Source organism: Aminivibrio pyruvatiphilus (assembly GCF_004366815.1).
In the GTDB taxonomy this organism is placed as follows: domain Bacteria; phylum Synergistota; class Synergistia; order Synergistales; family Aminobacteriaceae; genus Aminivibrio; species Aminivibrio pyruvatiphilus.
In genome coordinates this window covers 1-56,968 of record NZ_SORI01000018.1, presented here as the reverse complement: position 1 = coordinate 56,968, position 56,968 = coordinate 1, and the positions used below count along the sequence as shown (strand labels likewise).

At 60.8% G+C, this 56,968-nt stretch carries 50 protein-coding genes and 1 pseudogene (1 of these 51 cut by a window edge); 23 read left to right on the top strand and 28 right to left on the bottom strand.

The window, feature by feature from the left end; all coding sequences use genetic code 11:
• Both cbiQ and C8D99_RS11985 read left to right on the top strand, forming a co-directional pair.
• On the top strand, window positions 1–750 hold the 3' portion of the coding sequence (gene cbiQ / locus C8D99_RS11990) for a cobalt ECF transporter T component CbiQ (protein WP_133958616.1). The gene continues 63 nt to the left of window position 1, outside the view; only the last 750 of its 813 coding nucleotides appear in the window; its start codon lies beyond the left edge, outside the window; its stop codon occupies window positions 748–750.
• Entirely contained in the window at window positions 747–1,478 is a 732-nt protein-coding gene (locus tag C8D99_RS11985) for an energy-coupling factor ABC transporter ATP-binding protein (protein ID WP_133958614.1), read from the top strand. Before cbiQ ends, C8D99_RS11985 begins: the two co-directional genes overlap by 4 nt.
• 63 nt (window positions 1,479–1,541) lie before the next feature.
• Here C8D99_RS11985 and C8D99_RS11980 read toward each other — a convergent pair whose 3' ends face one another.
• From C8D99_RS11980 to mgtE, 5 genes are all read right to left on the bottom strand, one after another.
• Window positions 1,542–1,760, bottom strand: coding sequence for a sulfurtransferase TusA family protein (locus C8D99_RS11980; protein WP_133958612.1), 219 nt, complete (start codon window positions 1,758–1,760; stop codon window positions 1,542–1,544).
• A 12-nt stretch (window positions 1,761–1,772) separates the two neighbouring features.
• The gene (gene yedE, locus C8D99_RS11975; protein WP_133958610.1) at window positions 1,773–2,864 is read right to left on the bottom strand and encodes a YedE family putative selenium transporter; all 1,092 of its coding nucleotides are present in this window, start codon (window positions 2,862–2,864) and stop codon (window positions 1,773–1,775) included.
• Between the two features lie 140 nt (window positions 2,865–3,004).
• Window positions 3,005–4,051 carry a selenide, water dikinase SelD gene (gene selD, locus C8D99_RS11970; protein WP_133958608.1) on the bottom strand — a complete coding sequence of 349 codons (1,047 nt, stop codon included), beginning with the start codon at window positions 4,049–4,051 and terminating at the stop codon, window positions 3,005–3,007.
• A 20-nt stretch (window positions 4,052–4,071) separates the two neighbouring features.
• Entirely contained in the window at window positions 4,072–5,232 is a 1,161-nt protein-coding gene (locus C8D99_RS11965) for an aminotransferase class V-fold PLP-dependent enzyme (RefSeq protein ID WP_133958606.1), read from the bottom strand.
• 154 nt (window positions 5,233–5,386) lie between these two features.
• A complete protein-coding gene (gene mgtE, locus C8D99_RS11960; RefSeq protein ID WP_243833917.1) occupies window positions 5,387–6,769 on the bottom strand; it encodes a magnesium transporter in 1,383 nt (460 codons plus the stop codon).
• Here mgtE and C8D99_RS15790 point away from each other — a divergent pair.
• Both C8D99_RS15790 and C8D99_RS11955 read left to right on the top strand, forming a co-directional pair.
• Window positions 6,651–7,238: pseudogene (locus C8D99_RS15790) on the top strand (hypothetical protein); the annotation flags it as partial. The gene mgtE and the pseudogene C8D99_RS15790 sit on opposite strands and share 119 nt — an antisense overlap.
• Before the next feature lie 213 nt (window positions 7,239–7,451).
• Window positions 7,452–8,465 (top strand): beta/gamma crystallin domain-containing protein, encoded by a 1,014-nt coding sequence (locus tag C8D99_RS11955; protein WP_420808817.1) that lies wholly within the window; start codon window positions 7,452–7,454, stop codon window positions 8,463–8,465.
• An 80-nt stretch (window positions 8,466–8,545) separates the two neighbouring features.
• On the opposite strand, the gene C8D99_RS11950 is transcribed toward C8D99_RS11955, so the two are convergent.
• The 7 genes from C8D99_RS11950 to C8D99_RS11920 all read right to left on the bottom strand — a co-directional run bounded on the left by C8D99_RS11950 (window position 8,546) and on the right by C8D99_RS11920 (window position 18,564).
• Complete coding sequence (locus C8D99_RS11950) at window positions 8,546–9,613, bottom strand: tetratricopeptide repeat protein (RefSeq protein ID WP_133958600.1); 1,068 nt, start codon at window positions 9,611–9,613, stop codon at window positions 8,546–8,548.
• 69 nt (window positions 9,614–9,682) lie between these two features.
• Entirely contained in the window at window positions 9,683–10,720 is a 1,038-nt protein-coding gene (locus tag C8D99_RS11945; protein ID WP_133958598.1) for a dipeptidase, read from the bottom strand.
• Window positions 10,721–10,749: 29 nt separating this feature from the next.
• The gene (locus C8D99_RS11940; RefSeq protein WP_133958596.1) at window positions 10,750–11,799 is read right to left on the bottom strand and encodes a DmpA family aminopeptidase; all 1,050 of its coding nucleotides are present in this window, start codon (window positions 11,797–11,799) and stop codon (window positions 10,750–10,752) included.
• Between the two features lie 47 nt (window positions 11,800–11,846).
• Window positions 11,847–14,018 carry a DEAD/DEAH box helicase gene (locus tag C8D99_RS11935; protein WP_133958594.1) on the bottom strand — a complete coding sequence of 724 codons (2,172 nt, stop codon included), beginning with the start codon at window positions 14,016–14,018 and terminating at the stop codon, window positions 11,847–11,849.
• A 7-nt stretch (window positions 14,019–14,025) separates the two neighbouring features.
• Entirely contained in the window at window positions 14,026–15,357 is a 1,332-nt protein-coding gene (locus C8D99_RS11930) for an ATP-binding protein (RefSeq protein WP_133958592.1), read from the bottom strand.
• Window positions 15,323–17,494 carry a tellurite resistance TerB family protein gene (locus C8D99_RS11925; RefSeq protein ID WP_133958590.1) on the bottom strand — a complete coding sequence of 724 codons (2,172 nt, stop codon included), beginning with the start codon at window positions 17,492–17,494 and terminating at the stop codon, window positions 15,323–15,325. The genes C8D99_RS11930 and C8D99_RS11925 overlap by 35 nt, the downstream gene beginning before the upstream one ends.
• 35 nt (window positions 17,495–17,529) lie before the next feature.
• Entirely contained in the window at window positions 17,530–18,564 is a 1,035-nt protein-coding gene (locus C8D99_RS11920) for a DUF2157 domain-containing protein (RefSeq protein WP_133958588.1), read from the bottom strand.
• Window positions 18,565–18,793: 229 nt separating this feature from the next.
• Between C8D99_RS11920 and C8D99_RS11915 the strand changes: the two genes are divergently transcribed.
• Together C8D99_RS11915 and C8D99_RS11910 are read left to right on the top strand one after the other, a co-directional pair.
• Entirely contained in the window at window positions 18,794–19,222 is a 429-nt protein-coding gene (locus C8D99_RS11915; protein WP_133958586.1) for an FKBP-type peptidyl-prolyl cis-trans isomerase, read from the top strand.
• Window positions 19,223–19,299: 77 nt separating this feature from the next.
• A complete protein-coding gene (locus C8D99_RS11910; RefSeq protein WP_133958584.1) occupies window positions 19,300–20,685 on the top strand; it encodes a deoxyribodipyrimidine photo-lyase in 1,386 nt (461 codons plus the stop codon).
• Window positions 20,686–21,335: 650 nt separating this feature from the next.
• Here the strand turns inward: C8D99_RS11910 and C8D99_RS11905 are convergent.
• The 7 genes from C8D99_RS11905 to rsmG all read right to left on the bottom strand — a co-directional run bounded on the left by C8D99_RS11905 (window position 21,336) and on the right by rsmG (window position 26,350).
• The gene (locus C8D99_RS11905; RefSeq protein WP_133958580.1) at window positions 21,336–21,881 is read right to left on the bottom strand and encodes a biotin transporter BioY; all 546 of its coding nucleotides are present in this window, start codon (window positions 21,879–21,881) and stop codon (window positions 21,336–21,338) included.
• A 741-nt stretch (window positions 21,882–22,622) separates the two neighbouring features.
• On the bottom strand, window positions 22,623–23,243 hold the full coding sequence (locus C8D99_RS11900; RefSeq protein ID WP_133958578.1) for an IMPACT family protein: 621 nt from the start codon (window positions 23,241–23,243) through the stop codon (window positions 22,623–22,625).
• Window positions 23,240–23,722, bottom strand: coding sequence for an HIT family protein (locus C8D99_RS11895; RefSeq protein ID WP_133958575.1), 483 nt, complete (start codon window positions 23,720–23,722; stop codon window positions 23,240–23,242). Before C8D99_RS11895 ends, C8D99_RS11900 begins: the two co-directional genes overlap by 4 nt.
• 50 nt (window positions 23,723–23,772) lie before the next feature.
• Window positions 23,773–23,961 carry a hypothetical protein gene (locus tag C8D99_RS11890; protein WP_133958573.1) on the bottom strand — a complete coding sequence of 63 codons (189 nt, stop codon included), beginning with the start codon at window positions 23,959–23,961 and terminating at the stop codon, window positions 23,773–23,775.
• Window positions 23,962–23,995: 34 nt separating this feature from the next.
• Complete coding sequence (locus tag C8D99_RS11885; protein ID WP_166670165.1) at window positions 23,996–24,889, bottom strand: ParB/RepB/Spo0J family partition protein; 894 nt, start codon at window positions 24,887–24,889, stop codon at window positions 23,996–23,998.
• A complete protein-coding gene (locus tag C8D99_RS11880) occupies window positions 24,868–25,638 on the bottom strand; it encodes a ParA family protein (protein WP_133958570.1) in 771 nt (256 codons plus the stop codon). Before C8D99_RS11880 ends, C8D99_RS11885 begins: the two co-directional genes overlap by 22 nt.
• Before the next feature lie 7 nt (window positions 25,639–25,645).
• Window positions 25,646–26,350, bottom strand: coding sequence for a 16S rRNA (guanine(527)-N(7))-methyltransferase RsmG (gene rsmG / locus C8D99_RS11875; protein ID WP_133958568.1), 705 nt, complete (start codon window positions 26,348–26,350; stop codon window positions 25,646–25,648).
• Window positions 26,351–26,416: 66 nt separating this feature from the next.
• Here rsmG and C8D99_RS11870 point away from each other — a divergent pair, with 66 nt between their 5' ends.
• The 4 genes from C8D99_RS11870 to C8D99_RS11855 all read left to right on the top strand — a co-directional run bounded on the left by C8D99_RS11870 (window position 26,417) and on the right by C8D99_RS11855 (window position 32,804).
• Window positions 26,417–27,193, top strand: coding sequence for a Rossmann-like domain-containing protein (locus C8D99_RS11870; protein ID WP_133958566.1), 777 nt, complete (start codon window positions 26,417–26,419; stop codon window positions 27,191–27,193).
• The gene (locus C8D99_RS11865) at window positions 27,190–27,978 is read left to right on the top strand and encodes a thermonuclease family protein (protein ID WP_133958564.1); all 789 of its coding nucleotides are present in this window, start codon (window positions 27,190–27,192) and stop codon (window positions 27,976–27,978) included. The genes C8D99_RS11870 and C8D99_RS11865 overlap by 4 nt, the downstream gene beginning before the upstream one ends.
• Before the next feature lie 349 nt (window positions 27,979–28,327).
• Window positions 28,328–31,933 carry a hypothetical protein gene (locus tag C8D99_RS11860; protein ID WP_133958562.1) on the top strand — a complete coding sequence of 1,202 codons (3,606 nt, stop codon included), beginning with the start codon at window positions 28,328–28,330 and terminating at the stop codon, window positions 31,931–31,933.
• 73 nt (window positions 31,934–32,006) lie between these two features.
• Entirely contained in the window at window positions 32,007–32,804 is a 798-nt protein-coding gene (locus C8D99_RS11855; protein WP_133958559.1) for a UDP-2,3-diacylglucosamine diphosphatase, read from the top strand.
• 6 nt (window positions 32,805–32,810) lie between these two features.
• Here C8D99_RS11855 and C8D99_RS11850 read toward each other — a convergent pair whose 3' ends face one another.
• Genes C8D99_RS11850 through C8D99_RS11840 form a run of 3 tightly spaced genes read right to left on the bottom strand, consistent with a single transcriptional unit; the run spans window position 32,811 to window position 37,193 of the window.
• Complete coding sequence (locus C8D99_RS11850; RefSeq protein WP_133958557.1) at window positions 32,811–34,046, bottom strand: efflux RND transporter periplasmic adaptor subunit; 1,236 nt, start codon at window positions 34,044–34,046, stop codon at window positions 32,811–32,813.
• A gap of 19 nt (window positions 34,047–34,065) precedes the next feature.
• Window positions 34,066–36,429, bottom strand: coding sequence for an ABC transporter permease (locus C8D99_RS11845; RefSeq protein ID WP_133958632.1), 2,364 nt, complete (start codon window positions 36,427–36,429; stop codon window positions 34,066–34,068).
• 5 nt (window positions 36,430–36,434) lie between these two features.
• Window positions 36,435–37,193 (bottom strand): ABC transporter ATP-binding protein, encoded by a 759-nt coding sequence (locus tag C8D99_RS11840; protein WP_133958555.1) that lies wholly within the window; start codon window positions 37,191–37,193, stop codon window positions 36,435–36,437.
• A 212-nt stretch (window positions 37,194–37,405) separates the two neighbouring features.
• On the opposite strand from C8D99_RS11840, the gene C8D99_RS11835 reads away from it, so the two are divergent.
• The 10 genes from C8D99_RS11835 to C8D99_RS11790 all read left to right on the top strand — a co-directional run bounded on the left by C8D99_RS11835 (window position 37,406) and on the right by C8D99_RS11790 (window position 47,056).
• Entirely contained in the window at window positions 37,406–38,086 is a 681-nt protein-coding gene (locus C8D99_RS11835; RefSeq protein WP_133958553.1) for a phosphatidylserine decarboxylase, read from the top strand.
• 2 nt (window positions 38,087–38,088) lie between these two features.
• Window positions 38,089–38,868, top strand: coding sequence for a CDP-alcohol phosphatidyltransferase family protein (locus C8D99_RS11830; protein ID WP_133958551.1), 780 nt, complete (start codon window positions 38,089–38,091; stop codon window positions 38,866–38,868).
• Between the two features lie 7 nt (window positions 38,869–38,875).
• Entirely contained in the window at window positions 38,876–39,742 is an 867-nt protein-coding gene (locus C8D99_RS11825) for an ROK family protein (RefSeq protein WP_133958549.1), read from the top strand.
• A 43-nt stretch (window positions 39,743–39,785) separates the two neighbouring features.
• A complete protein-coding gene (locus C8D99_RS11820) occupies window positions 39,786–40,760 on the top strand; it encodes a PLP-dependent aminotransferase family protein (RefSeq protein ID WP_133958547.1) in 975 nt (324 codons plus the stop codon).
• Window positions 40,761–40,815: 55 nt separating this feature from the next.
• Window positions 40,816–41,226: a VOC family protein gene (locus C8D99_RS11815; RefSeq protein WP_133958545.1), complete on the top strand. Its 411-nt coding sequence runs from the start codon at window positions 40,816–40,818 to the stop codon at window positions 41,224–41,226.
• A gap of 269 nt (window positions 41,227–41,495) precedes the next feature.
• Entirely contained in the window at window positions 41,496–42,473 is a 978-nt protein-coding gene (locus tag C8D99_RS11810; RefSeq protein WP_133958543.1) for a tripartite tricarboxylate transporter substrate binding protein, read from the top strand.
• 180 nt (window positions 42,474–42,653) lie between these two features.
• The gene (locus C8D99_RS11805) at window positions 42,654–43,115 is read left to right on the top strand and encodes a tripartite tricarboxylate transporter TctB family protein (RefSeq protein WP_208321175.1); all 462 of its coding nucleotides are present in this window, start codon (window positions 42,654–42,656) and stop codon (window positions 43,113–43,115) included.
• 18 nt (window positions 43,116–43,133) lie between these two features.
• Complete coding sequence (locus C8D99_RS11800; protein WP_133958539.1) at window positions 43,134–44,642, top strand: tripartite tricarboxylate transporter permease; 1,509 nt, start codon at window positions 43,134–43,136, stop codon at window positions 44,640–44,642.
• Between the two features lie 27 nt (window positions 44,643–44,669).
• Window positions 44,670–45,767 (top strand): zinc-dependent alcohol dehydrogenase, encoded by a 1,098-nt coding sequence (locus C8D99_RS11795; protein ID WP_133958536.1) that lies wholly within the window; start codon window positions 44,670–44,672, stop codon window positions 45,765–45,767.
• A 20-nt stretch (window positions 45,768–45,787) separates the two neighbouring features.
• On the top strand, window positions 45,788–47,056 hold the full coding sequence (locus C8D99_RS11790; protein WP_133958534.1) for a nickel pincer cofactor-dependent isomerase, group 22: 1,269 nt from the start codon (window positions 45,788–45,790) through the stop codon (window positions 47,054–47,056).
• 80 nt (window positions 47,057–47,136) lie between these two features.
• Here the strand turns inward: C8D99_RS11790 and ilvD are convergent, their stop codons facing one another.
• From ilvD to C8D99_RS11775, 3 genes are read right to left on the bottom strand one after another with little or no spacing between them, the layout of a single operon-like run.
• A complete protein-coding gene (gene ilvD, locus C8D99_RS11785) occupies window positions 47,137–48,807 on the bottom strand; it encodes a dihydroxy-acid dehydratase (RefSeq protein ID WP_243833916.1) in 1,671 nt (556 codons plus the stop codon).
• A gap of 28 nt (window positions 48,808–48,835) precedes the next feature.
• Window positions 48,836–49,996: a UxaA family hydrolase gene (locus C8D99_RS11780; RefSeq protein ID WP_243833915.1), complete on the bottom strand. Its 1,161-nt coding sequence runs from the start codon at window positions 49,994–49,996 to the stop codon at window positions 48,836–48,838.
• Window positions 49,997–50,000: 4 nt separating this feature from the next.
• Complete coding sequence (locus C8D99_RS11775) at window positions 50,001–50,267, bottom strand: UxaA family hydrolase (protein WP_166670164.1); 267 nt, start codon at window positions 50,265–50,267, stop codon at window positions 50,001–50,003.
• 228 nt (window positions 50,268–50,495) lie between these two features.
• Here C8D99_RS11775 and C8D99_RS11770 point away from each other — a divergent pair, with 228 nt between their 5' ends.
• The gene (locus tag C8D99_RS11770; RefSeq protein ID WP_133958530.1) at window positions 50,496–51,260 is read left to right on the top strand and encodes a FadR/GntR family transcriptional regulator; all 765 of its coding nucleotides are present in this window, start codon (window positions 50,496–50,498) and stop codon (window positions 51,258–51,260) included.
• Here the strand turns inward: C8D99_RS11770 and C8D99_RS11765 are convergent.
• Window positions 51,232–52,041, bottom strand: a complete 810-nt coding sequence (locus tag C8D99_RS11765) for a metal ABC transporter permease (RefSeq protein WP_133958528.1) — start codon at window positions 52,039–52,041, stop codon at window positions 51,232–51,234. The two genes, C8D99_RS11770 and C8D99_RS11765, sit on opposite strands and share 29 nt — an antisense overlap.
• A complete protein-coding gene (locus tag C8D99_RS11760; RefSeq protein WP_133958526.1) occupies window positions 52,034–52,831 on the bottom strand; it encodes a metal ABC transporter ATP-binding protein in 798 nt (265 codons plus the stop codon). The genes C8D99_RS11765 and C8D99_RS11760 overlap by 8 nt, the downstream gene beginning before the upstream one ends.
• Window positions 52,832–52,999: 168 nt before the next feature.
• Here C8D99_RS11760 and C8D99_RS11755 point away from each other — a divergent pair, with 168 nt between their 5' ends.
• Window positions 53,000–54,184: a M20 metallopeptidase family protein gene (locus tag C8D99_RS11755; protein WP_133958524.1), complete on the top strand. Its 1,185-nt coding sequence runs from the start codon at window positions 53,000–53,002 to the stop codon at window positions 54,182–54,184.
• 107 nt (window positions 54,185–54,291) lie between these two features.
• Window positions 54,292–55,386 (top strand): glycerol dehydrogenase, encoded by a 1,095-nt coding sequence (locus C8D99_RS11750; protein WP_133958522.1) that lies wholly within the window; start codon window positions 54,292–54,294, stop codon window positions 55,384–55,386.
• 586 nt (window positions 55,387–55,972) lie between these two features.
• Here the strand turns inward: C8D99_RS11750 and C8D99_RS11745 are convergent.
• Window positions 55,973–56,629: a hypothetical protein gene (locus C8D99_RS11745; protein WP_133958520.1), complete on the bottom strand. Its 657-nt coding sequence runs from the start codon at window positions 56,627–56,629 to the stop codon at window positions 55,973–55,975.
• Between the last annotated feature and the right edge of the window lie 339 nt (window positions 56,630–56,968).

Here is a 56,968-nt window from a genome sequence, read left to right as displayed (position 1 = left end):
GGAATGGTCAAAAGCCTCGATCCGAGGGCGAAGATTCTCGTCACCCTCATGTTCGTCGTCGCGGTGACGTCCTTCGGGAAATACGAGGTGTCCCGCCTCATGCCCTTCGCCCTGTATCCGGCCGCCATGGCGGGACTTTCCGGCGTCAGTCCCGGCCTTGTCCTGAAGCGGACGCTCATCGCGGCCCCCTTCATTCTGCTCGTGGGGCTCTTCAATCCCCTGTTCGACCGGGCGCCTCTGCTCCGGATCGGTCCGCTCGTCCTGACGGGGGGCTGGATGTCATTTTTTTCCATCATTGCCCGTTCATTTCTCGCCGTCTCGGCGGCGGTTCTTCTTGTGTTCACCACCCGGTTCGACAGCCTGTGCCTGGGGCTGGAGCGCCTGGGGACTCCCCGGGTTTTTGTGGTGCAGCTGCTGTTTCTCTGGCGGTATATCGTCCTTTTCATGGAAGAAGCCCGGCGCATGGTCCGGGCCCACACCCTGAGGTCATGGGGGAACAGGCCGAAGATTTCTCCGAAGGTCTTCGTCTCCATGATGGGAACCCTGCTGCTGCGGACCCTCGACCGGGCCGGGAGAGTGTACCGGGCGATGAGGGCACGGGGGTTCGAGGGGGAGATCCGGATGCTGCGCCCCCTGTCGTTTTCCCCTTCGAGGGACGGGCTTTTTCTTCTTGTATGGGGAGGGTATTTTCTGGTGTGCCGTTTAGTCAACCTTCCGGAATTCCTGTTCAGGGCGGCGGCTGGACCATGAGCCATCATTACCTTGAAGTCCGGGACCTTCGCTATGCCTACCCCGACGGCACCGAGGCCCTGAAGGGCATCTCCTTCCGGCTGGAGCACGGTGAGGCCTGCGCCCTCGTCGGGGCCAACGGCGCGGGGAAATCCACCATGATGCTCGCCCTTACGGGGCTCATACTGCCGTCGGGCGGATCGGTGGACGTGGGGGGAACCGTGCTGTCCAAAAAGACCGCCGGGGACGTGCGCCGGCGGATCGGGTTCGTTTTCCAGGACTCTGAGGACCAGCTGTTCATGCCCACGGTGTTCGACGACGTGGCCTTCGGCCCTCTGAACCAGGGCCTTTCTGAGCCCGAAGTCAGGAAGCGGGTGTCGGAAGCCCTGGCCGAGGTGGGGGCAGGGCACCTGGAGGAGCGGCCGACGTACCGGCTGTCGGGGGGCGAAAAGCGGGCGGCGGCCATAGCCACCGTGCTGGCCATGCTGCCGGACATCCTCATTCTGGACGAACCCGGCTCGGGGCTGGACCCCTATGGACGGCGCCTCCTGGTGCACATGCTGCGGAACTTCCGCCACACCCGCCTGATCGCCACCCATGACCTGGACCTGGTGCTGGACGTCTGCCCCAGGACTATCGTCCTCCATGAGGGGGAGGTGGCCGCCGACGGCCCCACGGACGAAATCTTCCGCCGTCCGGACCTGTTGGAGCGATGCCGCCTGGAGGTTCCCTTCCGGATGCAGAATTGAAATTCGCGGCAACAGAAGAAGACCGCCGGAAGGATCTTCCGGCGGTCTTCTTCGTATTGATTGTCAGCGTGTAAAGGTTACCCTGAAACCGTCTTCCGCATCTTCCTTTGTTACCTTCCACCCGTGGCTTTCACCGAAACGGGCGACATTTTCCCTGGATGTGACCGTATCCACGAGCACTTCCACAGGCCCTCCCGAATGCTTCTCGAGGGCTTTCCGCGTTTCGATCACGGGCTGAGGGCATGAAAGGCCCCGGGCGTCCACTACGAAAGCTTCAGACATTGTCCTTCCCCCCTAATCCATTTTCATTCTGAACAGCCCGCCCACGGCGAGGCAGAACACGAGGCCGATCACCGTGGCCGTCATTCCGTTCGCCGTCACGCCCGCACCGGAGCTCGCGAGGGAGAAGTTATGGGCGAAAGCGGCCCCGATGAGCATTCCCAGCACGAACACGGCGGCGTCGCCGTCCCCCTCCCCGGACATGATGACCTGGCGTCCCGGGCACCCTCCCGCAAGGGTGAAGGCAAGGCCGGAAAGAGCCATTCCGATGAAGCTCCAGAGGTGGTTCATATGGGCCACGGGCTGGCCTTCAAATCCGGGCTTGAACTGTCCGAGCAGCAGGTTGACCACGAAGGCCGATACGAGGAAGGCCGCCACGCCGCTGAAGAGGTGGCCGTCCCTGAGCATGATGAGGTCTCTCAGGGCCCCCACCGTGCAGAACCGGCTTTTCTGGGCCATCCATCCGACGAGAAGGCCAACGCCGAGAGCTATGGCCACAGGAGCCGCGGCGGCACCCGGTCCGGTTGCGGAGAAGAAGACGGGGCCCGTCCCCTCGGGGCCGAAAAGGGGCCGGAGGAAAAGAAGGGCAAGGAGGGCCACAGCCGCGAGGGGCATAACGGCGCCTGCCCATGCCGGGGACTTGGAGGCCCTGCCGAGGCTGAACCCGTTCCACAAAAAGACTATTCCGATGCCTATGCCGACAGCGAGTCCGCCGATGCCGGCGATGGCGTTCCAGTCGCCGCCCGCCAGCCGGGCGTAGGCCCTCCACGGGCATCCGAGGAAGATAAGGGCCCCGATCATGGCGAAGAAACCGAGAAAGAACCTCACAATGGGCGAGGATCCGGCCCTGGGCCGGTATTCCCTGCTGAGGAAGGCTGCAAGAAAAGCCCCGAGGATGAACCCGGGGATCTCAGGCCGGAGATACTGGACCACACCCGCCCGGTGAAGCCCCAGCGCCCCGGCGATGTCCCGGGTGAAGCACGCGACACATATCCCCATGTTTCCGGGATTGCCGAAGAAAACGAGAAGCGAGGCAGCCGCTCCGACGAAAGCTCCGGTGACGGCCGGGCCCCATCGGGAGATGAGAATGCCGTTGATGCTCTTCATAAACAAACCACCCTTCTCTGAAATGATGATGCGGTTCACACCACAATATGGTCAACAACCAACCTGCCCATGCGCTCCGGAAAATTGCGCACAGGAGAAAAACAACGTTCTGCACTCACGGAACAATTTCAGTCTGCTGTCTACAGGGCGTCTGCTATTTCTATCGTTCCGTCCCCTTCGGAGAACCTGCCGATGACCGCCGTCCTGTCGAAGCCGAAGCTCCGGATCTTCGGGAGCAGCCTTTCGGCGTCCTCCCTTCCCAGGGCGAGCAGAAGCCCCCCAGAGGTCTGGGCGTCGAAGACCATGTCCATCAGGATGTCGTCGTGCTTCGACGGATCCTTCACCCTGTCCTCGTAGGCGATCCTGTTGCTGTAGGTTCCGGCCGGGATGAGGCCGCTGGAGGCAAGGCCCAGGACGCCTGGCAGAAGGGGTATGTCCCGTATCCCCAGGGTGAGCTTCAGGCCCCCCTCCGAAAGCATGTCCAGGACGTGTCCCGCGAGCCCGAAGCCGGTGACGTCCGTGCAGGCATGCACCATGCGGCATTCGTCGGGGGAGAGCCGCCTCGGGAGGTCGTTCAGGGTGGTCATCCACCGGGCGGCTTCCGTCCTGGAAGCCTCGTCCTCCACCATGTCCGCCTTTACAGCGGTGGCGACTATCCCTGTGCCGACCGGCTTCGTGAGAAGAAGAAGGTCTCCCGGCCGTGCCCCGGTCACCTTCCAGAGGGAGTCCCGCCGGACTTCTCCGTAGACGACGAGTCCGTACTTGGGTTCCCTGTCCTCCACGCTGTGGCCTCCCAGGAGGAAGGCTCCCGCCTCCGCCACTTTTTCCTGCCCTCCCCGCAGGACGTCCTTCAGCACGTCCAGTTCGAGGGTTTTCGTGGGAAAACCCACTATGTTCAAAGCCACGAAGGGTTTCCCGCCCATGGCGAAGACGTCGCTCAGGGAGTTCGTCGCCGCGATCTGTCCCCAGGTGCGGGGGTCGTCCGACACGGGGGTGATGAAGTCCACCGTGAGAATTCCGGCCCGCTCCTGATCTATCGTCCAGAGGGCGGCGTCCTCGCCGGAACCCCAGGACGTGATGATCCGTTCGTGGGATGGCAGCGGGAGATCCCTCAGCACCTTCTCCAGGTCCGCCGGACCTATTTTCGCCGCTCACCCGCTGGTGGTCGAAAGCTCTGTAAGCCTCATTTCCGCACCTCCTCCGCAGTTCATGATGCAAGCACCGCCTTCAGGGCGTCCACCGTTTTCCGGACCTCGTCCACGGTGGTGAACCATCCCGGGCTGAGGCGCAGGGCCCCTCCCGGAAACGTTCCCAGGGTTTTGTGGGCCAGAGGGGCGCAGTGCAGCCCCGGCCTCGTTTCTATGCCCCACTCGTCGGAGAGCCGGGCGGCGAGTATGCCGTTGTCCCGCCCCTCAAAGTTGACGGCGAACACGGGCAGGCGTCCGTCCATGGACTTCCGCCCGGAGAGCTGCACTCCCGGAAGGGAGAGCAGTCCTTCAAGGAGAAGGGCCCCCAGGGACTCTTCTCTCCGCCGGATATTTTCAATCCCTGTTTCCTCTATCCAGTCCAGGGCCGCCAGAAGACCGGCTATTCCCGGAAGGTTTGGCGTGCCCGCCTCAAACTTGTCGGGCATGGTGTCGGGCTGCAGCTCAAGGTGGGAGTAGCTTCCCGTGCCGCCTTCCACAAACCATGCCGTTTTTTCGGCGAAATCGGGCTTCCAGAGAATGCCCCCGATGCCCTGGGGCCCGAAGAGCCCCTTGTGGCCGGTGAAGCAGAGAGCCGCCAGCCCCAGCTTTTCGGCGTCCAGGGGCAGGATCCCCGCAGTCTGGGCGCAGTCAGCGACGAGAGGTACGGCCGCCTCCCGGCAGACTGCAGCCAGGGCCTCAAGGTCCTGCACGGTGCCGCAGACGTTGCTGCAGTGAGAAAGGGCCACCAGCGAAACATCGGACTCCTTGAGCGCTTTGGCGAGGGTCGAGGGATGAAGAAACCCTTCCCCGTCGCACGGGAGGACTTCCACGGAAACCCCTCCGGCCTCGAGACGGCGGAGAGGGCGGATCACCGCATTATGCTCCATGGACGAGGTAAGCACCTTCATCCCGGGTTTGAGGTACCCCTTGAACACCACGTTGAGGGATTCTGTGACGTTTGCGGTGAAATTGACGTACCGCGGATCGTCTTCCCATCCTCCGAAGAAGGAGGCGAGGCGCTCCCGGCAGGTGAATACCAGGTCGAGGGTTCCCATGTCCCGCTCCGAGGCGCTTCCCCGGGCGAGGTTCGCGCCCCTGCCGGTGAGAAAGTCCGCCATGGCGCGGGCGACGCATTCCGGCTTCGGCCAGGTGGTGGCTCCGTTGTTCATGTAGATCCCCAATCAGATTCCCTCCTGGTTATACTATTTATAATCAGTATCATACACTCTTTTGGGAAATTTTCATTACCCCGGAAGGGATTCCGTGTTATGCCGCTTTTGATTGGAAGAAAGAAAAAGGGAATATGGGACCTGTTTTTCTCCGGAGCGCAGGAGGTCAGCCGAGACCCAGAAGGCGGCGGGCCACTTCGAAGTAGACAAGCAGACCGATAATGTCTACCACCGTGGTTATAAAGGGACCTGACATTATGGCGGGGTCGATGCCGAATTTCCGTGCCGCAAAGGGCATGAGGCTTCCGACGAGGTTGCCGAGGGAAACGACGGCGACCACCGAAATGCCCACCGTCAGGACAACGCCGTACCCTGTCCCCATGGTCAGGGCGCGGAGAGCCGCAAGGGCGCCCAGGGTGCCCCCGAGAAGAAGACCGAGTACAAGCTCTTTTGAGATGACCTTTTTTACATCGTCCCCGGATAATTCGCCGGTGGTCAGGCCGCGGATGACGAGGGTGGCGCTCTGGGTGCCCGTGTTTCCTCCCGTGTCGATCAGCAGGGGGATGAAGAAGGCCAGGGCCACCACGCTTTCCAGGGCGAAGGCGTAATTCTCGAGAATGAAGGATGAGAACACCTGGGTGACGATACAGACCAGCAGCCAGGTGAACCTCTTCCTGGTAAGGGTGAGAACCCCCGCGTCCATGTAGCTTTCCTCCACGGGCGAAATGCCGGCCATACGCTCGAAGTCCTCGGTGGCCTCTTCCTGCACCACGTCCAGGATGTCGTCGAAGGTGAGGATGCCCACAAGGCGGTGTTCCCGGTCCAGCACCGGCATGGCCTGGAGGTCGTACTTCGACATGGTCCCGGCGGCCTCCTCCCGGTCGGTTTCCGTGGAGGTGAAAACGGGATGTTCGTCCATCAGGCCGCTCACGGGAGCGTCAGGGGAAGCGAGGATGATGTCCTCGAGGCGGACTGTGCCTTTCAGCCGTCTTTCCTCGTCCACCACGAACGCCGTGTATATGGTTTCCTTTTTCGAGGCCGTCTCCCTGATTGTGTCCAGGGCTCCCGATGCGGTGAGGGTCTCGTCGAGATCGATGAATTCTGTGGTCATGATGTGGCCGGCCGAATCCTCGGGGTAGTTGAGGAGGGTATTGGCGATTTTCCTCTCCTCCGGTGAAAGATGGAAGAGAAGTTTTTTCACGGTCTTGGCCGGCAGCTCGTCAAAAAGGGCGGTCCGGTCATCGTCCGACATTTCCTCGATGACCGCCGCGGCTTCCGCGTCGGTGAAGCTTGAAAGGAGCTCCTCCCGTTCCGTTCCCTCGAGAAACTCGAACACGTCTATGGCAAGATCCTTCGGAAGAAGGCGGAAAAGAAAGACCCGTTCGGCGGGAGGCTTTCCGGAAAGAACGTCCGCGATATCCACAGGCTCCATGGTGCAGAGCAGGTCCTTCAGAGCCTTGAACTGCTTTCGCCCGAACAGCTTTTCCACGCTCGCGACGATTTTCGCCCGGATTTCCTTCATGGTCTTTCCCCCCCTCTCCGGAGACATGATAAACGGTTCCTCCGAGGCCGGTCAAGGAAGACGAATATCCGGGCCCCTCCGGACCCCGGCGTGTGTAGTACGGTTGACCACCATCGACTTTCGCCCTATAATTCAAAACAGTTGGAATAGTATATCAGAATGGAGAATGGCTCCCGCCAGACGCAAAGGAGGAGATGCTTCCATGAACGCACCGGTTCGTTTCAGGGTGGTCTTCGGGGCGCTGTGTATCTTCCTTTTTCTTCTTTTCTCCGCCCTTCCTGTTCAGGCCGCAGACCCGCCCGATCCAGCGGATTTCCAGGTCATTCTTTTTGAAAACCCCAATTTCGAGGGGGGAAGCATGGGGTATACCTACGACAACGAACTTCCCGACCTCAACCGGTGGAATCTTCCCACCGGTGAGAAATGGAACGACAGGGTCAGCTCCCTGGCTGTGGGGAAAAATGCCCGGGCCATTCTCTACCAGCATGCAGGCTTCGGAGGCCCCTCCATCATTTTCGAGGGGGACGGGGTCACCCCCCTGCTTGTTCCTGACCTGCACAGCATCGGTTGGGGCGATACCGTTTCATCGGTCAGGATACGGATGCGCATCGTCCCGGGACCGGGTGAGGTCGCCATTTTTGAACACGTGAACTTCGACGGAGGCGTTCTTTCTCCCGATGCGGACTGGGAATGCGCCGACCTCAGGACCATGTCGATTTCCCCGGGCAGGACATGGAACGACAGGATCAGCTCTCTGAAGATAGGCAAGGACACCGCGGTCCTGCTGTGCACGGATATCGATTTCGGAGGCCCCTGCATATTTTTCAGCGGCGACGGGCAGAGAAGCACGGACATCATCAGCCTTCACGGCACCGGGTGGGAAGACAGGATTTCCTCCATGAAGGTGCGTGCCAGGGGATGGACTCCCTGGAGCGAAAGCGGAGGTTCTTCCGGAGGGTCCCAGGAACAGGGAGGAACCGGAGGTACAGGGGGAGGGAGCCAGGGCGAGCCATCGGGCGGATCCGGAGGCACAGGCCCGGGAAATGAACAGGCCCGCAGCGAGGAAATAGATCCCCTGGAGAACGAAATTTTCTTTTTCAAGAATACAGGCTGCCAGGGGGAACACAGGATGTATGCCGACGGTGAGGACCTGCCCGATCTCCGGCAGCTTCCGTTCTGGGACTCCACCGGAAACTGGAATGACGGGATAAGTTCCCTGAAGATAGGGGCCAACGCCCAGGCCTACGTCTGCACCCATATCGACTTCGGCGAACCCTGCGTCCAGCACCGGGGGGACGGGTCCGGGGTCACCCGGATCGACAATCTCCACGCCAGCGGGTGGGGCGACAGGATCTCCTCCATCAAGGTCCGGGGGAAGAACTGGAACCCGGAGGACGATATTCCGGAACCCCAGGCTGACGAGGTCATTTTCTTCGAACATGTGGACTACGGGGGGAAGCATCTCATAGTCAAGGCGAACAGGCACGAGCTTGATCTCACGAAAGTTTTCCTGGAGAACTCGAACACCAGCTGGAACGACAAAATCAGTTCCATAAAAGTCGGAAGCTCCGTAAAGGCGGAGATTTACGAACACATCAACCCCGGCTCCAATACCCGGCCCATTCATACCTACCCTGCCGGGTCACGAGTTCCCACGCTTCATTCCTTCGGCTGGGGCGACAGGATCTCGGCGATCCGGGTGCTGGACGACCTGGGAAACTGACGGTCCGTTCTCACATGCAGCATCGGCGGCGGCGCAGCTCCCGGAGTGGGACCGTACCGCCGCCGTTCGGTTTTTCTTCGTCACCGGTGCAGCCGCCGTATGGCCGCCGCCCGTTCCTCCAGGGGCTTCGCCTCTTCATTCCGCCCCGACTCCCGGTAGAGGGCGGCGAGGTTTTCCAGGGTACCGGCCACGGAGGGATGGTCGGGACCGAGATACCGTTCCTTGATGGCGAGGGCCCTTCTGAAATAGGCTTCCGACTGTTTTGCGTCCCCTTTTGCCCGGTTCAGTTCCCCCAGGTTGTGGATCACCGATGCCACCGATGGGTGTCCCTCCCCGAAATTCTTTTCATAGATGCCCAGGGCGCGTATGAACAGGGGCTCCGCCGCTGCGGTCTTTTGCTGCCCGAAGAGCAGGAGGGCCAGGTTGTTCAGCGAAGCCGCCACGTAGGGATGCTCGGGGCCGAGGGTCTCGAAGACGGCGAGGGCGCGGCGGAACATGGATTCCGCCTGGTCGGGGCTGCCTCCGTCCTGGTACAGAAGGGCCAGGTTGTTCAGGCACATGGCCACGTTGGGGTGGTCCGGGCCGAAGTGTTCCTCGTAGAGCGCCATGGCCCGGAAGAACAGGGGCTCGGCGGCGGCGGCGTTTCCCTGGGAGCGGTAGAGCTCGGCGAGGTTGTTCAGCGGCGTGGCAAGGGCCGGATCGTCCTTCCCGAGGGCCTTTTCGTAGGATTCGACAGCCCGCTTGTAGAGGGCTTCGGATTCCCCGTACCTGGCCTGGAAGTGGCGGAGCTGGGCGAGGTTGTTGAGGGTGGACGCGGTGTCGGGATGGTTCGGGCCGTTCCGCGCCTCGTGGATGGCCAGGGCCCGGAGATAGTACGGCCCTGCCTCGTCATACTGCCCGAGGCTGTGCCACGCGTTGGCGAGAAGCCCCAGGGTGGACGCCGCCTCGGGGGAGTCGGGGCCCGCCGTTTTCTCCGCCTCGCCGAGGGCCTTCAGGCCTTCGGTGACGGCCTCGGAGAACATGCCGGACCGGTAGAGGGAGAGGGCGTGTTCGTGGAGCGTTTTCCAGCCTCCTTCTTCCGCCCTCCCGGGCAGGCAGAGGACCTGGAGAAGGAGAAGCAGGGCAAGCACGGAAATAGTCTTTCTCATGACGGACCTCCTTTCGGGAGCCTGGCTCCCGCGAAAAAAGGCGGCCCCGTTCGGGGCCGCCCCAAGTGTCTATCCGATGGTGCGCCCGAGGAAGGCGAGCAGGTTTTCGCCTAAGATTCCCCGGACGTCCTGTTCGCTCCAGCCCCTGGAGAGCAGTTCGGCGGTAAAGGCCACGCTTCCGGGGTAGCCCTTCACGCAGTCGTATTCCCTGAAGGGGCCGGGACCGGAAAAGTCCCGGGTCTCGTCGCAGAAATCGAAACCGAAGCAGACGGTCCCCGGTCCTGTCTGCCGGGCAATGCGGTCGGCATGGTCCGCCAGGTCTTTCCCGTCCACGGTCTTTTCGTCCGGGTTTGCGACAAAGGTGCTGCAGGTGTTCATCCCCTGGACGCCTCCCCGCTCTGCGAGGCGCGCCGTCTGGCTGTCGGTGAGGTTGCGCATCACCGGGGCGAGGGAGCGGCAGTTGGAGTGGGACGCCATGACGGGGCAGTCGAAGAGTTCGAAGACGTCTTCCACCCCTTCGTCGTTGAGATGGCTGATGTCGAGGTACATCCCGAGGCGGAGGGCCTCCCGGAGGGCCCGGACGCCGAATTCCGTGAGCCCCCCCTTCCGCCCCTCCTCCGCCGGGTCGAAGAAGCACCCGTCGGCGGCGTAGTTCCTCCTGCTCCATGTGATGCCCACACCCCGGACGCCGAGCTCGAAAAAGATCCTGAGGAGGGAGAGGTCGTTCCCTATGGGGTCCAGCCCTTCAAAAGAGAGGAGAAGGGCAAGCTCTCCCCGTCCGTTGGCCTCCAGGATCTCGCCGGTGCTCCGGCAGAGGGAGAAGAGCCCCGGGCTTTCCTCGATTTCGGCGTGGAGGGCGCTGATGTAGTCCAGAGACCTGCGGAGGCCCATCTCGGGGAGGTACCGGCCGCTCAGGAATAGGGAGGACACCACCAGGTCCACTCCCGCCTCCCGAAGACCGGGAAGGTAGTCCCGCTCGATGACCCGTGTCTCCCCCCGTTCGCGCTTTTCGAGCACGAAGGGCAGGAGGTCGAAGTGGGCGTCCGCCACGAAGGAGTTCCTGTGGAGCTCCGCCGCCCGGCCCAGAAAGTCCGTTCCGCTGTTCATGGAATCATTCTCCTTTTCGATGAAGCCCGTCACTGCCGGGCAAAGAGATGGGCGTACTCCGCCAGGGAGTGCCTGATATGTCCGTCCCTTCCGGAAACGGGTTCCGCACGGACCATGGAGTTGAGCACCGCTTCCTCCGTGGCCTCGGCGGCGGCCCGGAAGGCGAGGTTGATGTGGTTTTCGTTGAGCATGGAGAGGGAGAGCAGGGGCGCCGTTTCGTGGTGGCGGAAGCGGTTCGCCGTGGTGAAGGCGAGGGCGATTTCACCGCTGCCGCTGCCGATGAAGGCCCCGGTCCTGGTGATGCCCACGGACGCCCTGCGGGCGACCCGGCCGAGCTGGCGCTCTGTGAGGGGAATGTCCGTGGCGATCACGGCGATGATGGACCCCTGCTCGTCCTGGGGCGGGTGGATTTTCCCGATGGCGGGGCCGATGTGCCGCCCGTCCACCCGGAGGTCCTCCAGCTGGCCGTAGTTGGAGAGGACGAGGACTCCCAGGGTGAAGGAGGCCCCTTCTACCTCGAGAACCCGTGAGGCGGTGCCGATGCCGCCCTTGAGCTGGTGGCACGACATGCCCCTGCCCGCCCCGACGGCCCCCTCCTCAAAGTCCTCCGAGGCCGAGGCGAGGGCCCGGAGCACGTGCTCCTCCCGGACGGCGAAGCCCCGTATGTCGTTGAGGAAGCCGTCGTTGCACTCGCAGACCACGGGATTGACCGTTCCCGTCTCCCGGCCGATGTCGGGGTTGTCCGCCAGCATGTGCCGGACGAGGGCCTCCGATGCCGCCCCCACGGCGAAGGTGTTGGTGAGGAGGACAGGTGTCTCGAGGGTGCCCATCTCCTCCACCTGGACGAGCCCGGCGGACTTTCCGAAGCCGTTGATCACGTGGCAGGCGGCGAGGAGCTTTTCCCGGAAGAGGTTGCCTCCGTGGGGCAGAACGGCGGTGACCCCCGTCTGCACGGGGCCGTCGGCCAGGGTGCAGTGGCCCACCCGGACTCCCTCCACGTCGGTGATGGCGTTCCGGGGTCCCCGGGGCAGTATTCCTGTGTTGACGCCGTAGTCGGTTATGCGCTTGCGGAAGTCCATGAATTCATCTCCTTGCGGATTTCGTCCGGGATCACGGCTTCATTCTATCATTTCCGCCCGGCCAGGCTCCCGAGCCATTCGGCGGCGCCCGGGACATCCAGGTACCGGGCGGCCCACCCCCGCCGCCGGAGCCGTTCCGGGACGAGATAGTCGAATTTTTCGATCTCCGTGTCCGGGGCATCCGCTGCCAGCTCTTCGCCGGAAGGCAGGCCCCGGCCGGGGATTCGCCCGGCGGCTTCCCGGAGTCCGGCAGCGCTGCACCCGGGAAGGGTGATTACGCCGCCGAAGGTGTCCGCCCGGAGGTTCATTCTCCGGAGCAGCATGGCGGCCGCCTCGACGACCTCGTCTCCCCTCCAGGGAAAGAGATGGAGGCTGCCCTTGTCTTCGAGGATGTCCGTCTCCCCGAGCCTCCAGTTCCGGAACCGCTCAGCCCCTTCCCGGAAGAGCTCCGCCGCCGTGGGGTTGAAATACCGGGAGGGATCCCCCGCGAGAAGGACCTGCTTCATCTCCCTCCGGACGGTGTCGTGGACCACTGTCCTTCCGCCGGCAAGGCGGGGGGGCGTTCCCCCGGCGGAGGGACGGAGAAGGACGGTCTTGCTGGAGGCAATCACGGCCACGGTCTCCCAGGCCTTCCCGGCGAAGAGGAGCGAACCGCCGGGTGACGGGGGAATCTCCAGGGGGGCCGTACCCAGGAGTTCCCCGTTGTATTCGAGCCGGTATTCCTCCGGGGAGGAGAAGGCGGTGAAAAAAGTGTACCGGTCCGTCAGAAGCTCTCCCTCCGTGCCGGGGACGAGGCGGCCGTCGCCGAGCTGGGTTATGGCCTGCTTTTCCGCGAGACCCCGGAGGAAGTCGCCGAAATCTTTCTTTCCCACTGCATGGAAGGGCCCCGTGCCGCAGAGCAGCGTCCAGAGCTGGTCCGCCCGGACACCGCCGTACTGGGCAATCACCGAGAGGGTCTGCTGGACCAGGGTCGAGAGGTGGTAGAGCCCCTCCCGGGGAGGTTCCCGCCATTTCCGCAGCAGCAGGGAGAGGACGGCGGCGGTCTGCACCAGGGACAGCCGGAGAGCGTCGGCCGGGTGGCTGTCGGGGCCCGTTTCGTCCTCCTCCGCGAAGACCCGGAGCACGGCGGGTCCGCCCCGCCGTCCCGAGCGGCCGAGGCGCTGCCGGAGGCCCGATACGGTGCCCGGCTCCCCCACCTGGCCTATGGACGCCACGGAGCCGATGTCGATGCCCAGCTCGAGGGTGGAGGTGCACACCGCCGTGGTGGGAAGGTCCTTCTTCTGAAGGCGCTCCTCGAGGCTCCGGCGAAGGTCCGGTGCAAGGCTGCCGTGGTGGGGGAAGAACTCGTTGGGGACGAAATTGCGGCCGCAGAGGGCGGAGAGGGCGGCGGCAAGCTCTTCGGTCCGGGAGCGGCTGTTGGTGAAGAGGAGGTGGGAATCGCCCCTGAGGAGGCGGTAGACGTCCTGAACCAGTTCGCCGGGGAGGCCCGGGCGCGCCCCCCTGTCCGCCCGGGGCGTCCTGTACCCCCGGACCTGGAGCAGAAGCTCGCTGCCCTTTCCCTCCGAGGCGAGAATCCTGCAGGGAAGGGTTTTCTCCGGGCGGAGGGCCGACGCGGCCTTCTCCATCTCCCCCAGGGTGGCGCTGAGGGCGATCCGGGGGACCGTCCGGCCGATGAGGAACTCTATCCGCCGGAGGAGGGACTGGAGCTGGCATCCCCGCTCCGTGCCGAGGAAGGCGTGGAACTCGTCCACGATGACGTTCACCAGGCCGGCGAAGGCTTCGCCGCACCAGGCGGGGGAGTTCATGAGCAGGGACTCCAGGGATTCGGGGGTGATGAGCAGAACCCCCCGGGGGTTCTTCCGGAGACTGTTCTTTCCCCCCTCCGGGGCATCCCCGTGCCACGGGGTGACGGGAAAGCCCACGGAACCGCAGAGGCTTTCCAGCCTCCGGGCCTGGTCGTTGATGAGGGCCTTGAGGGGGCTCACATAGAGGATGGCCGTTCCGGGAAGGGGCGATTCCGCCATGCGCGTGCAGGCGGGAAGGAAGGCGGCCTCCGTCTTGCCCCCGGCGGTGGCGGCACTGAGGATCACGTCCTCCTTTCCGTCGAGGACGGGCAGCAGGGCCATCTCCTGGATCTCCCGAAGGGAGGGCCACCCTTGCTTCCAGACCCAGCGGCGGACCCCCTCGGCCAGGCGGCTGAAACCTGCGGAGGCTTCCATGGCGGCCTCAGATTGTGAAGGAGGTCAGATCGTCGTCCCCGGCCTCCCCTTCGCCGTCCCTTTCCCCGATCTCGGGCATGTCGGAGGGACGGTCCTCCTCCACGGGAATTTCGTCGATGAGGGAGTTCCACCGGATGTCCGGGTTCTGCTCCAGCACGGCGAGGAAGTCGGCGAAGGCCTTGATGGTGGTCCGGGGGGTCCGGAAATAGGCCTCGCCGATCTTTTGCGAGCAGTGGGCGAGGAAGGCCGCCAGGGCCTCGTCGGGAACGAGATATTTCGCCGGGTCTCCGGCGGCGTAGACGTTCCGGATGTTCCCCAGGAGGACGTAGAGCTCTTCCGGGGTCAGGCTGCCGAGGTGGAGGATGGGGGCGTCGTAGTCGGTCACCCCGGCCGCCTTCGCGAAGGCGTTCTCGTTGAGACGGGACTGGATGGCCTCGTAGCTGTAGAGCCCCTTCCGGGGATCGTAGAGGAAATCGGGCGTTCCGCCCAGGAGGAACCCCACGGCCTCGGCGGTGCCCTGGAGGCAGTCGTTGAGCATCCTGAGGATCTGTTCGTAGTTGGAGAGCCGGGCCTTGGAACTGGCCAGCTTGTAGAGGTTCACCATCTCGTCGAGGTTCACCAGCAGGCCGCCGTAGCCCGCCTGCCGGACGAAGAGGCTGAGGATCTTGAAGGTGTCGTAGACGTTGGCGTCGTCGATGATGGTGCGCACGCCCAGGGCGTTCCGGGCGTCGGTGCGGGTGGCGAACTCGCCCCGGAGCCACCGGACGGCGTTCGCCCTGAGGGCGTCGTCGCTCCGCTCGTAGCCGTTCCAGTAGGCATCTATTACGGAGGCGAAATCATACCCGCCCACGAGTTCCGAGAGTTTCTCCAGCCTGCCGTGGATGGCGGTGGACATGGGCTTTCCCTCCGCTTCCGCCTCTTTCCGCGTCTCGGAGAGGAACCGCTCCACGAGACCGGGAAAGCCTCCACCGTCGGGCTTTGTCCTGGTGGAGAGATTGCGGGCCAGCTCGGCGTAGAGGTTCCGGGCCTGCCCTCCCGTGGAATAAAGCCTGCGGTCCGGCGAGAGATCACCGTGAAGGGTCACCAGCCCCTTTTCCAGGGCAATGGACCGGACGAGCTGGAGGAAGAAGCTCTTGCCCGAGCCGTAGGCCCCGATGATGAGCCGGAAGGCCGACCCGCCGTCGAGGATGCGGTCCAGGTCCTTCAGCAGGGCTTCCACTTCCCTCGCCCGGCCGACCTGGATGTGGTGGAGCCCCGTTCGGGGCGTCACGCCCGCCCGGAGGGACTGGAGAATGGCGTCCCGCTCACGGGGCCGGATTTTCATCTTCCTGCTGTCCATGGGAAAGAACCTCCTCTGCCAGGGATATGTCGATATAGACGGGGTCCCCGTCCTCGGCGAGGAGCGCCCCGGCGGAGGAAAAGGCCCATTCGTTCAGTATTTCCAGCGCCCCGTCGGGGGGAAGGGACAGGGAGGCGCAGAGGGATTCATACTCCTCCCTCCGCCAGGTCTCACGCTTCAGGAGGGAGAAAAGCAGTTCCCGGTGCTGACCGCCAAGCCCGGCAAGCGGGCCGTCTCCCGCCGGCGGCTCCTCTGGGGGAAGGGGCTCCTCTTCCGGGGAGGCGAATATCTCCCGCAGGACGCCGCTCACCTGCCGGGTTTCCTCCTGCCGGAGGCGGATGAGATCCATGTTCAGGGAAAACCCTTCCTTTGTCTCCGTTCCCGCGGACGGGGCGGCCGTGCCGGACACGGCGGCGTGGATGTCCCGGGAGGCCTGCCCGGCGTCGAGGCCGAGGTAGCCGTAGAGCTTCCCTATGGCGCGGACCTCCGCGGGGTCCACCCTGCCGTCGGCGGCGGCAATGGCGCCGAGAATTCGGCCCAGGGACCGTTTCGTCTCCTCCGGAAGGGGCCCGAGGATCCCCCGGAGGCCTGCGGCGCCCTGGGGTACGGCAAAGGCCCAGAGGGAGAGGGCGGAGAGGGACCGTTTCTCCTCCGGGGAGAGGGCCTCGTCGGAGGAGACGAGATCCTCCACTACCCTCCGCTCCCCTTCCGTGGCCTCGCCCGATGCCTGGGCCACCAGGCTGCCCAGTCTGACCAGTGCCGTCAGGGCCGCAAATTTCTCCCGGGCCGAGGGGACGGTCCGGGGGGAAAAGAGGGCAACAGGCCCGTCCGGCGACGGGGGGAAACCGTGAATGCCGGGGTCGGGGGCCATGCCGAAGCCGAAGGCCCCCAGGGCATCGGCCAGCGCCGCCGCCCGTTTCCGGTCCATTTTTGGCGGAGGCGTCTGCCCGAGAACGGCGAAGACCTTTCCCGCATCGGTCAGAGTCGGGTTTTCCGGGCAGAGACGGGCGAGCCTCTCCCGGACGGCCTCCCCGGCGGGGGCGCCGGTGAGCAGCTCCGCCGGAAGAAGGGCGGCCGCCTCGGGGGATTCAGGGCTTCCTCCCCGGGCCAAAAATCTGCTGTAGCTGTCCAGCTCGTCGGCACACCCGGCTGCGAGGGCCGCCAGCCTTTTCACCGGCGCGGTGAGGACAAAGGGATTCGGCAGCCCCGGGATGCGGATCTTGAGCCGGTCCCCGAGGGAGGGCGTGGCGGCCCTGTAGGTGAGCGTGAGAGGGGTCCTGTTGGGGTGGATGACCATCCCCTCGCCGTACTTTTCCCGGTAGCGGAGGAAGAAAAGCTTACGGAAAAGATCAGGGCAGCGCCTCGCTGACGTTTTGATCCCCTGCTCGGGGTGGAGAATCAGCCATTGAAGGGCCGCGTCCGCCGGTATGGGCCTGTCCAGGGCCGCGTACCGGGCGAGAACGGCGGCGAAAGGCTCGGCGCAGTACCTGTCTGAGAAGTCGATATAGCCGGGCCGGTCGTCGGGATTCCCCCAGAGAACCCATTCCATGGCCAGAAGGTTCCGGGCATGGCCCCTGAAGGCCCGGTGCCCTCCGTAAATCTGGAGCAGCCGGAGGATTTCCAGCACCATGTCCGCCCGTTCTTCCGGGGATACGCCCCCCCGCTGGCCGTCCACCATGAGGCGCCGCTCAAGGCCGTAAAAGAACAGGAAAACGTAGGGGACGGCGGCGGCAGGATCATTCCGCCCTCCTGCAAGCCACGACAGGTAGGCACCCCGCTGCTCCGGAGTCATTTTTCCGTAGTGGAGCCTCTGCTCCGGCAGCGGCATCGACGGTGAGAGTCCGGAAACCGCCCGGAGGGAGGGATTGAGGAGGCAGGGATCGTTGAACCCCGAATAATCCAGGAGTTTCTCTCCCACGTAGACCAGGCCTCCGGGAACGGAATACCCGTTCACCGAAGGCATTTCCATGGAGCCGAACCACCGGGCGGGCTCCGCCGCACCGGGGCGGCCTGTTTCGGAATCCTTCAGGACCTTCCCCGGCGATTCCCGGTCCTTCCTGCCCGATGCAAGGCGAAGAAAGGCCCTGGCGATCCTATAGAGTATGGTCACGGCGAGTGCGGCAAGAAAAAGCTCCAATACAGCGGCCTCTTTTCATCATGTATTCCTCTCCCCTATTGTCCGTTTTCGAGAAATTCCCTCACCTGGACGGGAAGAAAGGAGCGGAGCGCTGCGGTTATCTGTTTTTCCCTTCGCTGCCAGAGAATGCCGGTCCAGATGACGGCAAACCCCACGAGAGAAAGGGCAAAGGGGAAAAAGGGACTGTTTTCGAAAACCCTCCAGGCAAGATGGCCGATGTATATGGAGGTACCAATTCCCCCGAAGACGGCGAAGGCCCGCCGGGAAAGCACAGCCCCCACGGCGATGAGGAGAAGGTTGACGCAGAGATAGAAAAACCGTCCGAGCTCGCTTCCCGAATCCATGAGGGAGAACCCTCCCCAGAAAGCGGCCAGCCCGAAGAGATACAGCCAGAAGGCGAAATCTCCCTTCGAACGGGTTCTGAAATCCACCCGGAGGGCGAAAAGAACCATGGCGAGACCGAACAAGAGAGACACGGTCCTGCGGAGCCTCCATGTGAGATCGGCATCCCGGAAAAGGAAGGGGGCGAGATCCATGCTCATGTACCAGAGGGTCGCCGCCACGGGAAAAACGAGGAACGGAAGTTTGTAGCGCTTCAGGGCCGCCGCCCCCGCGGCGAGGGTGGCAAGTTCCATGGACATCCACCGCCAGTCGATATAGACGTGGTACTCACGGTACACCCTGCCCCCGTCCCAGTAGCCCAGGCCGGCCTGGAGACCGTACACTGCCAGGGGAACAAGGGCCGTGGCAAAAGCGGCCATAATGCCCGTCGGAACAGCGAAACCCCTTTTTCCGGAAAAGCGTTCCGCCAGCAGCAGGCCGAAAAGGGCATAGACGACGGCGATGGCGAAAATCCCCCATCCTCCGAAAGCCTCCCAGCCGAGGTTCATGAAGAGGGTCATGGCTCCGATGGCAATCAGTCCGCCGAGGTAATACAGGATGTGGGTTACTTTGAAGGACGGATCGTCCTCGTTTTTTTCCAGAAGAAACTCCCAGAGACTTTCCGCCTGCATTTCAGAGATGATCCCCTCCCGGACCGCCTCCTCCAGCTGCTTCTTCATTATCTTCACTGTCTCTCTCCCCCTTCCCCGGATCTTTCCCGGGACGCTGCCCGTCCCGAAACCCGCTCCTCCGTATTGTACATCCTAATCCTGCCCCGGGCGGCAATCAAACCGCCGGACCATGAGGAATTCCTGCCTTGCCACGGGGGAGCCGAACACATACAATACAGGAACTCTTTTCCAGGCCGAACGGCCGGAGAATTTCCTTCCGTCAGAGAGGCGGAGAAAGGAGCAGTACATGATCGCAGAAAAGGGAAAAAAGATACGGGTCCATTACACGGGAACCCTCTCCGACGGCGAAGTGTTCGACTCGTCCAGGGGGAGGCCCCCCCTGGAGTTCACTGTGGGGGCCGGGCAGATGATCCCCGGATTCGACAGCGGCGTCGTCGGGATGAAGGTGGGAGAAGAGCGGACCCTTGTCCTGCCCCCGGACCAGGCCTACGGGTCGAAGAGGGACGACATGGTCTTCACCGTATCCCGGGACGTTATGCCAAAAAATTACGAGCCTTCCGTGGGTGACAGTCTCCAGATGATGACCCGGGGAGGAAGCCCCATGAGCGTAACGGTGGCCTCGGTGGGAGAAGATTCCGTCGAGCTTGACGCAAACCACCGCCTCGCGGGAAAAGAGCTCACCTTCCAGGTCGAACTGGTGGAAATCGTAGAATAGTCAAAGGGCCTGCCTCCGGCAGGCCCTTCTTTTCATATCCTATTTCCCGGGAAATAGAAAGGAATGTATACAACAGCATGCCCCTTTCCTCACTGCCCCCCGATACTCTCAGGCGAACCCGCCTCCTGAAAGACGGACCTTCCGGAAGCGGCCCGGTGCTCTACTGGATGTCCCGGGACCAGAGGGCCGCGGATAACTGGGCTCTTCTGGCTGCCTTCCATACCGCGAAAGCTCTCTCCCGCCCTCTGCGGGTGCTTTTCTGCCTCGCTCCTTCATTTTCGGGTGCCTCTTTCCGGCACTACGGCTTTCTGGCTGAAGGGCTCCGGCTGCTTGCCCGGTCCCTTGCCGCAAAGAACATTCCCCTGGAGATTCTCGCCGGGAAACCCGGCCTTTCAGTGGGAAATCGGGCCCATTCCATGAATGCCTCTTTCATCGTGACTGATTTCGACCCCTACCCGGAAAAGCGGAGCTGGAAAGCAGATCTTCTGGAAACAGCCCCCTGCCCTGTGGCGGAGACGGATGCCCACAACATTGTACCTGCATGGATCGCCTCCCCGAAGAAAGAATACAGCGCCGCCACCTTCCGCCGGAAAATTTCTCCCCTTCTTTCCGGCTGGCTGACGGATATCCCGGAAATCCAGCCGATGCCGCCGACGAATAGGGACGGTTCAGTACCATGTAATCTCCCGGAGCATTTTCCCGCTCTGGTGTCCGCTCCTGACGCCGGTTTTCCGCTTGAATGGATTGCCCCCGGCGAATCGGCCGCCGCCGCACGACTGCGCACCTTTCTGGAGAGGGGTCTTGGAAAGTACGCCCAGGATCGAAACGATCCCGGCCTCGATGGCCTTTCGGGCCTTTCTCCCTGGCTCCATTTCGGACATCTTTCCGCACAGAGGACCGCGTACGAAATTTGCGCCGCCGAGGATACGGAATCCTCACGGGCATTTCTCGAAGAACTTATCGTCCGGCGGGAGCTGGCAGACAATTTCTGCCTCTACGAAGAAGCGGCGGGAACCTACACCGGTCTACCCGGATGGGCACGGAAAAGCCTCGACAACCACAGGAACGATCCCCGTCCCTTTCTCTACGATATTCAAGCCCTTGAAAACGCACAAACGTCCGACCCCCTGTGGAATGCTGCCCAGAAAGAAATGATCATCCGCGGGAAAATGCATGGCTGGGCCCGAATGTATTGGGCCAAAAAGATACTCGAATGGTCTTCCTCCCCGGAGGAGGCTTTTGCCGCTGCTCTTTTCCTGAACGACCGGTATGAACTCGACGGAAGAGACCCGAACGGCATCGCGGGCATTTCATGGGCCATCGGAGGGCTCCACGACAGGCCCTGGCCAGAACGGCCCGTATTTGGGACGGTACGCTACATGAACTACAGCGGAGCTGCCCGGAAGTTTAACGTGAAACATTACATCGAAAAGAATGATTTCCTGGAGCGGTCGATACAGTAGATCAGTTTTGGTCAGCTCCTTCTACATCTTTTTAGGGCTCAAAATGATCAATTCCAATCGTTTTCCAGAAACAACACCCCTATTAATTAATCTTTATTTAATCTTACCCCTGCAATGTTTCACGTGAAACATTGCAGGGTTTCTTCCTTCCTCACTCTCTTCTTCTCTCGCGGCAATTATCTCGAATGTATAGTCGGAGTAAGTTTCACCGATTTATCTTCCGTACAGACCGTAGGGATATTGTTCATTGCTATTTTTATGACTGATTTCCGGTTGGTATTTGGAGAGTGTTGCTGTTTTTATAACCCGGGGTCAAAGAAGTTTGTACGCACGGTTGTGCAGTTTAATCCATTTCTTTTTGAAACATCGGAGGCGGTGTTTACAGGTACTACGCATCTTTCGGTACGGATTCTTTTTGTGTTGTATTGGATGCGTATATGCCGTCAGGTATTTCCGGTTATGTGAACTTCCACACCTCTTGATATCCTTTTTGCTCTTTGAATTCCCATGAATTATTTCCGTAGGGGGATGCCATTTTGATTTTATTCCGCTGCACTGGTCAATAACGGACAATAGAAAAGGGAGAATTCCATTGTGGTTTCCAGGAATTCCCCCTTGAGGCTGCGTAACGCTATCTGGTTTGATTGTATTTAGAGTGGACCTTTTGAGACTCTCCGTATTTTAAGGGTTAGAAGCGCTGCTGCGGCTGCTTTCAGAAGATCAGGAAAAATGAAGGGATAGACGCCGATATGCAGTACCTGTGCCAGATCCGTTGGTTTTCCGGCAACGTAGTTGAGATTGAGGAACAGCACCGTTACACCCAGCAAATACATAATGGAAATTCCGGCCATCGCCGCCAGGAATATCTTCTTAAAGGCAACTTCGCCTCTGTTGACAATGCGGGATATGACCCATGCCGCAGGAATCTGCCCCATGAGATATCCAAAGGTGGGAGAAAGAGTGTAGGAAATGCCTCCTCCACCTGCAAAAACGGGAACTCCCGAAAGTCCCAGGAGAACATACGCTGCCTGGGAGAGGAGAGCCGCCCTGGGTGAAAGAAGCAACCCCGAAAGAAGTACCATGAGGACCTGGAGTGTAATGGGAACAAAGGGCAACGGTATTCGGATAAAAGCTCCCACTGCCGTCAATCCGGTAAAAAAAGCCGCAAGTATGAGAGTTTTGTAGCGTGTTTTCACGAAAAATCATCTCCTGTCTACTGGTTAGTATAGTGGTTGACATGGATTTTGACAAGGTTTTACCTGCCAAAGCTGGTTTTCGAGACTGAATTCGGGGATTCCGTTCTTCGAAACAGTGTTTGTTTTGCCGTGGGATTATTCTTCGGGATTTCCACCGGAATTCGGACCTGCGGCAGCGTATATAGCCTTTGCTCTTTACTGACCTTTTTCCATTTGCAGAGTAAATTCCCACCCCCTGAATGAAATTACTGAGGCTTCTCCCTGGTGCTTCTCATGGTATTCCAATATTCTTTTCTCCCGATGCCACTGCATTGCCTTGCTATCAGTGGCTTTTTTGGTCTCATGCATGATTGTCAGCCTATGTGTCCTGAAAACTCCTTCTGCAACCTCCAGCAGAATGTAAAAGAAGAGGTTCCATAGAATATATAGATCCGTTTTCAGGAAAACCGTTTGAATATATTTAGCGTTAGGGAGCAGTGCTTGTTAACTGCAACTGTGTACAGTGTCTTGGAGGAGTTGGGAAACACTCTATGGGGAGATTTTCTTCTGCTTATATTGGGAGTTCCGAAGCCGGATATTTTTTGGGGAAGGCCGGATGGTTTGTGTTGTAATTCGTTTCCGTTTTCCACATGCTGTGAAAAGGAGACTGTTCCTTATTCTTTTAATGGGAATCCGCCGGGGGAGCGTTCCAGCACTGCGATACCGTAAATAGCTGCCTGCGGACTGTCACAGCGGACAATATCACCCGACCGGATCCCACCCTCGGATTCTTCTGGTGTTTTTCCACTCTTCGAGGGTTTCTTCCACTCTGGGCGCCAGGTCGAGAGGGACAGCGCACCGCACCCTAATGTACTCGCCGTATTCGATGGTCCGAAATTCTCCCCCTGTGTCGCATGAATCGAGAAGCCGGTCCATCAGCTTTGCCATGTCGTAGGGCATCCGTATTTCATAGGATGTTCTCACTCTCCGCAGTACTTTTCCCGATGCGAGGAGACCCTCCGAGGCGGCGTTTCCGTAGGCTTCTATGAGGCCGCGCACACCGAGCTTGATACCGCCGAAATACCGGGTCACCACCACCAGCACATTCGTCAGTTCCTGCCGGAGAATCGCTCCGAGGATGGGTTTTCCCGCCGTTCCGGCGGGTTCTCCGTCGTCGGAGAAGTATTCTTCACATTTCAGTGAGCCGACCCTGTACGCCCAGCAGTTATGGTTTGCCTGCCGGTGGTCCGAGGAAATACTTCTGATTCTTTCCCGTGCTTCCGCTTCGTCGGAGCAAATACAGACATGGGCGATGAAAAGGGATTTCTGGACTTTCGTTTCCGTTACAGTTTCAGCGGCGGGTTCGTTGTACAGGTCACTCATTCATTCCAGGCTTCCTTCATCCGCCCATAGGTTGCCGCCAGCTCCTCGGCTACGACACGGACATCGGCAAACACGGGCATGAAATTCGTGTCGCCGTTCCACCTGGGGACGATGTGCAGATGAAGGTGGCCGTCGAATCCTGCCCCGGCGACCTTGCCGAGGTTGATGCCGAGGTTGAATCCCTGGGGATTCATCACTTTCTTCAGCACTGAGATGCATCTTCCGCCAAGGCGGTGCATTTCAAGCATCTCCTCGTCGGAGAGGAGTTCGTATTCTGCCGTATGGCGGTATGGTGCGACCATGAGGTGGCCGGGGTTGTAGGGGAAGGCGTTGAAAATGACAAAGCAGGTGGTTCCCCTGTGGAGAATGAGCCGTTCCTCGTCACGGTTCTCCGGCGGGAATTCGCAGAATATGCATCCGTCCTGCTTTTTCGAAACCTGAATATAGGCCATTCTCCAGGGTGCGAAGATGTTCTCCATGGTCCATCATCCTTCCTGCAGATCTGTCAGTTTCACGTGAAACATATTTGTTATTTTTTTCTCATGATCTCCCGGACCAAAAACCACCCCTGGCCGAGCCCGAAAAGGGCGAGAGCCGCAGGAAGAGCGGCATTGATCCATGAAGGATACCCCGAGGCGACGAGCCTGCGGGCAAGATAAACACCGAGAAACACATATCCGCCGATGAGGAATCCTGTTGAAATTATTTTTCCAAACATTACTACATCTTTAAACTTGTCCACCGTGCATCACCTATTTCCCGGGAAATAGTTCCTCTCCCCGTTCCTCCAGAAAACGCACAAAGGCCTCCATCTGGCTCCTGTTCAGCCCGTCGAGGGACACTTTCATGCGGTTCGGGTTTCCTGTCACCTTAAGAGAAATTCCCTGGCCCCTGAGGGAAGACTGCACCGGTTCCGGTATGACGAAGGAGGCCCGTTTGGCGGAGGAAACCTCGGGCACCTGCAGCTTCGATCTCCTGACCGCCTCTTCAAGCTGACGGACTGACATGCCCCGTTCTTCCGCAGTCCGTGCCAGGGCGATCATCATAGAGGGGGAGTCCACCGAGAGAAGGGCCCTGCAGTGGCCTTCGGAAAGAAGGCTCTCGGAGAGCATGTTCCTGACCTCTTCCGGCAGCTGGAGAAGCCGCAGCTTGTTTGTCACGGCGGCCCTGCTCCAGCCGATGCGTTCGGCCACTTCTTCCTGGGTGAGGGTATGGTGCTGGATCAGCTCCGTTATGGCGGAAGCGATTTCCAGGGGGGAAAGGTCTTCCCTCTGGATATTCTCCACCAGGGATATCTCCCGCAGATCCCGGTCGCTGCCTTCCATGACCCGCACCGGCACCCGGGTCAGGCCGGCGGAGCGGGCGGCCCGCCACCGCCTCTCGCCTGCCACGATCTCGTAGCTTCCATCCTCTTCGAGGGGGCGGACGATAAGCGGCTGGACGACGCCGTGATTCCGTATGGACTCGGCGAGAGAATCGAGGGCAGCCTCGTCCATGTCCCGCCTCGGCTGGGCGGGGTTCGGGCGGATGCTGTCCACCGGAAGAGAGGTAATCTCCGGCTGCGCTCCACCGTGAGGAAGAGGCGCCTCCGCCGGGGGTGTGAAGAGGGCTCCGAGGCCCTTTCCTAGTGCGCGCGCTTTAGCCACAGTCCTGACACCTCCCTGGCAAGATCCCCGTATGCCTGCGCCCCGGTGGAGGAGGGGTCGTAATAGCCTATGGGGGCTGCATGGCTCGGAGCCTCGGAGAGCCTGACGTTCCTCGGGATGACGGAAGAGAAGGCCACGCTGCCGAACTGGCGCCGTACCTCGTCGGCCACCTCGTTGGAAAGCCTGGTTCTCGAGTCGTACATGGTCAGGAGCACCCCGCTGATTTCAAGTTCGGAGTTGAGGCTGTCCCTCACGAGGCCGATGGTTTTCGAGAGCTGGCCCACCCCTTCCAGGGCGTAATATTCACACTGGATGGGGATGATGAGCTTGTCGGAGGCGACCAGGGCGTTGATGGTCAGCATGCCCAGGGACGGGGGGCAGTCCACGATGGCCACGTCGAAACTGTTGAGGGACCGGAGATGCCGCCTCAGCCTCGTCTCCCTGCTGATGACGCTGGCAAGCTCTATTTCCGCTCCCGCCAGGTCGATGGTGGCAGGAAGAATGGAGACTCCTTCCCACCTGGTGGGTATTACGGCGTCCTTCGCCTCGGCCTCGCCGAGGAGCACGTCGTACAGGCTGAGTTCGAAGTCTTCGGGTGATATGCCCAGGCCGCTGGTGCAGTTCGCCTGGGGGTCGATGTCCACAGCGAGGACGGAATAGCCTAGCCGGCCCAGTTCAGCCGCAAGATTGACGCACGTGGTCGTTTTTCCTACTCCGCCCTTTTGGTTTGAAACCGTGAGAATAAGCATGGGGGCGTCACCTCCACCAGAATGTTTTTTCCGCCATGCCCGTCTTCCGGGGAAACCTGGATGAACAGGGGGCGTTTTTCTTCCATAGAATAAGAAATCTCTTTTTTTCTTCGCCGCCGTAGGGAACAATGGACGGAGCGGCGAGGCCGAGCCTGTTCCATCTGCCCTGGAGCGGTTCGAGTTCTTCGGTGTACAGAGGGCCCTTCATGGCCATAACAGTTCCGCCCACGGCCACGAAGGGTGACAGGTACTCAAGGAGGATCCCCGTTCCGGCCACTGCCCGGGCGCCTGCGAGGGAGAAGGTTTCCCGTTCCCGCAGGGCGTATTCCTCGCACCTTCCCCAGAGGACCCGGACGTTGGGAAGCTCCAGTTCAGCGGCCATTTCCTCCAGGGCGCCGCACTTCTTTTTCACGCTGTCAAGGAGGGTCACTTCGAGATCTGGACGGCAGATGGCCCAGACAAGGCCGGGAAGACCTCCTCCCGAGCCCACATCGAGAATCCGTCCCTTGTCGGGTAGACGGGAAACGGTGAAAAGACAGTCAAGAATGTGGTCGTTCCAGAGTATTTCAGGATCGCTGGGCCCCGTCAGGCGAATTTTCCCGCCATAGGAGGCGAGGAGGTTCCCGTACCGTTTCAGGATTTCGCCCCGGGAGGAGAGAAGCTGTTCTTCCACGTGGTCCACCGGCGTGTCCCCTTTCGTTCCAGAGTTCATACGGGCAACATTATACCCCTTTCTTCCCGGGGTGCGCCCTTTCCCCGGACATGAGGGGAGTATAGAATGGACCGGAAGGGGGGAACGGCCATGGGACTGTACGAGGAAATTCAGGAGCGGCTCCTTTCAGCCCGCGATGGGGAACTGGAATCCCTTGTTCTCGGCTGGAAGGGAAGCGCCGTGGTGCTGAAGGACGGACGCTGGGGGATCGGCGCGGTGCCGCCCGGAGGGGGAGCGACCCTTTCCCCCCGGGAAGACCATACAAGGCGCCTTCTGCTCTCGGGGGCGAAGGATCTCGCGAAGCTTCTCGTTTCACCCTACCCCCAGGAATATGCCGCCGCTTCCGCAGCCGCAGCCGCCATCGCCCCCGCGCCGGAAGAGGGCCTTCCTCTGGAGAGCCTCCTGCCCCTTCCCGGTGGGGAACGGGTGTCCCTGGTGACCCCCGACCCCTGGGTAACCGATTTTCTCCGGGACTGGAACTGGAATATTTCCGTTTTCGACGACGGCAGGAGGGGCCTGAACGTCTTTCCGGAATGGACGGCCTCCCAGCACCTGAACTCCTCCGGATGGGTGTGGCTTACCGCCGAGGTCTTCAGAACACGTTCGTTTTTCTCTCTTCTCCCCTTTCTGTCAGGAAAAAAGGTGGTTCTCCAGGGGCCCGGAATTCCCTTTCTCCCGGACGTCTACGGACAGGCCGGCATTTCATTTCTCGTCCTCCCGGAGACTTCCGGGACGGATGGGTCGGCGGCGATGCAGTACGTGGCTTCCGGGGGCACTCCCTGGACGTGCCCTGATCTTCGCTGGCGGGTTCACCCCGTGAGCGGGCAGGGGAGACAGGGATGACCCGCCTCCTGGCAGCGGCCGCGGCCCTGGTGTCGGCGGCCATTCTTTCCCTGGCGGGCCTCAGAGGCGGCCCGGACGTGCAATCCCTGCTCTCGGCGGCGGGTATCGAGGTTCACGACGGGGACACCATTTCGGCTCCCCTGAACGGAGAGCGGACCACGATCCGCTACCTCCTGATCGACACTCCGGAACTCCACCATCCCCGCCGGGGAAAGGAAGAACTTGCCCTCGAAGCGGCCGGGGCGAACCGGACCCTCATTTCCTCGGGGCCCCTCCGCCTGGAGTTCGACGAGGAACTCCGGGACCGGTACGGAAGGCTCCTTGCCTATGTCTGGGTTTTCCTTCCGGAAGGAGAGCTGCTGGTGAACGAGGAACTGGTGCGGCGGGGACTTGCCCTGCCGCTGATCATTCCCCCCAACGGAAAACACGCCGGCAGGATCTTTTCGGCCATGGAAGAGGCCGCCCGGGACGGGGCGGGCCTCTGGAACCGTTCGGAAAACAGGGTCTTCACCCCTTCCCAGGTGTGGAGCGAGGCCACGGTTCTGGCAGGCAGCTTCGTCACTGTGCGGATGACCCTGGAGAGAGCGGAGGAGCGGGGACGAAGAATCTTTCTTTCCCAGGGAAAACTCACCGTCACCGCCTACCGGAATCCCCGCACGGAGGGTCTTCTTGCTCTCGGGAAGGGCGACAGGGTGACGGTCCGGGGCAAGGTCCTTCTTTCTCCCCGGGGATGCGAGATTCCCGTGGCCTCTGTCCTGCAGGTCAGCCGGGATTCCGACGGGTGAAACACAGGTGGGGCCTGTCGCTTCTTTTTTCCACCCCCCTCTAGTGTCCCCGGAAAAATGTCCACATACTGCCGAGTTATCCACAAATCCCCTTTTCTCAACCCTTTTTTGCCGTTTTTTTGGAGGTTATCCACCGACTTCTCCACATATCCACATTTCCACATCTTCCCACAGGCCGCCATATGTAGGTTGAACAGAACGGACTATTCACTCTTTAATATATCAGTAATCCTTCTCTGGCGTTCCCGGCGGTCCTCTCCTATGATTGAACCGTTGCAGCTCCGGTATATAATTGCTGCTGTGGGGCAGCGGAGCGGAAAACAGCCATTACGGAAAGGAAAAAAGAGACATGGGAAAACCAGCAAAAAAGGCTGTTCTTTTTGTCTTTCTCCTCGCCGGTCTGGCGGCGGCAGCCGCCCTGTTCCTGATTTCGGGGAAAGACGCGGGAACGGATTTCTTTAAAACATCTCTCAACGAGGCCCTCCGGGATCTGCCGGGCTGGAGCCTGCAGGCCGACCGTTTTTCCGGCAACCCCGTCACAGGCTTCACGGCCTGGAATGTCCGCGTATCCTTCGAGGACGGGGAGATAGCCCGGGCGGACAATCTTACCGTCTCCCTCTCGCTGCTTTCCCTGCTGAAGGGCTCTGCTGGAATCGACAAAATCTCGGTGAAAAACGCCTTCGTGGCCGCGGAGGATCTCTTCGCCGCCGCCAGGAAAACCGAACTTCCGTCAGCGCCGGGAGGAAAACCCCTCGACCTTCCCGTGGTGATCCTCACCCCTTCGGAGGTCTCAACCCCCCTGGGAAACGTGAAGCTTGACCTTCTCCGGCTGACCCCCGGGCAGGGAACGGTCACCCTCGAAGGGAAGGGGAATTTTCTCGGCATGCCCGTGGAAATGGGCGGTTCCCTTGCCGAAGACGAAAGCATTTCGCTTACCGACGGCTTCCTGAAGGCGGGCAGCGCAACGGCAACCCTCTCCGGAGAAATGTTCCCTGAGTTTTTCCTCGAGGGAGCCGTCGAAAGCCTGGATCTTGAGAAAGCGGCTTCTCTCCTCTCCGTGCCTTTTTCCATGAAGGGCACGGTGGCCTCCACCCTCACCATAAGCCGCCCGGGCGGAAAGCTTCTCCTGTCCGGCGAGGGAGAGATACTCGGGGGCGACATCTGGGACCTCCTCACGGAAGGCAGGTTCCACTGGTCCGCAGACGGAGAGAAGGCAACCCTCTCCCCGGCGGGCGGAAAGGTTTTTTCCTCGCCCGTGGAGGGCAGCCTCTCCGTGTTCTTTGCCTCCGCCCCCCTGGCGGAGATCAAGCTGAGCCTCAAAAGCGTGGATTTTCAGGAGTGGACCCGCTTTTTCTCCTGGCTTTCCTTCGGCCGGGGAACCCTGTCGTCCCTCCGTGTCGACCTCGAAGGCCCCTTCGACAGGCTTGGAGGCACAGTGGCCTTTGCCTCTCCCAGGGCGGTCCTCGAAGGATTCCCCGTGGCGGACCTGAAAGGGAGCCTGGAGCTCGCTGAAGGAAGCCGCATTGACCTCGGGACCACCGGAAAATGGCTTGAATCTTCCTTTTCCGCGTCAGGAAAAGTCCTGGTGGACGACACGGGACGCACCGAAACCGTTCTTGATATCCGGTCGGACAGGTTCGACCTGAAATCCTCCGGCGCGGCCTACGCTCCCGGCCTGGCGCTTGCGGGCACGGGAACGGGAAAGCTCTCCCTGAAATATCCCTTCGAGGGAAAAATGACCCTCTCCGGAACCCTTGCAGCCCCGAAATTTACCGTCCTGGGCGCACCGGCGGAGAGCCTTTCCGCCGTCTTCACCGGAACGGCGGACGTCCTGAACGTGTCGTCGGTCTCACTGTCGATTCCGGGAGGAGGGACGGTCTCCGGTAAGGGAATCCTGTCGGGCCTTTCCGGCGACACCCCCGCCATGGCTTTCGAAGGAGAGGGAAAGAACATCCGCTGGGCCTTCATCGAGTCTCTCGCCTCCTCCTCGAAACCCCTGGACGCTTCCGGCACGGCGGATCTCCGGTGGTCCGCCCGGTCACCCCTCTCGGCTCCCGCGGTGGAGTTCGACGTCAGGGGAAAGGACACCCCCCTGTCGAAAACCCTTCCCCTCCGGGGAGCGGTGCTGAAAGGCCGTTTTTCCGGCGGCGAGCTCACCCTTTCGGAAGGGACGGCCTCCCTCTGGGGGGGAAAGGTGCAGTTCTCCGGAAAAGCCTCCTCCCTTGCCCATTCACCTGCCCTGAATCTCCGGGGGACCTTCTCGGGGCTGGCCCTCCGGCAGGCTGCGGCGGACCTTGGAACGGCTCTCTCCTCAGCCTCGGGAACCCTTGCGGGAGAATTTTCCCTCTCCGGAAAAGCGTCAGCGCCCGCCCTCTCCCTGTCCCTGAACGGTCCGGAGCTCTCCGCCGGAGGGCTTTCCGTCCGCTCCCTGGCGGCAAAGGCTGAGGGAACCCTTCCCACTCTCAGACTGACATCCTTCGCCGCCCGGGTTCTTGACGCACCGGTCACCGCGGAGGGAACCCTGGAGCTGAAGGACAGGGGAAGGATCAACCTCTCGGCCTCATCGGGGGAACTGGACCTCAGAAAGCTCTCGGCGGCCTTCTTCCCCGACGTGAGCCTCGGCGGCACGGCCGCCGGAAAAGTCACCCTCTCCGGAACCATGGGGGGAGCCCTTGCAGCCGTATTCTCGGGAACCTCCCCCCTCGTGACATTCCACGGGCTCCTGCTGGAAAAAGCCGCTTTCTCCCTGAAGCCTGACGGAAAGGGGGCCTATGCCCTGTCCGCCCAGGGAGCCCTCGGCAAGAGCATCCTCGCCGTGGAAGGTAAAATGGCCTTTACGCCCAAGGGAACGGAAATCACCCTCAAGAACAGCAAAAAGATCGACCTGGGGGCCACGGCCGCGGGGCTGTCCGCCCAGGCTGCGGGCATGGTCTCCGGGGAAGCCGATTTCACTGCCAGGGGCATTCTCGACGAAAAGGAAAATACCTGGGAGGGAAGGATCCGCTCTGCTTCCCTCGGCTTTTACCGCACGGAGGTCAAGGCGGTGGATATCCCCTTTACATGGAAGGACGGCAGAATCAACGTCATTGACGGCAAGGCGGAGTACCACGGCGGCCCGGCCTCCATCTCCGGCATGGTCGACCCTGTCACCATGCGGTGGGAGGGAAACCTTACGGTGAAAGGCATGGACCTGGGGAACGCCACGGAGAGAATCCTCGAGGGCAGGGGATCGGTGACGGGAAAGGCGGACCTCACGGCGAGAGGAAGCGGCACCGGGGGCATGGTGGGAATGGTCTTCGGCAGCGGCCAGCTTACGGCAAAGGACGGTTCGGTCTCGGGATTCGAAGCCCTGAAGTCCGTCTCCGACACCGGGGTGGTGAAGTTCAGCTCCGTGCTGGCCAGCTTCAATCTCGACGGAAGAAACATCTTCCTCCTTCCGGGAAGCAGGGTCTCCGCTCCCGTGGGGGACAACGTCTACAGGTATTTCTCCGCCAGCGGGTCCCTGGGGTGGAACGATTCTCCCCTGGACCTCAAATGCGTGGGGGACATCAACGTCCGGGCCCTGAACGCCTTCCTCGGCGCCCTCCAGGGCATTATTGCCGTGGACGGGAACCCCCTCACCGACCCGGCATTCCTTCAGAGGTTCCTCTCGGGGCTGCTGGGCGGCATGTCCGTCCGGGACTTCCGGGAGACCTCCTTCAACCTCCGGGGGACCTGGGACGCCCCGCTGCTCACCGACCTCAAGGTGACCTCAGCCGCCGCGCCGGCCTCCATACCGAGGCCCAACGGCTCGGGGAAAAACGAGACACAGATCAAGATCACCGTGGAAATCCCCACCGGGGAAGGAAAGGACACATCCACCAGCACGGAGGACCAGGTGAAAAAGCAGCTCCTGGAGAACATCATGAAGCAGATCATCCGGCCCGGCACCGACGACGGAGGCCCCCAGGACTGATGGCCGGGACCGGACCTCTCCCTTGATGTATAATAAGAAGCGACGCCCCCCGGGGCACCCCTGAACGGAAAGGATGAACCCGCTGAAATACAGATCGATCTTTCTCTCCGACCTCCATCTCGGAACCCGCTGGTGCCGGGCCGGAAACCTCTCCGGCTTTCTTTCCTCCGTGGAATGCGAGAACCTGTATCTCGTGGGGGACATCATAGACGGGTGGAACATGGGCCCCAGGCAGAACTGGCCGGCGTCCCACGCGTCGGTGCTCCGCTCCATCCTCTCCCTCGCGGGCAGGACGGCGGTGACCTATATTCCGGGAAACCACGACGAGTTCATGAACCGGTTCGACGGCCAGTCCCTCGCCGGTGTCAGAATACGATCCAGTGCTGTGCACACCGGGGCCGACGGCAGAAGGTACCTTGTGGTCCACGGGCACCAGTTCGACGTGGTGATGCTCTACAGCCGGTGGCTCGCCTGGGCGGGCGACAGGGCCTACGGTTTTGCCCAGCAGCTGAACTCGGGAGTCAACTTTATCCGCTCTCTCGCGGGGCGGGAATACTGGTCCCTTTCCTCCTTTCTCAAAAACAGGGTGAAGAGGGCGGTGAAGTATTTCAGCCGGTACGAGAGCCGCATCGCCAGGTCGGTCAGGGAAATGGACGCCTCGGGAATCATCTGCGGGCACATCCATAATCCGGCAGTCCGGGCCTTCCAGGGAGTGAAGTACTTCAACTGCGGCGACTGGGTGGACAACTGCTCGGCCCTGGTGGAGCACCTCGACGGCGTCATGGAGATCGTCCGGTGGTTCGACCGGAAGGGCGAATCTCCCTCCCTCCGCCCGGCGGAAAGAGCCCTCGGCGTCCCTGCGGCCGACTGACCGTTTCTATTCCTGCACCACCTTCACCCCGTCCCGGATATTTCCTGACGGGTGAAGAATCACCAGGTCACCCTCATCAAGTCCCGAGAGCACTTCCGCCATAATTCCGTTGCTGTCTCCCGTTTCCACCTTCCTGTCCCGGGCCTTTCCTCCCCCGGCGGTGAAGACATGCCATTCCGTCCCCCGCCTGAAGAGGGCGCTGAGGGGCACCTGGAGAACCCCGCCGTCCGACCGGACCACGATCCGCACCACGATGCGGAACCGGTCTCCCAGACGATAGCCGGGGGGAACCGGATCGAGGATGTCGACACGGACCTTCACCCTCTGCTCCTCCACGCCGAGGGCTGACACCTTTGTGAAACCGCTCCGTTCAACGGCGGACACCCTGCCTCTCAGGGGCCTGTCTCCTCCCCAGCCCTCGATGGAAACGTCCATTCCGGGCACCACCCCGGCGGCATCGGCGGAAAAAAGATCCGTCTCGCCCTCCAGGTCGTCCGGATCCCCCACCTCGAGAAGGGGTGTTCCCGCCTGCACCGGCCTGGCGCTCTCCTCGAAGACCTTCAGCACGTACCCGTCCACGGGGGAAAGAATCCGCACCGGCTCGGAAGGCCTGCCCTTCTCCGGCCCCTGGATGAGGGAGGACCGGGCCTGTTCCGCATCGAATTCCGCCATGCGGAGGGCGAATTCCGCCGCCTTTGTCTCCCTCGAGAGAAGCTGCATCCTGTTTTCCGCTATGTCCCAGTCCTGCTTCGCGATGCCTCCGGAGGGCAGAAGGCGGTCTATCCGCTCGAACTGTTTTTTCGCCAGGTCGAAGCCCACCCTCGCCCGGTCCAGTTCGGCCTTCCTCATGGACCGGGCCGCCTCCGCCGCCCGGAGACGGGCTTCCCCTTCGGCGAGGGCCCTGGGGGAGAGAAGACCCGACGGTTCGGCATCGAGGACGGCAAGGACGGTCTCTCCCCGCCGGACGGGATCGCCGGCCCTGAGCACCGTCCTGTTCAGAAACCCCGCCACGGGGGAGGACACAGTGTACCGGCTCCGGATGGCCGTCTTTCCCTCTTCGGAGACGGTGACGGTGAAGGGGCCGGCGGCGATTTCCATGACCTTCACCGGAACGGGGGAGGGCCTCAGGAGTACGGCTCCCCAGGCCGCGGCGGCTATGGCGAGCAGCACGTACACAACCTTCCTGAGCAGTCTCCGGATCCTTCCCCTGCTGTTGTTGGTCCGTCCGGAATTCGTGTTCATTCCCCTAACCGTCCTTTCTTCATTCTCCTGATTTCAGCACGCCGAGCAGGTCCAGGGAGGCAATTCTCCTTGTCACCACGGCAAAGGAAAAGAGGGAGGAGAGCAGTACCGTGGCTGCGGCCATGACGTAGGTCCGCCCGGTGATGATCACGGGAAACCGCATGGTCTCGCTTCCCGCCGACTCCATGACGGCTTCGGTGAGCCACCGCCCCAGCACCAGCCCCGGCCCCACTGCCGCAAGGGTCAGCAGGGCGAGTTCCGAGACGAGAATTCCCGACACTTCCCGCCTGGTGAACCCGAGAACCCGGAGGGTGGCAAGGTCCCTTCCCCTCTCCGAAAGGGCGATCCTGGCGCCGTTGTAGATGACCCCGAAGGAGACGATGATGGAAAAAACATAGTAGATCGCCTGGGACAGGCCCATCATCTCGGCGGTGGTGCTGCGGAAATTCTCGAGCACGGCGGCGGTGGAGGCCACGGAAGCGATTCCGGGCGTTTTCTTCACCTCCGCGAGAAAGTCGTCCCACCGGAGGGAATCCACGGCCAGATAGGCCCCGCTCACCGTTCCCTCCTCGCCGAGGAGCTTCCGGAGGGCTTCGATTTCCATGTAGACCGCCACTCCGGCGTAATCGGACACTGTGCCGGAGAGCACCGTACGCACCACGGGCCGCCTCCCCTCCCTCACTTCCGCCGTCACCTCGTCCCCCGGGGCCAGCCCGAGAATTTCCGCCAGTTTTTCCGACATGAGGAGCCCTGCCGGCGGCAGTGCCATCTCCCTGCCGTCCCGGCCGAGAAGGCGGTTGAGCTCCGGATTTCGGGGAAGGCCCGTGACGGCGGTCCTCCACTTCCGGTGGCCCGTCCTCAGAACCACGGGAACGGCCCGGAAGGGCTCCGCGGAGAGCACCCCGGGAAAGCGTGCCAGGGCGGTGAAGGCCTCCGGCCCGCCGGGCTCGAGAAGAGCCGCCGTGGCATCCTGCCGCTGGGCGAGGGACCACTGGGATTCCATGAGGTACTCCACCCCGTCCGCCATGGCGCCGGGAAGGACGGGTATCGCCGCGGCCAGGGCCAGGCCGAGGGCGGTGAAAACGGCCTGCCATGGTCTCCGTTCCAGATTTCTGAGGGCCATCCGGAAAGAAGGGGGGACAAGCCTGTGGATTCCCATTTTTTCAAGGCGGGAGGGGGAGAAATCCGCCGGCGGCTCGGGCCGCATGGCCTCGGCGGGAGGGAGAGCAGCCGCCCGGCGCACCGCGCCGAGGACTCCCAGGGCGACGGCGGAGGCCGTGGCGCCGATCCCCGCCGCCAGTGCAGCCCAGTCCGGGATGAACTGGAGGTAGGGAAGCTGGAAAAACCGGTGGTAGAGGGAGACGAAAGCCCGCCCCGCCCACATGCCGAGGGTAAGGCTGAGGAGGGTGGCCGCGGCGGCGGGGACGAGGGCGAATTTCAGGAAATGGGCTCCCACGGAAAAGGGAGAATAGCCGAAGGCCTTCAGCTGGGCTATCTGCTGTCTCTGGAGCTTCACCAGGCGGGTCAGGGCGGCGCTGGTCATGAAGGCCGCCACGGCCAGGAACACCGCCGGGAAGGCCACGGAAAACCCCTTCAGCTGCCGTATCTCGTCCCTCATGAGCTTCGCGGAGGGGTGATCCTCCCGGTCGTAGGCCGTGAGCCCCCCGTAGGGTTCGAGCAGCCTGTCGATGCCGGCCTTGACCTCTTCTCCGTCGGCCCCCGGGGAGAGACGCACCGAGAGGCTGTTGAAGGCCCCTTCCAGGCCGAGGACCCGGGACAGTTCCCCGCTGTTCATCCAGAAGACGCCGAACCGCCGGGGATCCGGGAGCATCTCTCCCGCCCTGGTCTCGTAGATGAATTCCGGCGACATGGCGATGCCTGTGATCCGGAACCGCCGGCGGACCCCGTAGACCGTCCCCTCCAGCTCGTCGCCCGGCAGAAAGCCGTGGGCCCCGGCAAAGCCGCTGCTTACCGCTATCTCGTCCCTCCGGCCCGGTCCGGGCAGGCGTCCTGCCTTCAGGTGAAGAAGGTTCAGCCGCTGGGGACGGTCCTCCGGAAGGGAAAAGACCATGCCGTCCACGGGCTCCTTCATTCCAGGAATGTCCAGGTTCAGGACGCCCGTGACCCTGGTCTCCGCGGCGGCGATCCCGGGAAGGGACGAGAGGGCGGACTCCAGGGAAAGGGGCGCCCGTTTCAGCCCGCAGAAAACGTCGGCGAACCGGGAGGTGCCGTAGTAGGTCCGTTCCGTCTCCTCCAGGGAGACCACGAGCCCCCTGGCCATGATCATCATGGACAGGCCGCAGGCCATGACGAGGGCTATGGCGGTCATCTGCCCCTTCATCCCGGAGAGATCCCGGAGAAGCTTCCTGTCGATGGCCCTCATGGCCGTCACCAGGAGAGGGAACGTGCCGGCATGCGCCGTTCGTTCCCCCGGATGGACGTGATCTTCCCGGCGGAGAGAAAGATGACGCGGTCCGCCATGTCGGCGATGGCGGCGTTGTGGGTGATCACCACCGCCAGGGTTCCCAGTTCCCTGTTCACCTTTTCCACGGCCTCGAGGACGGTGATGCCGGTTTTGACGTCGAGAGCCCCGGTGGGTTCGTCGCACAGGAGGACTTCCGGGCGCTTCGCGATGGCCCGGGCGATGGCCACCCGCTGCTGCTGACCCCCGGAGAGCTGGGAGGGGAAATGGTCCATCCTGTCCCCCAGGCCGACGAGTTCAAGGGCTTCCTCGGGGCTCATGGGGTCCGGGGCGATTTCCGTGACCAGCGCCACGTTTTCCCTTGCGGTCAGGCTGGGAATGAGGTTGTAGAACTGGAAGACAAAGCCCACGGAATTCCTGCGGAAGGCGGTGAGCAGGTCCTCATCGGCCCCGGTGAGCTCGTCCTCCCGGTAGAAGAGCCGTCCTCCCGTGGGGATGTCCAGGCCGCCGAGGATGTTGAGAAGGGTGGACTTGCCGCTTCCCGACGCGCCCAGGAGCACCGCCAGCTCGCCGTCGAAGAGCTCGAGATCCACCCCGTCAAGGGCGCGGACCTCGGTCTGGGTTCCCTGGTGATAAAACTTTGTGATTGACGATGCCCGGAAGAGGGGAGTGCCCGTCCTTCCCTCGCCGGCTTCCCGTCCGGGAAAAATTTCGCGGTTCTCCATTCGGGTCCTCCTGCGGATTTCGCCGCGTCCCCCTTATACCCCATTGAAAATCGCCGGTCAACCTGCCGGAGCCCCTCCCCCATCCGGAAAAAGGCGGAATTTCCGTAATTATACCGACACAACATTCAGGGAACTGTTCGGAATTCAGGTGACCTCTCCCGTCTTGTACGGTATAATTATCCGACAAACAGAAAACAAGGGGGCTTTATTTTATGAAATTCCGTCCAGAGGTCAAACCGTTTCTTCTTGCTTCGGCGGCGTTCGGAGCGGTCATGTTCCTGCTGTTCATGCTCTTCGGCGTGTCCGGCGGCACGTCCCTGTTCCTCGGCCTGCTGCTGGCCAACCTTTCGGCTGGCTACATGCTCTTTTTCTTCCGGGATCCCGACAGGGCCACTCCGTCCGACCCGGGCCTGGTCGTCGCGGCGGCGAGCGGAAAGATTGCCAAGATCGCCGAGGTCTACGAAGGGGACTACCTGAAGACCGACACCGTGCGGATCAGCATCTTCCTCAGCCTGTTCGACGTCCACGTCAACCGCTTCCCCATCGGGGGGTACTCCACGTTCCTCGGATACTTCCCCGGAAAGAGGCTCTTCACCTTTGACGAGAAGTCCTCCGAGGTAAACCAGCACAACACCATCCTCGTCAGGGGAGAAGGAACCTCCTGCCTCATCACGCAGATCGTGGGCCCCGTGTGCCGGAGGGTGGTCTACTGGCTCCGTCCCGACAAGACGGTGTCCGTGAGGAGAGGGCAGCGGTTCGGCATGATGAAGTTCGGCTCCCGGCTCGACATGTACTTCCCCAAGGGGGATATCGAAATAGTTGCGAACATCGGCGACCAGGTTTCCGCAGGCCAGACGGTCATCGCCCGGATCGTGAAGAAGGAGAACCAGTAATCATGACGAAGGACCATCTCCAGAAGCTCCGGGCCATTGCCAACTGGCGCCGGATCATACCTACCCTGGTGACCCTTTCGGCGCTGTTCTTCGGCTTCGCCAGCATCCTTTCGACCCTGGAATCCATGCGGCTCGGCGTGCCGGCCCTCCTTGCCCGCTCCGCCCAGTACATCATGCTCGCCCTCATCCTGGACGGACTGGACGGCAACCTCGCCAGGTGGCTCAAGGGGTCCACCGACTTCGGCGCCGAGCTCGACACCTTCGTGGACTTCTCCGCCTTCGGAGCCGCCCCGGCGGTGCTGCTTTACGCCCTGCTGCTCCACGGGCCGAGCCCCTTCTGGAGGACCATCCTGCCCTCGGCCATTGTCTTCTCCGGGGCCCTGCGCCTCTCCAAGTTCCGGCTGAAGGATCCCCTCCGGGGTCAGGGAGGCTTCATCGGCCTTCCCATCACCGTCAACTCGTCCTGGATCGCCCTCTCAGCCTTCGCCGCCCAGGTCCTGTACCCGGACGACCACATCCTGGTCACGGGCCCGGTCTCCATGGTCTTCCAGTTCCTGATCATCGTCATGATCTCCCTGCAGCTTTCGAACCTCAGGTACCCCAAGCCCTCGAACAAGGTGAAATACTTCGCCCCGGCGGCCCTGGTGGTTCTTCTGCTGTGGATCCTCAGCGAAACCTACGCCGCGTGGATCGCCTCCATTCTCGTGCTGGGCTGCCTCGCCTACGTCCTTACGGGGCCCATGATCCACAAGCGGTCCGCACTGAAGCGGGCGGAGCACTAGCCCTGCCATGAAAGCAGTGGGAGTGGACCTCGGAGGACACAAGATCGCCGCCGCCCTCGTGGAGGACGGCCATATTCTCCGGCGGATCTCCGAGCCCACTTCCGGACGGGAACCCGACGGGATCCTCTCCCAGATCGCCGTCATGGTGAAATCCCTGGGCGCCTGCGCCGACTGCCCCGTGGGCGTAGGCATCCCCGGGGTGCTCGACGCTGACCGGGAAACGGCCCTTCTGCTTCCCAATTTCTCCGGCTGGAACGGCCTTCCCCTCCGGAAAATGCTCTCCTCGAAAATCGGCCTCCCCGTGGCCATGGAAAACGACGCCAACTGCCACGCCCTCGGCGAAGGCTGGGGAGGAGCCGCCGTCGGAATGGACGATTTCCTTCTCCTTGCCCTCGGAACGGGCATCGGAGGAGCCATCGTCACCGGCGGCCGTATTCTGAAGGGGTTTCACGGCATGGCGGGGGAGCCGGGACACCTGGTGGTGGGCTCGGGGGAACCCTGCGGCTGCGGCTCCCACGGGCACCTCGAGGGGATCAGCGGGGCGGACGCCCTGGAGCGCCAGGCCCGGGCAATGGGGCTGCAGCCGGACCTGAAGTACCTGTGGACCCGCAGGACCGACCCCGCGGTGGCGCCCCTCTGGGACAGGGGACTCGACCACCTCGCCAAGGGCATCGCCTCGGCGGTCCACCTCCTGGATCCCCAGGCCGTCATCCTCGGCGGGGGACTGAGCAGGGGAGAGAATTTTCTCGCCGTCCTCAGGCCGAGAGTGCTGGACTACCTTGCTGCCCCTTTCCGGAAGACCCTGGACCTCAGGCTGAGCCTCCTCGGGAACGACGCCGCCACCATCGGCGCTGCCGCCCTGACCCGAAGCTGACCGCCCCTCACGGCATTCTGTGCCGGCCGCTCCCGGCCCCGTCATGAAGCATCCTTCAGAATTGCGCCTTCCCCGGGACATACTCCGGGCTCCGCCGGTTTCCAGGCATCTCCTCGGCGTCCTTCCCCTGGACGGACGGTTCTCCCTTTCCGTGGGCACGGGCAGAATGGCGCTGGCCCGGGCCCTGGACTCCCTTCCGCCGGCTCGGATAACCGGACGGGCATGGCTGCCGTCTTTGTGCTGCGCCTCCCTGGCGCCTCCCTTTCTTTGCCGGGGATACCGCCTCTTCTTCTACTCCGATCCCTCGCGGACGCCTATTCCGGAACTGCTGCCGGGTGACGTGTTCCTGTACATTCACTTCTGCGGCTTCCCCAACCGCCCGGTGGAGGAAGCCCTTCGTTCCCTGCCCGCGGAAAGCAGGCCCGTCATCATTGAAGACTGCGTCCACGCCCTTTTTAGCCGGGGTGTGGGAACCTTCGGAGACTTCGCCCTGTACAGCTTCCGGAAATTTCTTCCCGTACCGGACGGGGGCCTGCTCACTTCCAGACTGCCCCTTGACGGAACGCTCGCCCCGCCCCTCGAGAGCTTTATCTCTGCAAAAACGGCGGGACTGATGACCGGAGAGCCCGCTTTCCTCCGGCAGGGGGAAAAGGCGCTCGACGGGGACGGCGGGACACGGGAGCCTTCGGCCATGGGAAGGCTGCTTCTCGACAGGCTTCCGTGGGAACCCATACCGGCAGCGCGGCGGAAAAACTATTCCTTCCTCGCCGTATTGCTGGGCCTGCCGGCCCTTCAGGACGGAACCGTGCCGCTCGGAGCCCCCTACAGGGTGGAAAGCGGAAAGGCCGAACTGGAGCGGCGCCTTCGGGCGGAAGGCTTCGAACCGCCCCTGTCGTGGGACGCCCCTCCGGGCACTCCTTCGGACGAAGCGGAAAAACTGGTGGTCCTTCCCTGCGGCGAGGGGCTGGAGGAAAAGGACCTGGAAGAGCTGGCCGCCGCCTGCAGGAGAAGGCTATAATGGAGCGGGGGACCGGCGGTCTCTCAAACACCAGACAGGCGAGGAGGCCCGTATCATGCCGGAAATATGCTCCCAGATCACGTTCTTTTACTACAAAGACCTGGCGAAAGCCGCGGACTTCTACGAGAGGATCATGGGCTTCGAACTGGCGGACGATCAGGGAACCTGCCGGATCTACAGGGTGCGGGAAAGCGCGTTCCTGGGGATAGTGGACGAGCGGTACGGCCACTGTTCCGCGCCGAAGAGCGAAAGCACCGTCCTGGCCACCTTCGTGGTGGACGACGTGAGGGAATGGTACGAACATCTCCGGAAGAACGGCGTCACGATTATCTCGGAGCTTCTCTCCAGGCCGGAGATACAGATCGAAGCCTTCTTCTTCGAGGATCCGGAAGGGTACGCCCTTGAGGCCCAGTCATTCCTGAACCCCGTCCTCAGGCCCGTCTTCGGACAGAGAGAGATTCTCTGAGAAATCCGGTCCGGTACATGAACAATCCCTCCAGCACTGCTTCCGGGTAAAAAAATTCGGTTGACATTTCCCTTTTCAGGGGATATGCTGAAAATACATCATCTGGTTGAGCTTGGCCGAGCAGCAACGTTGTTTTTTCACAAATTAATACCGGCAAAGGGACTCCTGTTCCCCGTGCCCGCCAACTACGAGAAAGACCGGATATGTCCGGATTTCTGCAGGCCCCAAAGATCTATCATGTCCATAAACTTTAAGGAGGGAAATGGCGTATGAGAAAATCGAAGTGGGTTATCGGAGTACTGGTGCTTTTTGTATGTGTTCTGGCAGCACAGGCGGCTTTCGCTGCCTACCCTGAAAAGCAGATTACCGTGCTTCAGGGGTTCAAGCCCGGAGGCGGCAGCGACACTCTCGCTCAGCTGACGCAGCCTTTTCTCGAGAAAGTTATCGGCCAGTCGTTCATCAATCAGTACATCCCCGGGGCTACCGGCGCAATAGCCTGGACCCAGCTAGCGAAGACCTCCAAAAAAGACGGCTACACTGTCAGCATTACCAACACCCCCATGCTTCAGACCAACTACATAATGAACCCGGAGATCACCTATAACATCTCGGAACTTGAGCCGCTTGCAAACGTTATTACGGACCCCGGCATCATTGTTGTGGGAAAGGACAGCCCGTACAAGACCGTGCAGGATTTCATGAACGCGGCAAAAGAAAACCCGGGCAAGATCACCGTGGGAAATTCCGGCGTGGGCGGAGATGACTTCTTCACCACTCTTATCGTTGAAAAAGCCACGGGCCTGAAATTCCAGATGATCCCCTTCGAAGGGGACGGCCCTTCCTGGCAGGCAGCCATGGGCGGAAAAATCGACGCGAGCTTCAACAACCTGGGAATCACTTACCCCCAGATAAAGGCCGGGAATCTCATTCCCCTGGCTCTTTTCGCCGAAAGCCGCTACGAACTCCTTCCCGATGTTCCCACCCTTAAGGAGCTCGGCTATAATGTCGTATCCGGCTCTTCAAGAGGCTACAGCGCACCCGGGGGAATCCCCGAGGAAGCGAAGAACACTCTCATTGAAGCCTTCAGGAAGATGGCCGAAATGCCTGAGTTCATAAAGGCCTGCAATGACAGGGCATCCATCATCGATATGAAGTTTGGCGATGAGTATAAAAAAATGCTCGAGGAACAGGAAGAAATGTTCAAGGTCATCTGGGAGGAAGTCAAGGCCCAGTATCAGGGCAAGTAGACACTGTCCCCCTGCAGAATGGAAGGCGCCGCGCAGTGTTGACGCGGCGCCTTTTACAACAGATCAGAACTTGACCCGGGACCGTTACGGTGATTTGCCGGAACGGCTCCTTTTCTTCTCCCGACAGGCTCCTCTTCGGCCCGGGAGGAAAAGCCACAGGAGGTAGCTGATTTGGGACACGTGCTGAAACACAGCCTTTTCGCCGTATTTACCTTTATTCTGGGAGGGTACTTTTTTTTCAAGGGCAACTCCATGCCCTCCAGCGCAGCCCTTTTTCCCCAGTTGGTTGCGGGACTGGTGTTCCTTTTTTCAGGGGCCATGGTTTTCAAGTCCCTGAAAGAAGCAAAAAACGGGGCAGGAGAACCCGCACCCCAATCTTGCGATGAACAAAAGATTCACGTTCCCCGGGTGATATTGTTCACAGCACTGATCGCCCTGTATATTTTTCTCATACCCCGAATAGGATATTTCGTGGCGACACCGCTCTTTATGGTCGTCACCTACATGTTCCTCAGGGCCATCGGCTTTTTCAGGGCCATTCTCGTCAGCCTGGGCTTCTCTGTGTTCATCTACGTTCTTTTTGTCTGGTTCCTGAAGCTTCCCATCCCCATGGGACTCCTGGAACGTTTCTTCGAAGTGTAGAGAGGGCGGTGTCCTTTCATGATCCTGGATAATATTCTTCTCGGCCTCTCGTCTGTCTTTACCGCGTACAACATGATTGCAGTGGCCGCAGGCACCGGACTGGGACTTCTTGTAGGAGCCATGCCCGGGCTTTCAGCCACAATGGCCATAGCCCTGCTCGTCCCCGTGACATTCGTTATGCGCCCGGAAACCGGCATCAGCATGCTGGCATCCATTTACATGGGGGCCATGTACGGCGGCTCCATCGCGGCGATTCTTGTCCGGACCCCCGGAACGCCTGCCGCCGCCGCGACCATTCTGGACGGATATCCCATGGCGCAGAGAGGCGAGGCCGGCAGAGCCCTCGGCATTTCGCTCTCCGCTTCCTTCTTCGGAGGATTGCTCAGTTCGATTTTTCTCCTCACCATTGCGCCCATACTCGGCGGAATAGCGGTAATGTTCGGACCTGTGGAACTCTTTTCCGTAGCAGTGCTCGGAATGACCATCATCGGTTCGCTTTCGCAGGGATCTGCGATCAAGGGACTTCTCGCCGGTTCCCTGGGACTTTTGTTTTCGACAGTGGGAATGGACTCCATAACCGGTATTCCACGGTTTACCCTGGGAAATATCAACCTTTTTTCCGGAATCCCCTTTACAGTGGCACTCATAGGCCTTTTTTCGATTCCCCAGGCAATCCGGCTCATCGAGAAGGATGAAGGAGCCGTGCAACGCATCAACTCCATTACCGACAGGATACTTCTTCCCTGGAAGGAAATCCGGCCCCTGATCCCCACCTTTATCCGCTCCGGGCTCATAGGGATCTTCACCGGCATCATACCGGGAACGGGCGGCGATACGGCATGCTGGTTCGCCTACAACGAGGCGAAACGGTTCTCGGACGACAAGGAGTCCTTCGGAAAGGGAAATCCCCACGGCCTTGCGGCTCCCGAAGCCGCGAACAACGCCGTCGTCGGGGGTGCGCTCATTCCTACCATCTCTCTCGGGATACCGGGCAGTTCATCAACGGCGGTGCTCCTCGGCGGGCTTATGATTCACGGAATCATGCCCGGGCCGACACTGATGACTGAATATGCTGGAGTCACCTACACCCTTCTCTGGGCCATCCTCCTCTCCAATTTCTTCATGCTTGCGGAAGGGATCCTGTTCACGAAAGCATGCATATTCGTGACGCGGGTCAGCAACAGGGTACTGTCGGTTGCAATCGTCGTGCTCTGCGTCATAGGCTCTTTCGCCATCAACAACAACTTCTTCGAGGTCGGGCTCATGTTCGCCTTCGGCATTCTCGGGTATTTCATGGACAAGCTGAAAATTCCGGTCGCACCCATGGTCGTCGGACTCATACTGGGGAGAATGCTTGACGTGAGTCTGCACCAGTCTCTTCTCATGAGCCAGGGGTCATGGATGATTTTCCTGACAAATCCCATTTCCGCAGTTCTGCTTGCGGTGGCACTCTTCTCACTGCTCCAGTCAACACCCATGTACACACGGTGGAGAACGTCGAAAAAGAAAGCCCGGGAGAAAAGCTGACCCGTAAAAAGAAAGGAGAAACGCACCATGGAAAAGACTATGCTCGGCCTCGTCACCAATCCCGACGGAGTCGTCGCACTCGAAGAAGTACCTGTTCCGAGGCTCGGGGAAAATCCCTACGCACCCCATGACGTTCTTCTCGAGGTGGAGTACTGCGGTATCTGCGGCAGCGACATCCACAAGTGGGGTGCCGGCAAGGAAGAAGCCGCGAAGGTTCTCCACCCGGAGCGCAAGGTTGTCCAGGGGCATGAAATCGTGGCGAAGGTCAGGGAGATCGGTCCGAAGGTCACCCGGGTGAAACCGGGGGACCGGGTCGTGTGCGAAATCGTGACGTTTTACTGCGGCCACTGCCCGGCCTGCCTCGAAGGCCGGTTCAACATCTGCAATACCCTCAAGCCCATGGATGGGAGAGCGCATTATGTAACCGGCGGGGGCTTTGCAAAATACACCGTGTGGCCGGAGTTCCAGCTTCATGTCCTCCCAGAAGATGTTCACCCGAAATCCGCCGTCCTCATGGAACCGACGGCAGGCTCTGTCCACAGCATCATCTCCAGGATGGGAGTCCGTGCGGGGGAGTCAGTGGCCATACTCGGCCCGGGTGCGAGGGGTATCCTGCTCATGCAGGTCTGCAGGGCGATCGGCGCGGGACCGATCTACATGAGCGGAGTGGACAGGGACGCCTCCTTCCGGCTCGCCACGGCGAAAAAGATGGGGGCCGACGAAGTGATCAACGTGGATAAGGAAGACATCCGGAAGCGCATCGCCGAACTCACGGGCAGCATCGGCGTGGACGTTGTGCTTGAAAATACCGGATCCGTGGAACCCATAGCGGAATCCCTCGATATCGTCCGGAAGGGCGGAAAGGTCCTCTGGGCCGGCGGGGGCATCCGCGGCGGCATAACCGCCCCCGTGGACACCCATAAGATCATCGTGAAGGAAATCGACGTCAAGGGAGAAATTTCCCAGATTCCCTACGACTGGAAGACGGCAATCCACCTCGTGGGAACGGGAAAGGTCATACTGGATCCGCTGGTGACCCATGAATTCCCGCTTGAAAAGTGGGAGGACGGCTTTAATCTTGCGGCGACCAGCCATGACTGCCTTCGAGTCGCCCTGAAAATCTGATCCGGAGAAAGGGAAAAAACATGTCGGCCATTGACCAGCTCCTCGACCCGATTCCCGTTCCCCGGATGGTGAAGGTGCGCCAGGCCTTCGACCGGCCCCGTGCGGGAAATCTTGAAGAAGAGCTCTCCAGACAACTGAAGGAAAGCGGATACCTGGCAAAAATCCGGCCCGGCTGGAAAGTGGCCGTAACCGCCGGCAGCCGGGGAATCACCGATATCGCTCTCATGCTGAAAATCCTCGTGAAAGAAATCCGGGCCGCGGGGGGAGATCCTTTCCTCTTTCCCGCCATGGGAAGCCACGGAGGGGCCACGGCTGAGGGACAGATCCATATCCTTCAGGGCATGGGAGTTACCGAGGAATTTGTGGGAGCTCCCATACGGGCCACCATGGAAACGGTCCAGCTGGGGACTTCCGCCAACGGACGCCCCGTGTACCTGGACAAGTATGCGAACGAAGCGGATGCCATCGTCGTCATCAACAGAGTGAAGCCTCACGTGGCCTTCCGTGGACCATGCGAGAGCGGACTGATGAAGATGATCACCATCGGAATGGGAAAGCAGAAAGGCGCAGACTTCGCCCACATGCTGGGTTTCGGGGAAATGGCGGAGACGGTTCCGGCCATCGCAAGGGTGACCATAGAAAAGAAAAACATCCTGTGTGCCGTGGCCATCCTGGAGAATGCCTATCACGAGACCGCAAGGCTTGAAGTGATGGGGAAAGAAATGATAGAGACCCGGGAGCCTGAACTTCTGAAGGAGGCGTGGAGCCTCTACCCGAGAATCTTCTTCGACGAGCTCGACGTGCTCATCCTTGACGAGATCGGGAAGGACATCAGCGGAACCGGCTTTGACACAAATATCGTCGGCCGCTATCACACCCCCTATGCCTCGGGCGGGCCGAAAATCACGAGGGTCGGCGTACTCGACGTGACTGACAAATCAAACGGAAACGCCAACGGACTCGGGATTTTGGACCTCACGACAAAGAGGGCTTTCGATAAATTCGATTTCGAGCAGACGTACCCGAATGCGCTTACATCAACAGTCCCCATGAGTGTAAAACTTCCCATGGTGCTGAAAAACGACCGCCAGGCCATACAGGCAGCCATAAAGATGAGCAACGTCATGGACCGCACCGCCGTGAGGATGGTGCGCATAAAGAACACAGTCCAGCTCGGGGAAATCGAAATCTCGGAAAACCTGGTGCCGTATGCGTCGAAGCATCCCAACCTTACGGTGACAGGCGAGCCCTACGAGCTTTCCTTCAACAGTGAGGGGAATCTCTTCTAGCTCTTCAGAAAGATCTTCAGAATTACACACAGAGAACAGCCCCCGTTTTTTCCGGGGGCTGTCTTGTCCCTACCAGCCGGTCAGTTCTCTTCTTCATCGTCCCGGAAGAGCCATATTGCCCCCTCGGACGCACATCCCACTCCCTTACGGTAAGCCGAGAGCACTCCCCCCAGCTTTCTTTCCGGGCGCTTCAGTTCCTGTCCCCGTTTTTCCAGTTCTTCCTCCGGCACATGGAGGGTCAGGCAATTCGTCTCCAGGTCAATCTCAATTAAGTCCCCGTCCTTAACGAGGGCTATCGGGCCTCCAACCCACGCTTCGGGAGCGATATGACCGACGCAGGGCCCCCGGGTAGCGCCCGAAAAGCGTCCGTCCGTTATCATGGCCACGGAGGTGTGAAGCCCCATTCCCACGAGCATAGCCGCCGGGATTGACAGCTCCCTCATTCCCGGACCGCCCTTCGGTCCTTCATATCGCACCACGAGCACTGAGCCCGGTTCGACTTTTTTGGTCAGGAGGAATTCCTTCACTTCTTCCTCGGAGTTGAAAACAACGGCAGGTCCCCTATGCCGAAACATCTTCGGATCAACGCCGCTCTTCTTCACCACAGCTCCCCTGGGGGCAAGGTTCCCGGAAAGGATCGAAAAACACCCGGCCGGATGGAGGGGATCGGAGAGAGGGCGGATTACCTCCCTGTCAACGGGGCCCCGGAAATCATCCAGTGCGTCGCCGAGCGTTCCTCCCATGGCGAGGGGGACGGAGAGATCAAGGTGCGGACGAATAGTCGAGAGGAGGGCAAGGACACCTCCGGCCCTGTGGTAATCGCTGATGTTTTTCTCCGCAGAGGGCTTGAATTTCGCCACCACCGGAACGGACGACTGTATTTCGTCGAACTTCTTCAAATCCAGTGGAATACCGAGAACCTTTGCGAGGGCCAGGGTATGAAGCACGCCGTTGGTTGATCCCCCGGCTGCTGAAATGTACCTGATTCCGTTGAGGAGGGACGCTTCACTCATGATCCCGGAGAAGGTAATTCCCTCACGGACCAGTTCGACCGCCCGCTCCCCGGCGTCCCGTGCCTGGCGCATCTTCCCGGCTTCGCAGAAGAGCATGGTCGCCGATCCGAAGGGAGCCGCCCCGGTCGCCTCCAGGAAGGTCCCCATGGTATTTGCAGTGCCGAACATGGAGCAGACTCCCCCGGAAGCGCAGAAGTGGGTCGTCCACCGTTCGAAGGTCTCATCATCTATGGAATTGCTGTTTCTCCTGCCTATGGCCTCTTTCACGTCGCAGGCCACATACTCCCGGCCTCCCTCGGCGTAGGGGATCATGGCCCCCGCGGTGATGAAAACGGTGGGGAGATTCAGCCTGGCGGCGGCCATGAGCATTCCGGGAATGATTTTATCGCATGAGGCGAGCATGACCATGCCGTCAAAGCCATGGGCTTCGACCATGGCTTCGATGGACCCCGCTATGAGGTCCCGCTGGGGGAGTATGTAGTGCATGCCGGGCCCCTGGGCGATCCCGTCGCACGGGGCGGGGACGTTGAACTCCCCGGGTGTCCCCCCTCCTGCCCAGATGCCCTCCTTCACGTACCGCGCAAGCTCAAGAAGGGGCTTGTGGCCGGGATTGACGTCCGTCCAGGAATTCACGACGGCGATGACAGGCTTTCGGAGATCCTTCGCCCTGTAGCCCGAACCGCTCATGAGCCCCACGTAGTAGGCCTCGGTTATTTCTTCAGGTTTTCTGCGCCCCACTATGATTCCGCTCCTTCCGGATACAGGTCTATACACATGTTCCGCAGCGCCAGAAACTGGACTCACAGTAGCCGAGGATTTCAGCCCTGGTCTGCTTCCCGTTGGCCACCGCGATGATCTCTTCGAAAATGGTCCCGCCCATATCGTCGATGGTCATCTCCTCTTCGAGGATGACACCCGCGTTGATGTCCATATTGTCCCTCATTTTGGAGAACGTCGAGGGGTTTCCTGTGACCTTGATGACCGGAGCTATGGGGTTGCCGACGGGAGTGCCGAGCCCTGTTGTGAACACGCAGATCTGGGCTCCCCCTGCCACCATTCCCGTGACGGAGTCCACGTCGAAGCCCGGAGTGTCCATCATGACAAGCCCTTTTTTCGTAGGAGCCGCGCCGTAGGGAAGGACTTCCTGGAGAACTGATGTTCCTGCCTTGTGCACGCAGCCCAGGGATTTTTCCTCAAGGGTCGTGAGCCCTCCCGCAATATTGCCCGGAGACGGGTTTCCTCCCCGGAGACTGGTCCCCATATCCAGAGCCCGCTGTTCCATCTGCCGGCATATGGAGCAGAGCTGCTCTCCAACTTCAGGGGACACGGACCGCGCCGCAAGGATGTGCTCAGCTCCGATGAGCTCGGTCGTCTCGCTCAAAATAACGGTGCCTCCCGCCCTGACAACCCTGTCGCAGGCAGAGCCCACGGACGGATTCGCAGCCACCCCGGATGTGGGGTCGGATCCGCCGCACTCTACTGCCACCACAAGGTCCGATACATCGCACGGAACTCTCTGCTCGAGGCTTGCCCTCGCCGCCAGGTCCATGGCCAGTCTTACTCCCTGGCTGACTGCATTCAGGCTCCCTCCTGCTTCCTGGATAACCACGCACTCCACTGGTTTTCCGCTTTCGGCAATTGCCGCCGCCACTTCTTTGGGCCGTGCTGTCTCGCACCCAAGCCCGACCACCAGAACGGCAAAAACGTTGGGATTCTTTCCCAGCCCGACAAGAGTATCAATGGTCATTCTGGCATCCCTGCCTATCTGCCCGCACCCCAGGTGATTCTGCAGCGCTACCGTTCCCTGGACCTGCATGGCGATCATCCGCGCGGTCTCTGCTGCACACACCACCGAAGGGAGAATAAGCACCTTGTTCCTGACGCCCACTGACCCGTCCGGTCTCCTGTATGCCATAATCTTCTTCACTGTTCTACCCCCTCAGGCTCTTTACGTTGTGAACATGCACATATCCGCCCGATGCAATGTCTTCCGCGGCTTCTCCGATGCTTTCTCCGTACTTGATCACTTTTTCGCCCTGCCGGATATCCCTGAGGGAGAACTTGTGATACCGGGGGATATCCTCCCTGATCTCAAGAACCAGGGATCCAAGAGCCACTGAGTCACCTTTTTTCAGAGGCTTCAGCGCAACCGCCACGCTGTCCCTTTCGGAAATCTTCAGCGCGTCCCTTGATGCCATAAATATCCTCTCCATTCTGCGGGGGTGTCTTCAAAGGAAAAACAGTTAAAAACCGCTCCCTGACAATCTTTCCGCTGTCATTTCCAGAGCGGGGGCACTTTCTGTGCTCGGCCTTGCTCGACCAATTGCGTCCAGTATCGTATCATATTGATATTCAGGGAGCAATTTTATACTGTATAGTATGGTTTCCTTCAATGCAGACCATAAGCGGAAAGAGGCGCAGCGGAGATGAACGACGTCAAAAGGGAACTGATCAGGCAGATTTACACGGCCCTCCAGGCAGGGGACATAACAAAAAACGGCATGCTTCTCCCCGAAAGGGAACTGGCCGAATATTTCCAGGTGAAGCGGTCTTTCATGAGGGAGGCATTGATTGCCCTTGAAGCCCTGGGAATCATCGACATCAGGGAGCGGCAGGGCATGTTCGTGGGAGGAAAGGGAACCCGGAACGTTCTGGACAGCCTGAATCTCCTCACAGTATGGCCAAGCGACGCCATCGCCCAGGTCTTCGAGCTGAGAACAATGATTGAAGGCCCCACCGCTGCCTTTGCTGCACTCCGGAGGAACGAGCGCAACATGGCAAAAATCCAGGGAGCCCTTGAACAGCTGTACTCCCTTCGGGAAAACAACCATCCCGAGATCGGCTCACTTGGGGTTCAGTATAACGCCATTCTTCACACCGCCATTGTTGAAGCGGCCCACAATCCCGTTCTTCTTCGGGTGTACGAAGGAACCTCCCGTCTGTACACGGAAGGCATTGTCTCCGTGGGAAACCGGGAAAGGGAAAAGCTCCCCTACGAAAAGTGGCCGGACCAGGTGTACTCCGAACACCGGAATATTGTGAACGCTATCAGGAGAGGGGACCCGGAAGAGGCCCGGACCATGGCGGTACGCCATCTTGAAAATTCCAGGGACCGGATCCAGGGGATACTCTCAGGTACCGCCCGGGAAGCGGATCAGAAAATCACCTCATCCTTCCGCCGGCAGGAATGACCAGAGATACCAGGTAGACCGCCGACGCCACCAGGATGATCACCGCCCCCGCGGTGAGGTTGAACCGCACGGCCAGGGCGAGCCCCCCGAGGGAGAAGGCGGCGCTGAGGAGGCAGGAGACCCCCATCATGGTCCAGAGGGACCTGGAATATTTTTCCGCCACCGACGGGGGGATGGTCAGCAGGGCGATCACCAGGATAAGCCCCACCACCCGGATGATGAGCACCACCGCCACGGAGATGAGCACCACCACCACGAAATGGAGCAGTGTCACCGGCACGCCCCTCGTCCGGGCGAAATCCTCGTCGTAGGAGAAGGCGGCAATTTCGCGGCTCCAGAGCATCCCGACGAACAGGGTCACCGCCAGCAGCCCCGCCATGAGCAGCAGGTCCTCCCGGGCCACGGTAAGGATGCTGCCGAAGAGGTAGCTCATAAGATCCGAACCGTAGCCCGGGGTGAGGTCTGCGAAGATGATCCCCGCCGCCATGCCGGCGGCCCAGATGACGCCGATGATGGCATCCGCCCGGGAGGCCTTCTTCAGCATGACCCAGGCCATGAGCAGGGCCAGGGCCAGGGAGAACCCCACGGCGCCCAGCCTGGGGGAAAACCCGAGGAAAAGGGCGAGTCCCACCCCGCCATAGGCCGCGTGGGCCACACCCCCGGCGAGGATCACGTACCGCTTCACCACCACCATGGTCCCAAGGATGCCGCACAGGCCGCTGCAGAGCAGGGCGGCCCAGAGGGCGTTCCGCATGAACTCGAACTGCAGCAGGTCAGTCATGGCTGCACCCCTCCCCGCCGTGATCATGGTCGTGGACGGCCAGCACCCGGTGGGGGATTCCGTGGGCCACGAGCTCCACGGGACACCTTCCCCAGACCTGCTCCATGGCATCGGGACCGATTTCCGCCGAGTCGTGGTAAAACACCTTCCGGTTGACGCAGGCCACGGCGGTGGCATGGGCGGAGACGGCGGACATGTCGTGACTTACCATCACCACCGTAAGCCGACCGCAGAGCTCGCCCAGCAGGGTCAGCAGCATGTCCCTGGTCTCGGGGTCGATGCTCGCCAGAGGTTCGTCGAGAAAGAGGACGCCGGGATCCGAAGCCAGCCCCCTGGCTATGAGCACCCGCTGCCGCTGCCCCTGGGACAGCTCGCCCATGGACCGATCCGCCAGGGACTCCATCTTCAGGGCCTTCAGCGCCTCCATGGCCGCCTCCCGGTCCTTTCTTCCGTAAGAAAGCCTCCCCCCCGGAAACCCGAGCCTCCCCTGGAGCGCCACCTCAAGGGCAGTGATGGGGAAGTCCCTGTTCCGCCCCGTGTCCTGGGGGACGTATCCCGCCACGGATCGGTCCTCTCCCGGTTTTTTTCCGAAGACGGAGATGGTTCCCGACTCCGGAACGAGCAGCCCCAGGGCGAGCTTCAGCAGGGTGGTCTTGCCTCCGCCGTTGGGGCCGATGATAATCAGGAATTCCCCTTGCGGAACGGAAAAGGTCACGTCCCGGAGCACGGGGTCCGTTCCGTAGGAAAAATTCACGCCCCGGAACGAGAGGGCGTTTTTCGTTTCGGCCATGACATCACGATTCCTTCCTTTTTCAGTCCGCGGGTTCCGGCACATTCCGCTCCGGCTCCTTTTCCCGCGGCACCGCCGCAAGTGTACCCCACTTCGGACCCGGTTGAAAGGGCTGAAGATGAGGTAAAATAGCAGTGTTTCAACCTTCAAAAGAACGGGGGAGATATCATGAAGGTCATTCTCGACGAAGCGCGGGCTCTGTCTGAAGAGATCACCGCGTGGCGGCGCTCGCTTCACGAAATTCCGGAACTGGGTCTTGAAACGCCGAAAACCGCCGCTTTTATCGTGCAGGAACTGAAGAAAATGGGGGCGGAGGATATTCGGGAAAAAGTGGGAGGGTGGGGCGTGACAGCCCTCGTCAAAGGGGCCCTTCCCGGAAAGACGCTGGCCGTGCGGGCCGACTGCGATGCCCTCCCCATCAAGGAAGAAACCGGGCTTCCCTTCGCTTCAAAGAACGGCCTCATGCACGCCTGCGGCCATGACGCCCACACCGCCATGGCCCTGGGCGCCGCGAAGCTCCTTCTCGCTCGAAAGAGCGAGCTTGCCGGCACGGTGAAGTTCATCTTCCAGCCGGCGGAAGAAAACGTCCTCGGAGCGAAGGCCATGATTGACGACGGCGCCCTTGAAAACCCTGCCGTGGACGCCCTCATCGGCCTCCACACTGGCTGCCTCTGGAAGGACATCGGCTTCGGCGAGATCGGCGTCCGGTACGGGTCCCTCATGGCGGCGGTGGACCGGTTCATCATCACCTTCAAGGGCAAGGGCGGCCACGGGGCCACCCCCCATCTTGCCGTGGACCCGGTGACCATGACATCCACGGCGGTTCTGGAGCTCCAGACCATCCTCAGCCGGGAGCTTTCGCCCCTCGACCCGGCGGTGCTCACCATCGGGCGCATCGAGGGCGGCAGGGCGTTCAACATCATCGCCGAGAGCTGCACCATCGAGGGAACCGTCAGGACCCTCAGCCCCGCCACCCGGGCCTTCGTGGAGGAGCGGATCCGAGCCATCGCGTCCAGGGTCGCCGAGGGAATGCGGGGCGAGGCGGAAGTGAAATACGAGGCCGGCCCTCCCGCCCTGATCAACGACACGGAGTTCACGAAAAAGTTCCAGGTCTTCGCCGCCGGCGTCGCCGGGGCCGACAAGGTGAAGGAAATCTCCGAGCCCACCATGGGAGGGGAGGACGTGGCCTTCTTCCTGGAAAAAGTGCCGGGCACCTTCTTCGTCCACGGATCGTGCAACCCGGACAAGGGGCAGGTCTACCCCCACCACAACCCGAAATTCGACATCGACGAGGATGCCCTTCCCCTGGGAAGCGCCCTCTTCGCCGGTTTCGCCCTCACCTGGCAGAAGTAGCGGAAAGAGAAAAGAGAATAACTCCCGCCCCCGGATTTCGTTCCTCCGGGGGCTTTTTGGTATGATATAATAGTGAACGAAATATCATATCAAGCGAGGTGTTGTTCATGTCCAGAATCATGATCGCCCCGGGAAAGTACATCCAGGGCTACGGAGAACTGAAGCGGCTGAAGGACCACATCGGCGCCATGGGGAACAGATTCCTCGTTCTTCTCAGCAGGGGAGGACTGGGCCGTCTTGAGAGCACCCTCAAGGCCGGCTTCCGGGGGAACGAATCCGCCCTTGTGTTCGAGATTTTCAACGGAGAATGTTCAAAGACCGAAATCGACCGGATCCGGGCCGTCTGCCGGGACAAGAAGTGCGACGCCGTTATCGGCGTGGGCGGAGGGAAGATCCTCGACACCGCCAAGGCCGTGGCCTACTATGAAAAAACGCCCGTGATCATCGTCCCCACCATAGCGTCCACCGACGCGCCCTGCAGCGCCCTGTCGGTGATCTACACGGACGAAGGCGTCTTCAGTGAATACCTCGTCCTGCCGAAGAACCCCGACGCGGTGCTTATGGACACCGAGGTCATCGTCAACGCCCCCGCCCGGCTGCTCGTCTCCGGCATGGGAGACGCCCTGGCCACGTACTTCGAGGCCCGGGCCTGCATCGCCGCCGACAAGACCAACATGCCCGGCGGACACGCCACAAAGGCTGCCCTCGCCCTGGCGGAACTCTGCTACGACACCCTCCTCGAAGACGGCCTCAAGGCCCTTCTCGCCGTGGAAACCGGGAGCTGCACGAAGGCCGTGGAAAACATCGTGGAGGCCAACACCTTCCTCAGCGGCCTCGGCTTCGAAAGCGGCGGGCTGGGCGCCGCCCACGCCGTCCACAACGGCTTCACCGTGCTGGAGGAGTGCCACGGACTCTACCACGGGGAGAAGGTCGCCTTCGGGACGCTGGTGCAGCTCGTCCTCGAGAACGCCCCCGAGGACGAACTGGAGGAGGTCATGGGCTTCTGCGCCTCCGTGGGACTGCCCGTGACCCTCGAGGAAATGGGCGTGAAGGAAGCGGACCGGGTCAGGATCATGGACGTGGCCAGGGCCGCCTGCGCCCCCGGCGAGACCATCCACAACATGCCCTTCGCCGTTTCACCTGAGGACGTGTGCTCCGCCATCCTCGCCGCCGACGCCCTCGGACGGCACTTCCTGGCCTAGCCCGGAAAACACCTTTCCAGGAACCGACCGGCCCTCCCGAAGTTTCGGGAGGGCTTTTTCATACCTTGGTTTTCAATTTCTATTTTGCACCAAACAGTTCGTGAAATGCCCGGTCACCGGGGGATCAAGCCTGAAAATCATTCCGCCGGAAGAAGACACAAAAAAACAGGAAAGTTGGCTCAAGGCAGAGGAAAAGAAGCTGGCAAAAAATCCGAGAAACAGCGAAACTGCCTGCGGCGAATGAAGAGAAGTGACGGGGAAATACTCTGGATGACCCAAAACGAAATGGTTGCTCTCTTCCCGTGCCCCTCTGATAAAGTCTCACTCTCTCCTCTTTTCAAACATCCACCAAGAGGGAGAACTTGCACCTTAACCAACTACCGAGGATTCCTCGGTAGTTGGTTAAGGGATAAGACAGTCAGAAGAACCACTGTTTCAAACTTGAAACGGTGATTTCAGTAAGTTGCCGGGGAAAAAGCCTGATTGGAGTTTCAGGAAAAGCTCATCTGCAAGAAACCTTGCGAAATGGGATGCCAAAAAGAACAGGCAAATCTTTAAGACTTGCCTGTTCCCAATTAGTTTTTCTCTATTTCTTCAGAAGAAGAAGGAATGGGAAAAGAAGCAATGCGGCTACAGGAGAAATAGACACCGTGTTGCAGCCCCCGCCCCCACCGCCTCCACCATTATCTCCGCCACCTCTTGTATATGTATAATTCGCTTCGACGATTCCGTCAAGGGCCTTCCCTCTTCGTATTGAAGTTGTCCTTGAGGAACTTTCTATGGAAAAAGCCTCTCTATTGTCCCGAAAGACAACTGGGAAGTTTTTTGACGTGATACGAATTCCCCCATCTAGCTCATCACGACTAATAGTATGGGAGTCTGTAAACAGCAAATTACCTGCCCCGTCCCGTACTTCGCCGGCGTAAGACATCCCGACAACGATCTCGTAACCTTCCGAATCAACAATCGTAGAAAAAGTAGATTGGCCTCTATCTGTTACTCTCATTCCTTGCGATGTCCCTGTTTCATACCACATTCCTGTTCCCGAAACATTCCAAGTCCCCCCAATACTCGGTATGGAGCTAGGGGGTTCTATTGCGGGAACCGAGTTTCTTGTAAAGGTATAATCCGCCGAAACCCATCTTCCTTCAATAACCCCAGTTCTATGAGCTGAGGCGAGAACTCCGCTTTGAAGAGAAATATTGTATTGATTACTGTCGAGACCAATAATAATGTCGGTCATTGAGTCTACTACAATACCTGCGCCCAGCTCAACGTCAAGAGTGTAACTGTCTCTTAAAAGGAGATTGCCACTCCCATCCCGTATTATTCCCTCGTAGAAGAATTTTGTAATAACTTCATATCCAGCGTTATTGATGTATGAAACCAGAGTGACTGTTCCACTGTCAGTGACTGGAGTGCTACCCCAATAACCTGAACCAGAAAGATTCCAAGTGCCACGAATCAGGGGAATAGCGCCTGGTGACGAGTTAAACTCATATCTGGTGTATGGACTTTGAAAAATAAGTGGCGTATCCTGCCGATTGGGCTAGCAGGCTCACAATCGACATTGGAGGGATAC

Coding starts and splice junctions, on each gene's coding strand:
- C8D99_RS11985 (WP_133958614.1), top strand. CDS start 747: ATGAGCCATCATTACCTTGAAGTCCGGGACCTTCGCTATGCCTACCCC.
- C8D99_RS11980 (WP_133958612.1), bottom strand. CDS start 1,760: ATGTCTGAAGCTTTCGTAGTGGACGCCCGGGGCCTTTCATGCCCTCAG.
- yedE (WP_133958610.1), bottom strand. CDS start 2,864: ATGAAGAGCATCAACGGCATTCTCATCTCCCGATGGGGCCCGGCCGTC.
- mgtE (WP_243833917.1), bottom strand. CDS start 6,769: ATGTCTCCGGAGAGGGGGGGAAAGACCATGAAGGAAATCCGGGCGAAA.
- C8D99_RS11955 (WP_420808817.1), top strand. CDS start 7,452: ATGTCGATTTCCCCGGGCAGGACATGGAACGACAGGATCAGCTCTCTG.
- C8D99_RS11950 (WP_133958600.1), bottom strand. CDS start 9,613: ATGAGAAAGACTATTTCCGTGCTTGCCCTGCTTCTCCTTCTCCAGGTC.
- C8D99_RS11945 (WP_133958598.1), bottom strand. CDS start 10,720: ATGAACAGCGGAACGGACTTTCTGGGCCGGGCGGCGGAGCTCCACAGG.
- C8D99_RS11940 (WP_133958596.1), bottom strand. CDS start 11,799: ATGGACTTCCGCAAGCGCATAACCGACTACGGCGTCAACACAGGAATA.
- C8D99_RS11935 (WP_133958594.1), bottom strand. CDS start 14,018: ATGGAAGCCTCCGCAGGTTTCAGCCGCCTGGCCGAGGGGGTCCGCCGC.
- C8D99_RS11930 (WP_133958592.1), bottom strand. CDS start 15,357: ATGGACAGCAGGAAGATGAAAATCCGGCCCCGTGAGCGGGACGCCATT.
- C8D99_RS11915 (WP_133958586.1), top strand. CDS start 18,794: ATGATCGCAGAAAAGGGAAAAAAGATACGGGTCCATTACACGGGAACC.
- C8D99_RS11910 (WP_133958584.1), top strand. CDS start 19,300: ATGCCCCTTTCCTCACTGCCCCCCGATACTCTCAGGCGAACCCGCCTC.
- C8D99_RS11900 (WP_133958578.1), bottom strand. CDS start 23,243: ATGAGTGACCTGTACAACGAACCCGCCGCTGAAACTGTAACGGAAACG.
- C8D99_RS11895 (WP_133958575.1), bottom strand. CDS start 23,722: ATGGAGAACATCTTCGCACCCTGGAGAATGGCCTATATTCAGGTTTCG.
- C8D99_RS11890 (WP_133958573.1), bottom strand. CDS start 23,961: ATGTTTGGAAAAATAATTTCAACAGGATTCCTCATCGGCGGATATGTG.
- C8D99_RS11880 (WP_133958570.1), bottom strand. CDS start 25,638: ATGCTTATTCTCACGGTTTCAAACCAAAAGGGCGGAGTAGGAAAAACG.
- rsmG (WP_133958568.1), bottom strand. CDS start 26,350: ATGAACTCTGGAACGAAAGGGGACACGCCGGTGGACCACGTGGAAGAA.
- C8D99_RS11870 (WP_133958566.1), top strand. CDS start 26,417: ATGGACCGGAAGGGGGGAACGGCCATGGGACTGTACGAGGAAATTCAG.
- C8D99_RS11865 (WP_133958564.1), top strand. CDS start 27,190: ATGACCCGCCTCCTGGCAGCGGCCGCGGCCCTGGTGTCGGCGGCCATT.
- C8D99_RS11860 (WP_133958562.1), top strand. CDS start 28,328: ATGGGAAAACCAGCAAAAAAGGCTGTTCTTTTTGTCTTTCTCCTCGCC.
- C8D99_RS11855 (WP_133958559.1), top strand. CDS start 32,007: ATGAACCCGCTGAAATACAGATCGATCTTTCTCTCCGACCTCCATCTC.
- C8D99_RS11850 (WP_133958557.1), bottom strand. CDS start 34,046: ATGAACACGAATTCCGGACGGACCAACAACAGCAGGGGAAGGATCCGG.
- C8D99_RS11845 (WP_133958632.1), bottom strand. CDS start 36,429: ATGAGGGCCATCGACAGGAAGCTTCTCCGGGATCTCTCCGGGATGAAG.
- C8D99_RS11840 (WP_133958555.1), bottom strand. CDS start 37,193: ATGGAGAACCGCGAAATTTTTCCCGGACGGGAAGCCGGCGAGGGAAGG.
- C8D99_RS11835 (WP_133958553.1), top strand. CDS start 37,406: ATGAAATTCCGTCCAGAGGTCAAACCGTTTCTTCTTGCTTCGGCGGCG.
- C8D99_RS11830 (WP_133958551.1), top strand. CDS start 38,089: ATGACGAAGGACCATCTCCAGAAGCTCCGGGCCATTGCCAACTGGCGC.
- C8D99_RS11825 (WP_133958549.1), top strand. CDS start 38,876: ATGAAAGCAGTGGGAGTGGACCTCGGAGGACACAAGATCGCCGCCGCC.
- C8D99_RS11820 (WP_133958547.1), top strand. CDS start 39,786: ATGAAGCATCCTTCAGAATTGCGCCTTCCCCGGGACATACTCCGGGCT.
- C8D99_RS11815 (WP_133958545.1), top strand. CDS start 40,816: ATGCCGGAAATATGCTCCCAGATCACGTTCTTTTACTACAAAGACCTG.
- C8D99_RS11810 (WP_133958543.1), top strand. CDS start 41,496: ATGAGAAAATCGAAGTGGGTTATCGGAGTACTGGTGCTTTTTGTATGT.
- C8D99_RS11800 (WP_133958539.1), top strand. CDS start 43,134: ATGATCCTGGATAATATTCTTCTCGGCCTCTCGTCTGTCTTTACCGCG.
- C8D99_RS11795 (WP_133958536.1), top strand. CDS start 44,670: ATGGAAAAGACTATGCTCGGCCTCGTCACCAATCCCGACGGAGTCGTC.
- C8D99_RS11790 (WP_133958534.1), top strand. CDS start 45,788: ATGTCGGCCATTGACCAGCTCCTCGACCCGATTCCCGTTCCCCGGATG.
- C8D99_RS11775 (WP_166670164.1), bottom strand. CDS start 50,267: ATGGCATCAAGGGACGCGCTGAAGATTTCCGAAAGGGACAGCGTGGCG.
- C8D99_RS11770 (WP_133958530.1), top strand. CDS start 50,496: ATGAACGACGTCAAAAGGGAACTGATCAGGCAGATTTACACGGCCCTC.
- C8D99_RS11765 (WP_133958528.1), bottom strand. CDS start 52,041: ATGACTGACCTGCTGCAGTTCGAGTTCATGCGGAACGCCCTCTGGGCC.
- C8D99_RS11760 (WP_133958526.1), bottom strand. CDS start 52,831: ATGGCCGAAACGAAAAACGCCCTCTCGTTCCGGGGCGTGAATTTTTCC.
- C8D99_RS11755 (WP_133958524.1), top strand. CDS start 53,000: ATGAAGGTCATTCTCGACGAAGCGCGGGCTCTGTCTGAAGAGATCACC.
- C8D99_RS11750 (WP_133958522.1), top strand. CDS start 54,292: ATGTCCAGAATCATGATCGCCCCGGGAAAGTACATCCAGGGCTACGGA.
- C8D99_RS11745 (WP_133958520.1), bottom strand. CDS start 56,629: ATGACCGACATTATTATTGGTCTCGACAGTAATCAATACAATATTTCT.